Origin of the sequence: Pseudomonas sp. Root569, assembly GCF_001427465.1 — a bacterium.
GTDB classification, from domain to species: domain Bacteria; phylum Pseudomonadota; class Gammaproteobacteria; order Pseudomonadales; family Pseudomonadaceae; genus Aquipseudomonas; species Aquipseudomonas synxantha.
In genome coordinates this window covers 468,115-525,037 of sequence record NZ_LMGQ01000024.1, presented here as the reverse complement: position 1 = coordinate 525,037, position 56,923 = coordinate 468,115, and the positions used below count along the sequence as shown (strand labels likewise).

Below are 56,923 nucleotides of genomic sequence, written 5' to 3'. Positions count from 1 at the left end.
GCAATGGCTTAGGCGCGGCGGGGCAGACGCTGTTGGACGAATTGCTGGCAATGTGTGGAGGGAACCCGCACTGAGCCATACCTTTGTTGAATATTTTGTATGCCTGGAAAGCATTGAAAAACAGCGGCTTGGCGCTAGGCCACGCACGACGTGGCTTTGAGGTTGTCAGCGATTTTCTTTATGTGTTTTTGATCTATCTATAACTTTAAAGATTACTTTAAGAGATAAGTGTCAGGCCCCGATGATTCAGCCCTCGACGGCCGCTCCTGCAGGCCCGTCGGTTTTTTAAAGCCGTAGGGAGTGAATCAATGGGCAATGTCCAGACCGCCGCCAGTGCACATGAGGCGCCATGGCGCCAGGCACCGAGTGGTGAGTTGGTCGACCTTGGCCGACCGCATCGCGCGCCATTGGGGCAATTGCGCTTACAAAAGACGCCGAAGCGTTTCTCGAGCCGTCGTGAAGGGCTCCTGCTCGGGTTACTGGTATTGGCGTTGCACGGCGCAGTGATTTATTGGGTGAGCCAGAAACCCACCCCGGTGCTGCCGATTGTGCCGCCGGAAATACCGCCGATGACCATCGAGTTTTCCCAGCCGGCGCCGCCGGTGGTTGAGCCGCCACCGCCCGTACCGCCACCCCCGCCACCGCCCGTGGTCGAGCCACCGCCGCCGGTTGTGGATGAATTGGCGGCCAAGCCGGCGCCGCCCAAACCGGTTCCAAAAGCCAAACCCAAGCCGGTGCCTAAACCAGAGCCCAAGCCGGTACCCAAGGCCGTCGAACAGCCACCTGCACCGCCAACGCCAGCGCCACCTGCTGCGCCCGTACCAGCGGCACCAGCCCCGGTAACGCCCGCGTCGGCCAACGCCGCGTACCTGAAGAACCCGGCGCCGGAGTACCCGTCACTGGCTCAGCGTCGCGGCTGGGAAGGCACGGTGTTGTTGCGGGTGCATGTGTTGGCCAGTGGCAAGCCGGGTGAGATCCAGGTGCAGAAAAGCAGTGGTCGCCAGCAACTGGATGATGCCGCATTGGCGGCCGTGAAGCGCTGGAGTTTCGTGCCGGCCAAGCAGGGCGATGTGGCCCAGGACGGCTGGGTCAGCGTACCGATCGATTTCAAGATTCATTAATTATTCGGCCGCGGTGTGCTTACGCCGCGACCTGCACAGAGGGAAAACATCATGGCATTAGCATCTCCACTTGAATCCATCGAAAGCGCGGTGATCTGGCTGCTGGTGGCCTTTTCAGTTGCCACCTGGGGTTTGGCCTTATTGAAGGGTGTGCAGTTCGGTCGTCTGAAGGCCCAAGATCGCAAGTTCCACAAACAGTTCTGGGCGGCGTCGAGCCTCGACTCGGCCGCTGAACTGGCCGAGACCCAACCTGGTGCGGCCGCTCGCGTAGCCCAGGCCGGTTATGCGGCGATTCAGGTGGGTGATTCCACCCACGCTGCGGATTTGAGCCAGGCGATCAACCATCAGGACCGCCTTGAACGCGCGCTGCGCCAGCAGATTGTGCGTGAGCGTCGCTCCCTGGAAACCGGCCTGGCGGTAGTCGCCAGTATCGGCAGTACCTCGCCGTTTATCGGCCTGTTCGGCACCGTATGGGGGATCATGGAAGCCCTGAAGGGCATCAGCGCTGCCGGGTCCGCCAGCCTGGAAACCGTGGCGGGGCCGATTGGCGCGGCGCTGGTGGCGACCGGCGTGGGGATCGCTGTGGCCGTGCCTGCGGTGCTGGTCTACAACTATTTCCTGCGCCGCCTGAAGCTGACGGCCGCAGACCTGGATGACTTTGCCCACGACTTCTACAGCCTGGCGCAGAAGCACTCGTTCCGCGTGCTGCTGCATCCGGCATTGACCAAAGCCAGCGCCGTCAGCCCGCAGAAAGTCAAGGAGGCGTCCTGAGATGGCCTTCTCCACGCAGGACAGTGATGAGGTGCTGAGCGAGATCAACGTCACGCCGCTGGTGGACGTGATGCTGGTGTTGCTGGTGGTGTTTATCGTCACCGCGCCACTGTTGACCAATTCGATCCCGATCAACCTGCCCAAGACCCAGGCCGTGGCGCCGGTCGAGCAGAAAGACCCGTTGGTGGTGAGCATCGACGGCGGTGGCAAACTGTTTATCAACAAGGACGAAATCCAGCCGGACCTGCTGGAATTCAACCTGCAGGCGGCCAAGGCCAAGGACCCCGATGTGCGGGTGCAACTGCAGGCTGACGATGGGGTGAACTATGGCGAAGTGGCGCGAGCCATGGCTTCGATTGAGCGCGCAGGGATTACCAAGTTGTCGGTGATTACCGCTCGTTAGTTTAACAAGCCGCAATAAGTTTTTTGGGCCGTTTCCTTGGCAGGGTGCGGCCTTTTTTTTAACTGGATTATGTGAGCTGATGTGTTGTTTCTTGATGTTGTTTCGGTAAAAACTGTACATGTTTTTTAGTTTTTCAGAGAGTGCAATTTTCCGTGATGTAATTATGCTCTGCTGTACAGGGAGTTATTATATTTATGGAGAAAAGTATGACTATTGGTTTTCCTGCTCATCACGTGAACACGCGTTTTGATTCGAGCGCGCAAGTATCACAATCGCAACCAATACAAACTGTCACTTCACCCATGGCGTCAGGTGCGGCACATCCTTTGGCCAACGCCTGGACCCGCCGTTCTGGTTCTGTAAAACGTGAAATCTCTGCGCAAATAGCGCAATCGGTCGGTCTCTCCCGTGGGGCGGACGCTGGCCGTTCAACGCCGAGGCAGAATGTTGAAATAGAGACGTACATAAAACAACATGCAGACGACTTTGTTTCACCCGAGAAAGAAATTTCAACTATTCTCGCGGCTAAAATCAAACAGAGTTGGGGGGTAGAGGTCGATCCGGACAAAACCTACCTTGTGACCTTCAAGAGCGACAGTGAAGATGAAAAAGATGTTGTAGAAAAAATAACCCTGACACAGGCAGCATTAAAGAATAGGCAAGATACACCGATTGAAGATGACAAAGGCTGGTTTCGAAAGTTTGCCCAGTACTTTTCGCCCTTGGTATATGGCTACAACAAAGTAGACGAACTCATACGGTCTGCGAGCAGCCGACAAGCCATCTATCGCGAACCGCAGCCTCCCGAAACTGCGCTTTATACTGCGGCTACCAAGGTTTCGATCCCTGTCAGTGGCTTCAAGGCGCTGGTATGGGATACCGAAAGGACCCAGCTCTACAAAGGCACGCTTGATGGGTTCTGGGAAAAGCACACGGGTTCTTATGCATCCTTGAGCAAAATCGCCTTCGTCAAGGCGATCAATCTACAGCGTCTGGAGGGTACGCTCGATCCTGTCGAGGCAGATCTGGCCCAGCGAGCCTTGGGGCCTGTCGCGCGGAAGGCGTGGTCTGAGCTGACGCTCGGGGATTTTGCCCATCCTGCGGTCAAGGATCCGAATCTGGACATGGGTTTGCTGAGCATCAACGGTTTGCAGTCCACGGACCTGATGTTTGTGACAGATCGGCACACGCAGCTGACGTTGCTGTACATCCCGGGTAATTCGTCGCCGATACACCGTTTCGATAATCCCGGGCAAATGCGAACCTGGCTCGCCATGCAGGCGTCTGACCCGGTAAAACGCGAGTCGCTGTTGACGCACTTTTCCCTGAAGGATCAGGCCCGCAAAGCGTTTTCGGATGGTGTACGGCAAACCCTGGAGGGCTTGGGCAACTGGTCCGATGCCCAGGCGTCGGGAAATGCCTTCCTGTCTGAGCTTAATGGTTGGGTGCCGGAACGCTTTATTGCGCTCGACCCGTTGAGTGGCGATCCTTTCCAACAAGTCATGGTCCGGCAGAAAGCGCGTTCTTACTCGGATGCCGATAACGCAATCGTCAGCGACAGTGACTACACGAAGAACAAAATAGCCCAGGGCGTGGAAGAAGCCGTAAAAGCGGCAATGTTCATGACGCCCCTGGCGCTGGTGATGCCGGAAGTCGCGATTGCATTGGATGCATTCTACCTGGCTGCCGGTGCGACCCAAGTGGGTATTGGCATCGATGACGTTGCCAAGGGCAAGGCTTCGGGCACTGACCGTATTGTCTTTGGTGTCTTGAACGCAGTGCCGCCACTGGCCGGCCATGCAGGGGCACCGCTTGCCAAGGCGCTGGCAACGGCAAAGGCCGGGCGCAACGAAGCCAGCCAATTTGTGGCGGCGGGCATTGATGCCGGACGCCAGGCGCCCACTCGGTTAGCTGACCAGCGGCCTGCGTTCCTGAATCCTCCTCAGCGTATCAATGGCCAGATCGGGTATCCGATGAGCCCGCTGTCGCCGCCCTCGCTGCTTGATGAGTTCACCATGCCCATGGACGACGTTTTTAAGATGGGCTCCTCGGAACATTATCGTGTTTTCGTAAATGGCTACTCAAATGAGGTCAGGTATGACGTAGCCGCAGGCCTGTGGCGCGGAGTCAATCATGACGGCACGGTCAATGACATTTTCTATTGGCGCGAGGGTGAAGGCCGATGGGCCTCTGGTACTAGGAGCGAAGCGCTTGCAGGCAGACAAAACGCGCCCGTCGCCACCGAAAACAAAACAGTCAGGTTCCCAAGCTTGCCGCCGTTACCATCGAACGTTGCGCCGCTACCGAAAGTGATTCACTACTTTTGGGCTGGAAATGAAATGCCGGAGCATTTAATCCAAAATATTCTCGAAAACTCGAGAAAGAGTCCTGGGTATAAATCCATCGTTCATGTAGATGCTAATAATGCACGGGTGCTTGAGAGCATCACGTCTGCTCTGGATCATAAGGTGGGCGGGCTGGAAGTCCACGACTTGAAACAAGATGAAGCTTTTCAGGCGTTTAATGCGAGCCAGTATGCAGAAATGTATCAGTATTTTCGCTCAGGCCAAGGGCAGAACCTCGCAGCGTCATCGGATGTGATGCGCGTCGTCTTGATAAAAAAGCACGGTGGCATCTACCTGGATACGGATGATTCGCTCACTGTCAATGTGGGTAATGTCGAACTCAATGCCTCACCCACTGATATTTTGATGAATGCGCCTGTTAATTATGAGCCCGCGGATTTTCAAGGCTTCAATACCAGTAACTTTTCCAGCCATGCGGATAACCCATTGCTTGAGGAAATCCTGGAGCAGTCTTATAAGCGCTTCAAGGAAAATAAACCTTGGTTGGATACGCATCGTCCAATGCTTGACGCTCATTCAACCACTGCCGAGCGGCAAGCTTATAAAAACTACGAAAAGAAAATTTTCGAGATTACCGGGCCTAAACTCTTTGCTGATGTGCTGGGTGAAGCAGGGTACGGCTTTTTCCCTACTGTGAATGACTTGGTAGAAGCGGTAAATACGAACGTGGTGCTGCCGAGAAACTATGCAGCACGCTTGAGTGAATCGCAGGGGCATTACATGGCGATGCGTCACAAGCTTGACGTCGAGATCGGGGGAGAGCACTCCATGGCTCATTCGCGCTGATGCCGAGGAGCCTCTGCAGGCAAAAAGTGGCAGTCATTAATCATCCGCTTATGCGCCCCCGTCATCTTCAGTCGGGGCCGCGTTGGGCAATTCTTGATGCACGCCTGGCGCAAAACGAAGGATGGCTGCAAAGTCATTTTGGTTATTAATAAATTCTTTTTTATTCCTTATTATGTGGCTGGGTCGACCCTATACTGCTTAGCAACGTTAAACGCTGCAGGAGGGCACACCCATGCACAGCGAGTCGATTCGTTACCTGATCGTGCCGGGCTGGCAAGGATCGCCAGAAGATCATTGGCAAACCCATTGGCAGCACAGCCTGCCCAATAGCGCCCGCGTGGAGCAGGCTGACTGGCTGACCCCGCGCCGCGAGGACTGGGTAGCCGCACTGGCCGAGGCGATTGCCGCTGACAGCACGCCGGTGATCCTGATCGCCCATAGCCTGGGTTGCATCACCGTCGCGCACTGGGCCGCTACTGCACCGGTGCATTGCTTGCGTCAGGTACGCGGCGCGTTGCTGGTGGCGCCGGCGGATGTCGAACGCCCGGCCTGCGCGCCCGCCCTGCGTAACTTTGCGCCAATTCCTACCGACCTGCTGCCGTTCGCCAGTCAGGTGGTCAGCTCCGACAACGACAGCGCCGTCAGCGCCCCGCGGGCCCTGGAGCTGGCGCGTCAGTGGGGCGCCGAAGCCGGCATTCTGTCCGGTGCCGGGCATATCAATGTGAAGTCCGGCCACCGTCGTTGGGAGCAGGGTTTCGCTTATCTCTATCGCCTGCAAAACCGCCTCGAGCATCATGCTCGGCGCAGTGCCTGATATTTTTTCAACGCCCCGTCCCTGAGTGGATTGGGGGCGGGAGCCTGCCATGAGTCAAGAAATCTTCGGCCAGCCGCTGCTGACCTTTCCCGACGCCGAAAAAAGCCCGCTGAGCATCCGCGCCAAGGCGCTGGTATTTGTCGACCCCCGCTCACGCCAACTGCGTGAAGAGCTGGAAAACCTCGCCCCGCGTGCCTTGCCAGTGTTGATTCGCGGTGAAACCGGTAGCGGTAAGGAGCTGCTGGCGCGACACATCCACCGTGGCAGTGATCGCACCGGCTTGTTTGTCTCGGTCAATTGCGGCGCGATCAGCCCGACTTACGCCGACGCCGAATTGTTCGGCTACACCGCCGGTAGCTACAGTGGTGCCGCCAGCAGCCGCGCCGGCTGGTTCGGCTCGGCCAATGGCGGCACCTTATACCTGGATGAGATTGGTGACTTGCCGCTGCCGATTCAGGTCAAGTTGCTCGCGGCCTTGGAAAACCACGAAGTCACCCGCGTCGGCGCCCATCAGCCAAGCCCGGTGGATGTACGCCTGGTGGCTGCCACCAGCATTGACCTGGCCCAGGCGGTGGCGGTGGGTAAATTTCATGAGCGCCTGTTTCATTACTTGAGCGAAGGCCAGTTGGAGCTGCCAGCGTTGCGTGAGCGGGTGGGGGATATATTGTCCCTGGCCGAATATTTCCTCGGTATCTATAGCCAGCGCCTGGATCTGCCGGTGCCACTGATCAGCGACGCCGCCCAACGTGTGCTGGAACACCACGCGTGGCCGGGCAATACCCGTGAACTGGAAAACGTCATTCACTTTGCCTTGCTGGTGAGCAGCGGTGAAGAAATCCTGCCCGAGCATTTGAACTTGCCGGTGACGGGTTCACCGCTGGAGCAGGTGCGGCGGATCTATGCCAGTGCCAGCCCAGCCGAGCAGGCATCACTGCGTAAATTCCTGCATGAACAAAATGGAATATCAACGTGAATAAAAGATATTGTTCGGGAATAAAAAATCTAGGTATTGTCCCTCCCACGCCGCGATAGCACTTCGCTGGCACCTCACATAAAAACGGTCGTTATAAAAGGACACTGCATGAAAAAGGTTCTGTTGTTTACCGCACTGGCGGCTGCCCTGACTGCCGGCTTCGCCCAGGCCAACGAGAAATTGGTGGTGGCCGCCACGCCGATCCCCCATGCGGAGATCCTCGAGCTGATCAAGCCGACCCTGGCCAAAGAAGGCGTGGACCTGGAAATCAAAGTCTTTACCGACTACGTACAACCCAATACGCAGGTTGCCGAAAAACGCCTGGATGCCAACTACTTCCAGACCCTGCCGTACCTGGAAAACTTCAACAAGGGCAAAGGCACCAACCTGGTCACCGTAGTCGGTGTGCACGTTGAACCCATCGGTGGTTACTCGAAGAAGATCAAGAAAATTGAAGATCTCAAAGACGGCGCTACCGTTGCCATCCCGAACGAAGGCTCCAACAGTGGTCGTGCCCTGCTGCTGCTGCAAAAGAACGGCCTGATTACGCTCAAAGACCCGACCAACGCCTTGTCCACGCCAAAAGACATCAAGGAAAACCCCAAGCACCTGAAATTCAAGGAGCTGGAATCGGCCTTGCTGCCTCGGGTGCTCGACCAGGTTGACCTGGATGTGATCAACACCAACTACGCCCTGGAAGCGGGCCTGAACCCGGCCAAGGACGCGTTGATCATCGAAGACGCCAAGTCGCCCTACGTAAACTTCCTGGTCGCTCGCCCGGACAACAAGGACAGCGACGCGATTCAGAAACTGTCCAAGGCCCTGACCAGCCCGGAAGTCAAAGCCTTCATCGAGAAGAAGTACAACGGCGCGGTAGTGCCGGCGTTCTGATGTAACTCAAAACCCCCTTCAAGGTTTGAACGCCGACGGCTACTACAGCGTCGGCGTTTTTTTATGCCTGAAACTTGGAATGCGGTTAAAGGTGGGGCTTGCTTCCGATAGCAGTGGTTCGGTCAGTGCATCTGTGACTGACATACCGCTATCGGGAGCAAGCCCCCTCCCACATTTGATCTTCAGTGTGTCAGAGCGTGCGGCTCTCAATCGCCCGGCGCAACGCCACCAAACATTTCACCAGCTCCTGCGGATCAATCGGTTTTGCTTCGTTCATCGTTCATTCCCTCGAAACACAGACCCCTGCAACCATAGTTCGCACCCGAACTCCGGGGTTATCTTTTTGGGTGATATCAATATGCTATTTAGGTATTTAAATTTTACTTTTTATAGCTTTAAAGTTCGCGCTACCCGACGTTATCCCTGTCGGAACGGACTGCGCTCGCCGCATTACCCCGCGGCGTCATGGACTCACAATGACCTTCGATTTCGCTTTTATCCTCAGCACCCTGCCTGCCTTCCTGCAAGCCGTGGGCGTGACGCTGCAAGTGGGCCTGATCGCCATTGGCACCTCGTTGCTGGTAGCGCTGATCAACGCGGCGCTGCTGGTGTTTCGCACGCCATACCTGTCGCGCCTGGTGGCGTTGTATGTGGAGCTGGCGCGTAATACGCCGCTGCTGATCCAGCTGTTTTTCGTGTACTTCGCGCTGCCGGCCCTGGGCGTGAATATCTCCGGGTTCTGGGCGGCGATCATCACCATGACCTTTCTTGGCGGTGCCTACCTCACCGAAGTGTTGCGCGCCGGGGTGGAAGCGGTGCCGCTGGCGCAGATCGAGTCGGGCAAGTCCATTGGCCTGTCCGATTGGCAGCTGCTGCGCCACGTGATCCTGCCCCAGGCCGGCATTCTCAGCCTGCCGGCGTTGTTCGCCAACTTCATCTTCCTGCTCAAGGAGACCACTGTAGTTTCCGCCGTGGCGGTGCCGGAAATTCTCTACACCACCAAGAGCTATATCGCCCTTTACTACAAGACCTACGAAATGCTCGCCGTGCTGACGTTGATCTGCGTGCTGCTGTTTTTGCCGCTGTCGCTGCTGCTCAGCCGCCTGGAAAGGAGGCTCCAGCATGGCCAGTTCGGGTCTTGAGTTGTTGTGGGTGTCGTTGCCGCAACTGGGCAAGGGCGCGGCACAAACCCTGTCGATTTCGTTGCTGAGCATCGCGTTCAGTACGCTGGGCGGCGTGTTGTACGGCGTGCTGCGCACCTTGGGTAACCGCTTGGTCAACCTGGTGCTGCGGGTTTACCTGGAGCTGTTCCGTGCGATTCCGGTATTGGTGTGGTTGTACCTGCTGTTTTTCGGCCTGCCGATTTTCTTTGGCCTGAGCATCCCCAGCTTCTGGTGTGCGGTGCTGGTGCTGTCGTTGTGGGGCGCCAGCGAGGTGGGTGAAGTGGTACGCGGCGCGTTGTATTCGCTGCCCCGCGGCCAGCGCGAGGCGGGCTTGTCGATTGGCCTGTCCGACCCGCAGTTGTACGGCTATGTGCTGCTGCCCCAGGCACTCAAGCGTATGACCCCGCCGACTATCAACGTCTACACGCGCATCATCAAGACCAGCTCCCTGGCGGTGCTGATCGGCGTGGTGGATGTGATCAAGGTCGGCCAGCAAATCATCGAGCGCACCTACGAATCGGTACTGATCTACGGCGTGCTGTTCCTGTTTTTCTTCTTTATCTGCTACCCGTTGTCGGCCGCCTCCAAGGTGCTGGAACGGCGTTGGGCCCAAGCATGAGCGCATTGATCGAGTTCCAGGGTTTCAATAAATTCTTCGGTGACCAACAGGTGCTCAAGGGCATCGACCTGAGTGTGCAAAGCGGCGAAGTGGTGGTGATCCTCGGCCCCAGCGGCTGTGGCAAAAGCACCTTGCTGCGTTGCCTCAACGGGCTGGAAGTCGCACACAGCGGCAGCCTGCGTTTCGCCGGCAACGAGCTTTTGCACAAAAGCACCGACTGGCGCCAGGTCCGCCAGGACATCGGCATGGTATTCCAGAGCTACCACCTGTTCCCGCACATGAGCGTGCTCGACAACATCCTGCTCGGCCCGCTGAAGGTGCAAAAGCGCGACCCCCGCGAGGCCCGTGCGCAGGCTGAAAAACTTCTCGAGCGCGTAGGCCTGGCCGACAAGCGCGACGCCTTCCCGCGCCAGCTCTCCGGCGGCCAGCAGCAACGCATCGCCATTGTCCGCTCGTTGTGCATGAACCCCCAGGTCATGCTGTTTGACGAAGTCACCGCCGCCCTTGACCCGGAGATGGTCAAGGAGGTGCTGGAGGTGATCCAGGGCCTGGCCCGCGATGGCATGACCCTGCTGATCGTCACCCATGAAATGGCCTTCGCCCGCGCCGTCGCCGACCGCGTGGTGTTCATGGAGGCCGGCCGCATCCTCGAACACAACACCCCCGAGGCATTCTTTACGAACCCGCAGACCGCACGCGCGCAGCAGTTCCTGGAGAAGTTCTCCTTTGTTTCAACACTGCCCAAGAAGATCAAGGAACTGGAGCTGATATGAAAAAGTTACTGCTGCCGCTGTTTGCCGTCGCCTTACTGGCCGGCTGCGATAAAAAGGCCGAAGAGCCTGCCAAACCTGTTGCTGCTGCGAGCTATATCGACAAGATCAAGGCGCGGGACAAGCTGATCGTCGGCGTGTTTACCGACAAGCCACCATTTGGCTTTGTCGATGAAGCCGGGCGCTATGTCGGCTTCGATACCGACATCGGCCGCCAATTCGCCAAGGACCTGCTGGGCGACGAAAACAAGGTTGAATTCGTGGCCGTGGAACCGGCCAGCCGCATTCCGTTCCTGCAAAGCGACAAGGTCGACGTGATCCTCGCCAACATGACCGTGACGCCTGAACGCAAGGAAGCGGTGGACTTCACCAACCCCAACCTGAAAGTCGCGGTACAGGCCCTGGTGCCCAATGACAGTACGGTCAAAAACCTGGCTGACCTGGCGACCCGTACGACCATCGTCACCACCGGTACCACGGCTGATATCTGGCTGACCAAGAACCACCCGGACTGGAAGCTGCTCAAGTTCGAGAAAAACTCCGAGTCGTTGCAAGCGTTATCGGCGGGGCGTGGTGATGCCTATGCACAAGACAACCTGGTGCTGTTCAGCTGGGCCAAGCAGAACCCGGGCTACCGCGTGCTGGAAGAAAAACTCGGCGATGAAGCGCCGATCGCCCCGGCGGTGAAGAAGGGCAATATCGAACTGCGCGACTGGGTGAATGCCGAGTTGGCGAAGTTGGGTGAGGAGAAGTTCCTGCTCAAGCTGTATGACCAATACGTGCGCAAAGAGCTGAGCGATGACACCAAGCCTGAAAGTGTGATTGTTGAAGGCGGGAAGTGGCAGGGCTGATCTCTGGACTTTGTGTTGGCTGTACTGGCCTCATCGGGGGCAAGTCGAAACGTCGCACCACCCCTCCCACTTTTTGAACTGTGAATGCATTCAAATGTGGGAGGGGGCTTGCCCCCGATGAGGCCAGCACAGCCACCGCCTACTCCGGCCAATGCCAAGCCGGCCCATCCAACATCCCCTGCCCGACGATCCGCGTCTCCCCCATCACCTTCTCCAGCACAATCGAATTACACCCCTCATTCTGCTGCAACGCCGCAATCAAGCGGCTGGCATGGGACACCACCCACACCTGGCAATGCATCGACGCCTGGGCAATCAGGCGCGCCAACGCCGGCAGCAGATCCGGATGCAGGCTGGTCTCGGGTTCGTTCAGCACCATCATGGTCGGTGGCCGTGGCGTCAGCAGCGCGGCGATCAGCAGCAGATAGCGCAAGGTGCCGTCCGACAACTCCGCCGCCGACAAGGGACGCAGCAGGCCTTCCTGATAAAACTCGATTGCAAACCGCCCGCCCTGCAAGGGTTGGATATTCAGGCGTGCGCCCGGAAAGGCATCGCTGACGGCGTGCTGCAATGCCTCGGCGTCGCCCACTTCGCGAATGGTCTGCAACGCTGCGGCCAGGTCCCGGCCGTCGTGATGCAGCACCGGTGTGCGGGTGCCCAATTGCGGTTGGCGCACCGGCGCATCCACATCACTGCGAAAGTGATCATAAAAACGCCAGCCACGGATACTCTCGCGTAGCAGCAACACTTCCGGCGAGCCACGCAGGTTGCCCACCTGATCGAACAGGCTGTGATAGTTGGGTGTCTGCTGGGCCAGTACATCCCAGGCGCGGCCGTCACGCGCCCGCACCATTGGCCCGGATCGCTGAACCAGCAGGCTGGCCGGGCGGTAGAGGGGGCCGGCCCAGATACATTCCTTTTTGATTTCCGGGTCCAGTTTGAATTCGCTGCCGGGGACCGGGATGGGCAGGCCCAGGGAGATGGCGTAGCTGAAATCCTCCCCGGCAAACCCCAGGCGCAGGCGTTTGACCCCTTGGGCCGCGGTGGCCTCCACCGGCACTTCGCCGCTGCGCATACGCCGAGTGATGGTTTCCGGGCCGGCCCAGAAGGTCGAGTCCAGCCCACCTTCACGGGCCACGGCATTGATCACCCCGCCCTGTGCGGTTTCGGCCAGCAAGCGAAGGGCCCGATACAGGTTGGACTTGCCGCTGCCATTGGGCCCAGTTACCAGGTTCAGCCGGTCCAGCGGCACTACCAATTTGTTGATCGAGCGGTAATTGGCCACCGCGAGGGTTTTCAGCATGTGTATTTAGCCGGCATGGGAACCATTGGAGTATGGGATCCTCCATGCAGATAAGGAACCCTGATCTAAGCTCACAGTCGCATACACACTTGTACCTTGCGTCGCGCAAAAGGAGCCTGCATGGGCGGTCGTACTTCGACATTTATTTTCAGCCTTGGCCTCCTGGCGCTGCTGAGCGGCTGTGGCCAAGACAAAGCCGAGCCCAAGCAGCATTCCCGGGTGTTTGTACAAACTGTACAGTCGGCGGATTTCGCCGCAGCGGTGACACTCACCGGGGATATCCAGGCGCGGGTGCAGACCGACCTGTCCTTTCGCGTGGGCGGCAAGATCATCCAGCGCATGGTGGATGTGGGCGACCGGGTGAGCGCCAAGCAAGTGCTGGCCAAGCTCGATCCCAAGGATTTGCAGACCAATGTCGATTCCGCCCAGGCCCAGGTCGTGGCCGAACAGGCGCGGGTCAAGCAGACCGCCGCCGCCTTTGTGCGCCAGGAAAAACTCTTGCCCAAGGGCTACACCAGTCGCAGCGAATACGACGCCGCCCAGGCTGCGTTGCGCAGCAGCCAAAGCGCCCTGGCCGCTGCCCAGGCGCAACTGGCCAATGCCCGCGAACAGTTGGGCTACACCGCGTTGGTCGCCGATGCGCCGGGGGTTATTACAGCGCGCCAGGCCGAAGTCGGCCAGGTGGTACAAGCCACGGTGCCGATCTTCAGTCTGGCCCGGGATGGTGAGCGTGATGCAGTGTTCAACGTCTATGAGTCGCTGCTGGTGGAGCCGCCGTCGGATGCGCCGATCACCGTCAGCCTGCTGGATAACCCAAGCATCAAGGCTGTGGGCAAGGTCCGTGAAGTGACCCCTGCCGTGGCCGCCAATACTGGCACCCTCCAAGTGAAGGTTGCCCTGCAAAGTCTGCCCAAGGGTATGGAGCTGGGGTCGGTGGTGAGTGCCACGGCCAACGGCCCGGCCAAGGCCAGCATCGAGCTGCCTTGGGCCGCGTTGACCAAAGACCTCAGCGAACCCGCCGTGTGGCTGATCGACGGCGACGGCAAGGCGCAACTGCACAAGGTCACGGTGGCGCGCTACCTCACCGGCAAAGTGATCATTGGCGACGGTCTCAAGGGCGGGGAAAAAGTCGTGGTGGCCGGTGGTCAATTGCTGCACCCCGGCATGCAGGTCGAGATCGCCCAGCAAGGAGCCCAGCCATGAAGCAACTGACGGTTATCGTCGCCACGAGCCTGTTGCTGATGGCCTGCTCCAAGGAAGAAGCACCGCCCGAACCAATACGCCCGGTGCTGTCCATGGAAGTGAAGGCAGAGGACCAGGAACACCTCGGCCGCTTCGCCGGCACCATCCAGGCCCGCTACGAAAGCAACCTGGGCTTTCGCGTGTCCGGTCGCATCGCGCGCCGCGCCGTGGATGTGGGCGCCGAAGTCGAGAAGGGCGCCTTGCTTGCCGTGCTCGACCCCACCGACCAGCAGAACCAATTGCGCGCCGCCCAGGGCGACCTGGCCCGCGTGCAGGCGCAGTTCATCAATGCCCAGGCCAATGCGCGCCGTCAGCAGGAGCTGTTCAATCGGGGCGTGGGCGCCCAGGCCCAGCTGGACGTAGCCCAGACCGACCTGAAAACCACCCAGGCGACCCTCGACCAGGCCCGTGCTTCGGTCAACCAGGCCAAGGATCAACTCAACTACGCCGAGCTGCGTACCGACCACGCCGGCATCGTCACCGCCTGGAATGCCGAGGCCGGCCAGGTGGTCAGTGCCGGCCAGCAAGTGGTGACCCTGGCGCGCCCGGACATCAAGGAAGCGGTGATCGACCTTCCCGCCGGCCTGGCCGAGCGCCTGCCGGCAGATGTGGTGTTCCTGGTCGCCGGGCAACTGGACCCCAGCGTGCATACCACCGCCGTCGTGCGCGAGATCGAACCCCAGGCCCAGAGCGCCACGCGCACTCGCCGCGCACGCCTGAGCCTGGCCGAAACACCGCCCGCGTTCCGCCTCGGCACCGCGATCAGCGTGACCTTGAGCACCGCCATTGCCCCGCGCATCGAACTGCCCCTGAGCGCCCTGCAGGAAGACGACGGCAAGACCCGCATCTGGATGCTTGATACCCAGAGCCAGACTGTGCAGCCCCGTGAGGTCAGCGTCCTTAGCCGTAGCGGCAACAGTGTCTTGCTCAACGGCAGCGTCAAACCCGGCGAGCGCATTGTCACCGCCGGCGTGAACAGCCTGAAACCCGGGCAAAAAGTCAAAATCGACGAGGGCAGTTCGCGATGAAAGGGAGTTTCAACTTATCCGACTGGGCCCTCAAGCATCAGTCCTTCGTGTGGTATCTGATGTTCGTCGCGCTGCTGATGGGCGTGTTTTCATACATGAACCTGGGCCGCGAGGAAGACCCCTCGTTCACCATCAAGACCATGGTCATCCAGACCCGCTGGCCGGGCGCGACCCAGGAAGAAACCCTCAAGCAGGTCACTGACCGCATCGAGAAAAAACTCGAAGAGCTGGACTCCCTCGACTATGTGAAAAGCTACACCCGGCCCGGCGAATCGACGGTGTTCGTGTTCCTCAAGGACACCACCAGCGCCAATGCCATCCCCGACATCTGGTACCAGGTGCGCAAGAAGATCGATGACATCCGCGGCACCTTCCCCCAAGGCTTGCAGGGACCGTCGTTCAACGACGAGTTTGGTGATGTATTCGGTTCGGTGTATGCCTTTACCGGTGACGGCCTGTCGATGCGCCAGTTGCGCGACTACGTGGAGCAGGTGCGCGCCGAGATCCGCTCAGTGCCGGGGCTGGGCAAGGTCGAGATGATCGGCCAGCAGGACGAAGTGATCTACCTGAATTTCTCCACGCGCAAACTTGCCGCATTGGGGATCGACCAGCGCCAGGTCGTGCAAAGCCTGCAATCGCAGAACGCCGTAACCCCGGCCGGGGTGATCGAGGCCGGGCCGGAGCGCATATCGGTGCGCACCTCAGGGCAGTTCGCCTCTGAGAAGGACCTGGCTGACGTCAACCTGCGCCTCAATGACCGTTTCTATCGGCTTGCGGATATCGCCGACATCAGCCGTGGCTATGTCGACCCGGCGCGGCCAATGTTCCGCTTCAACGGCAAGCCGGCCATCGGCTTGGCCATTGCGATGCAGAAGGGCGGCAATATCCAGTCGTTCGGCAAGGCCCTGCACCAGCGCATGGACGAGCTGACCGCCGACTTGCCGGTGGGCGTTGGTGTGCACAAGGTGTCCGACCAGGCCGAGGTGGTGGAAGAGGCCGTCGGTGGCTTTACCAGCGCGCTGTTCGAGGCGGTGATCATCGTGCTGGTGGTGAGTTTTATCAGCCTGGGTATGCGCGCCGGCCTGGTGGTGGCGTGCTCGATTCCGCTGGTGCTGGCGCTGGTATTCGTATTCATGGAATACAGCGGCATCACCATGCAGCGAGTGTCGCTCGGTGCGTTGATCATCGCCCTCGGCCTGTTGGTGGACGATGCGATGATCACCGTCGAGATGATGATCACGCGCCTGGAAAAAGGCGAAACCAAGGAGCAGGCGGCGACCTACGCCTATACCTCCACCGCGTTCCCGATGCTCACCGGTACCCTGGTGACCGTGGCCGGTTTTGTACCGATTGGCCTCAACGCCAGTTCGGCGGGCGAGTACACCTTTACCCTGTTCGCGGTGATCGCCGTGGCGATGCTGGTGTCGTGGGTGGTGGCGGTGCTGTTTGCACCGGTGATCGGTGTGCACATCCTCAGCGCCAATGTGAAGCCGCACAATGCTGAGCCCGGACGCATCGGTCGTGCGTTCAATGGCGGCATGCTGTGGGCCATGCGCAACCGTTGGTGGGCTATCGGTATCACTGTGGGCCTGTTTGCGGCCTCGGTGTTTTCCATGCAGTTTGTGCAGAACCAGTTCTTCCCGTCATCGGATCGCCCGGAAATCCTCGTTGATTTGAACCTGCCGCAAAACGCCTCGATCAACGAGACACGCAAGGCCGTCGATCGCCTTGAAGCGATTATCAAGGACGATCCGGACATAGCCCGCTGGAGCACTTATATCGGTCAGGGCGCGATCCGTTTCTACCTGCCGCTGGACCAGCAGTTGGAAAACCCCTACTACGCGCAGTTGGTGATTGTCAGCAAGGGCCTGGAAGAGCGTGGTGCGTTGATCGCCCGCTTGCAACAGCGCCTGCGCGATGATTTTGTCGGCATCGGCAGCTATGTGCAGCCGCTGGAAATGGGCCCGCCGGTGGGGCGGCCGATCCAGTACCGCGTGTCCGGCAAAGACATCGATCAGGTGCGCAAGCATGCTATCGAGCTGGCGACCTTGCTCGACCAGAACACCCACCTGGGCGAGATCATCTACGACTGGAACGAGCCGGGCAAAGTCCTGCGGGTCGACATTGCCCAGGACAAGGCGCGGCAACTGGGGCTGTCGTCGGAAGACGTGGCGCAGTTGATGAACAGCGTGGTCAGCGGTGCGTCGGTGACCCAGGTGCACGACGATATCTACCTGATCAATGTGGTCGGCCGCGCCGAAGATGCCGAGCGTGGCACCCCGGAAACCTTGCAGAACCTGCAGATCGTTACGCCCAACGGCACTTCGATTCCGCTGCTGGCGTTCGCCACCGTGCGTTACGAGCTGGAGCAACCGCTGGTGTGGCGACGCGACCGTAAGCCGACCATCACCGTCAAGGCTGCGGTGCGCGATGAAATGCAGCCGACGGACCTGGTCAAGCAACTGGCGCCGACCATCGAGAAATTCGGCGCTGACTTGCCGGTAGGCTACAAAGTTGCCACCGGCGGCACCGTGGAAGAAAGCGGCAAGGCCCAGGGGCCTATCGCCAAGGTAGTGCCGTTGATGCTGTTCCTGATGGCCACCTTCCTGATGATCCAGTTGCACAGCGTGCAGAAGATGTTCCTGGTGGCGAGCGTCGCGCCCCTGGGGCTGATCGGCGTGGTGCTGGCGTTGATCCCCACGGGCACGCCCATGGGCTTTGTGGCGATCCTGGGTATCCTGGCGCTGATCGGCATCATCATTCGTAACTCGGTGATCCTGGTGACGCAAATCCACGAATATGAGGTGGCCGGTTACACGCCGTGGGATGCCGTGGTGGAAGCAACTGAACACCGGCGCCGACCGATCCTGCTTACGGCCGCTGCCGCGAGCCTGGGCATGATCCCCATCGCTCGCGAAGTGTTCTGGGGGCCGATGGCCTACGCGATGATTGGCGGGATTATCATTGCCACCTTGCTGACGCTGCTGTTTTTGCCGGCGCTGTATGTGGCCTGGTACAAGATCCGCGAACCAAAGCAGGAGCAACAGGAACAACACGGTTAAAAATGTGGGAGGGGGCTTGCTCCCGATGGCGATGGGCCAGGCACAGATGCACTGACTGAACCACCGCCATCGGGAGCAAGCCCCCTCCCACATTTTGATCTTCATAGCGCTTGAACAACTGTGGGAAGCTTCCGAAAAGTCCGCTTGCCGCCCCGCCCAATCGCTGCATATCTTACCCTCTTGGCCTTTCCCTCCCCCAGGTCGATCCCTATGTCTTGCCTGCGCTCCACCGTGCTGCTCTGTGCGCTCCTGCTGTCGCCGCCGACCTTTGCCACCACCGTGCTCGAAAACACCCTCTGGCGCATCGAGCTCGACCCGGCCACCCTGGCCCTGCGCGTGACGCCATCAGGCCAGGCCTCGGTGAACGTCTCCAGCGGCGTCACTGCCCATAGCGTCAGCCAAGTGCAGAACAGCTCCGACCAGGCCAGCTGGCAATGGGACAGCGGCGCCTATCGCCTGACCGCACGCCTTGAACAACGCGACCTGGCCTTGACCATCAACGCCAGTCAGCCTGGCGAGTTGCCGCTGCTGCGCCAGCCCGCCGAAGCCATGGGCCAAGGCTTGCTCTGGCCCTTGGCCGAAGGGCATTACGTACCCGCCGGCAATGCCATATGGCAGGCTTTCCTGCAGGAGCAGGGCGCGCTCAATACCACCCAGGACCTGAGCCTGCCGTTATGGGGCATGGATCATGGAAGCTTTACCCTCAACTGGCTGCTGACCAACCCCTACAACAACCGCCTCCAATGGCAGGCGGAAGGCAAAGGCCTGGCGCTGTCCCTGACCCATGAGTTCACCACGCTGGACTCCAGCGCACCGATGACGCTACGTCTGCACCTGGGCGACGCCGACCCCTTGGCCGGAGCCAAGCGCTACCGCCAGTGGCTGGTAGAGCAGGGCAAATATGAGCCGTTGGCGGACAAGCTGCGCCAGACCCCCGAGGCAGAAAAACTGCTGGGCGCCAGCCATGCCTACCTGTGGGGCAATGACCTGCTGGCGCTGGACGATGTGCGTGATTGGCCGAAGTTGGTCGAGCGGCTACGCGGTCATGCGCTTGCTGCCCTGTTTGATAAGGAAGCGGCCAAGGTGCTGGCGCAGACCACGGCGTTAAGTCGTTATGAGCAGGCGGCGCTGTTGCGTGGCCTTAACGCCGCAATCAACAAGCAGGCGCGCCAGGCGTGGCAAGTCGAGGAGCCGGACATGACGCGACTCGCCGCCCGCTATGGTGAACTGCGCCAGGAGCTGGCGACAGCATTCGCCGGAGCCTTGGGCGGCAGCCCTGAAAGCTGGGGCAGCAAGACTATCCAAGGCCTGCGCGATGCCGGCCTGCCTCGTCTGCTGCTGACCCTGGGCGAAGGCTGGGAAGGCGGCCTCTGGCATCCCGAAGCGATTCGCGCCGGTGTCGACGCGGGATTTCTGATCGCGCCCTACGATTCCTACGAAACCGCTTTGTCCGCGGCCGAGAACCCGGACTGGACTACGGCCCACCAGGGCGACCAGGCTTACCGCAACTGCGCAATCATGCTCAAGGACGGCAAGCTGAAAACCGGCTTCCAGCAGTCCGGTCACTACACCGACCCCCGCTGCGTGCGACCGTTGCTGGAGGCGCGGGTGCGGGCCGTGCAGGCCAAGGCCGGCTTCAACGCCTGGTTCCTCGACGCCTATGCCACCGGCATGCTGTTCGACAGCTACCGGGATGGAGCGTCCATGACCCAGGCGCAAAACGCCGCGGGCAATATCGATGCGTCCCGCTGGCTCAACAGCGTGCTCAAGGTGCCGGCCGGCTCCGAAGACGGCAACGCCACTACTGCCCAGGGCATTCTGTTTGCCCACGGTATGCAGACGCCGGTCATGGGCTGGGGGGATCGGGACATGACCCAGGACAAGCAGTCGCCCCATTACGTCGGCAACTGGTTCCCGCCGGAGCAACCGACGGTGTTTTTCAAACCTGTGCCATTGAAAGAGCCGTTTCGCACGGTGTATTTCGAGCCGAGCATGCGCCTGCCGTTGTACCAGGCGGTGTTCCACGGCTCGGTGATCACCACTCATCACTGGCTGTTCGATAGCCTGAAATTGAGCAATGTGCAGGTTGAGAATGAGTTGACCCAACTGCTCTATAACGTGCCGCCGCTGTATCACCTGAGTGCGGAGACGCTTAAGGCGCGCTTGCCGGTGATTCAACGCCAGGACCGGTTTTTCCGACCACTGCACCAGCGTTTGGCGACCCAGGCGATGACGGATTTTCGTTGGCTGACAGCGGACAAACAGCTGCAGCAAACCACGTTCGCCGATGGCACGCGGTTGGTGGCGAACTTTTCGGCCATGGAAAAAGAAGGGTATGCCGAGCGCAGTGTCACAGCGCTGGTGGAAGGTGAAAAACCGGTGGTGTATCAGGTAGATCAGCAACGCCATTGAGACCATCGGGAGCAAGCCCCCCTCCCACATTTAAATGTGGGAGGGGGGCTTGCTCCCGATAGCGTCAGACCAGGCAATAAATCACTTAAGACCGGCGCCACACACTCGCCAACCAAGGCTGCTGCTCCCGAGGCACCCCGGCCGGGCGGTAGTAATGCTCCAGCTCTTCAAACCCGGCCTCAATCAGCAGCGCCTGCCACGCCTCCAGATCGTGATAAGACCCATACCGCGGCCCATTCCAGCCTTCCTGGTTTTCGCCCCGAGGGTTGGAGCTGAACAGCACGCCCCCGGGCTTCAACGTGCCATGCAGCTGCTTGAGAACCCGCGGCAGTTCCTGCTTGGGAATATGAAACAGCACCGCATTGGCAAACACGCCATCGAAGCGCTCGGCGGGCAGGTCCAGCTTGAGAAAGTCCTGCTGCAGCACCTCGCAGCCGCTGTCCTCCCGCGCCATCTGCGCGAAACGCTCGGAGCCATCCAGCCCCACGGCGATATGCCCCATGCGGGTGAAGGTCTGCAAATCCCGGCCCGGCCCGCAGCCGAAATCCAACACGGTAAACGGCGCGGGGCCCTGAATGTGCCGCAATAACGCGTCGATGTTCTGGCTCACATCGTGATCGCGGGTGCCTTCACGGAAGTCTTCGGCCACCTTGTTGTAATGGCCGAGGGTGGTGGTGGTGATCTGGTTGAGGTCTTCGGGGGCAAGTTTCATGGCATGGCGCACGGCTGCGGCTGAGGTTGGTGAACTATACCTCAGCGCTTGTTCAACACCCGCGCCAATCGATCACCACCCAACTGGATCACCGCCACCAGGACCACCAGCAGCACAATCACCGTCAGCATGATCTGCGTATCAAAACGCTGGTAGCCATAGCGATAGGCAATGTCGCCCAGCCCACCGGCACCAATCGCCCCGGCCATGGCCGATGAGTTGATCATGGTCACCAGGGTGATGGTGAAGCCGCCGACGATTCCCGGCAGCGCTTCGGGCAATAGCACGTGCCAGATGATGTGCCAGCGTCGGCAACCCATGGCCTGCGCGGCTTCGATCAGGCCGTGATCGACTTCGCGCAGGCTGACTTCGGCGATGCGTGCAAAGAACGGCGTGGCGGCGATGGTCAGCGGCACCACGGCCGCCCATACGCCATAGGTGGTGCCGACGATCAGCCGGGTAAAGGGGATCAGCGCCACCATCAGGATCAGGAACGGAATGGAGCGGAACAAGTTCACGAACGCCCCCAGCACGCGGTTAAGGGCCGGCGCCTGATAGATGCCGCCCTTGTCGCTGGTGACCAGGAACACCGCCAGGGGAATCCCTACCAGCAAGGCGATCAGCGATGACACGCCGACCATTAACAGGGTGTCGATGGCGCCCTGCACTAAACGATCAAACCACATAACCGAGCACCTCCACCTGTTGCGCCCAATTGCTGGCGCGGTTGCGCAGCTCTTCGGCGTTGTGCGGCGAGCCATTCACCGCCAGCAGCAATTGCCCCAGGGCATGCCCCTGGATGCGTTCCACACCGCCTTGCAGCAAACGCACGCGTCCGCCGAGGGCGCTGAACAAGGCGGCGAGGTCCGGCTCATCGCTATCGCTGCCGGTGAACTGCAAGCGCAGCACCAGCGCCGCGCCCGCCAGGGATTGTGTGGGTTGCAGGCGGCTTTGCAATTCAGGCGGCAAGCCGTGCTGCAGCGGTGCGAGCAGGGTCTTGCTGACCTCATGCAGGGGGTTGCCGAACACTTGCCACACCGGGCCTTGCTCGACGATTCGCCCGTGTTCCAGCACCACCACGCGGTCGCAGATTTCGCGAATTACCGCCATCTCATGGGTGATCAGCACGATGGTCAGGCCCAGGCGTTGGTTGATCTCGCGCAGCAGGCCGAGGATCGACTGGGTGGTTTCCGGGTCGAGGGCCGAGGTGGCTTCGTCGCACAGCAGAATCTCGGGGTCGTGCACCAGCGCGCGGGCAATGCCAACGCGCTGTTTCTGCCCGCCAGAGAGCTGCGCCGGATAGGCGGTGTGCTTGTCCTGCAAACCCACCAGTTCCAACAGCTCACGCACCTTTTGCTCACGTTGGGGCTTGGGTACGCCGGCAACCTTGAGCGGCAACTCGACGTTCTGCCATACGGTCTTGGCCGACATCAGGTTGAAGTGCTGGAAGATCATGCCGATGCGCCGCCGCAGCGCCACCAGGTGGTCCTCGTCGAAGCCGCCGATGTCGACTTGATCAATCAGCACCCGCCCACTGCTGGGTTGCTCCAGGCGATTGATGGTGCGGATCAGCGATGACTTACCGGCGCCGCTGCGGCCGATGATGCCGAACACTTCGCCACGCTGGATCGCCAGGTCGATGCCTTGCAGGGCGTGTACCGTGCCGCCGTAGGTCTTGCCCAGGTTGATAAAGCGTACGTGGGCGCGGTTGAGGTCCGGGTGCAGTTCAGTCTGCTCGGCGTCCCTGGGCGCATGGCCCAGGTCGCGCAGTTGGGCGTTGGCGGCGGTCATTTTTTATCTTCCCAACCGACTTGGTAGAGCTTGCCGAGGGATTTATCCAGCGCCGCACGCACCACTGGCGAGTGCTGGTAGATGTCGACGAACTTGATTACCCGAGGGTCGGTTTTGCTCTTGGGTTGGATGACGAACTGGATCACGTATTCCGGGTGGTCCAGGCCGTCGAACAGCAGCGCCGACTCTGCATCGAAGGTCTTGGACAGGCGGATATACGCCGGGTAGCCCTGCACCAAGTCCGCATCGTCATAGGCGCGTACCAGTTGCACCGCTTCCACTTGCAGGATCTTGATCTTTTTCGGGTTGGCGATGATGTCTTCTTCGGTGGCTTTGTAGCCTACGCCCGGCTTGAGGGTGATCAGCCCGGCCTTGGCCAGCAGTTGCAGGCCGCGACCGCTGTTGATGGGGTCGTTGGCAATCGCCACGCTGGCGCCCTCGGGCAGATCGCTAATGCTTTTGTACTTTTTCGAGTACAGCCCGATGTTATTGATGATGCCCGGCGCATAGGGCTCCAAATCAAAACCGGCGGCGGCCTTGGCGTTTTCCAGGAAGGGGATGTGCTGGAAATAGTTCACGTCGATATCACCGGCGGCAAGGCTGACGTTGGGGGCGATCCAGTCGGTGAACTCCACCAGCTCGACCTTCAGGCCTTGTTTGCCGGCCTCTTCTACGGCCGCTTCCAGGGGAATGGCGAAGGCGGCGGTGGTGCCGATTTTCAGTGGCGCATCGGCGCCGAATACTACCGAGCTGAACAACCCGAAGGCCAGGGCCAGTGCTTTGACTGGGTGGGTGAGCAGTGTTTTTTTCATAATCAATTTCCAGTCATAAGGTATAGGCACAAACAATGGAGATCCAATGTGGGAGGGGCGGTGCGACGATTCGACTTGCTCCCGATAGCGGTGTGACAGCAAACCCATCCGGTGACTGATTCACCGCTATCGGGAGCAAGCCCCCTCCCACATTTTTGATCAGTGTCGGTAGCTGGAGCCGGTGTGTTGTTCGGGTAAGCGAGCGGTGCCGTGGAAGACTTTTTCCCGCAACGTGCCCTGCGCATACTCGGTCTTGTACGAGCCACGCCGCTGCAGCTCCGGTATCACCAAGTCGATGAAATCCACATAGCTCTCCGGCGTGACAATGCGTGTCAGGTTGAAACCATCCAGCCCGGTTTCGCTGATCCAGGATTCCAGTTCATCCGCCACCTGTTCAGGCGAGCCCACCAAGGTTATATAGCGCCCACCCAGGGCGTGCTGGTCGAGCAATTTGCGCCGGGTCCAGTCGTTGTTTTGCAGGGGCTTGGTGGCTGACTGGATTGCGTTGCTCTTTACGTACTGGATGGGCTCGTCCAGTTCGTATTGGGAGAAATCAATCGCCGTCGAGGCCGAGAAATGCGCCACACCGGCTTCCGCGCTGGCGTAGCTGAGGTACTCGGCATGCTTGCGCCAGGCCAACTCTTCGGTGGCGCCCACGATCACATTGAGGCCCATGAACACCTTAATATCGTCCGGGTTGCGCCCCGCCTCCACCGCGCTGGCGCGCACCTTATCCACCTGAGTTTTGGTTGAGGCCTTGTTCTGCCCGCTGATAAACACGCACTCGGCATGCCGCCCGGCGAACAGCAACCCACGCTCGGAACTGCCGGCCTGGAACAGCACCGGCGTACGCTGCGGCGACGGCTCGCAGAGGTGATAACCCTCTACCTGATAGAACTCGCCGTGGTGTTCGACTTTGTGCACCTTGCCCGGTTGCGCATACACCCGCGCCTGTGGATCGTTGAGCACCGCGTCGTCTTCCCAGCTGCCCTCCCAGAGTTTGTACAGCACCTGCAGGTACTCATCGGCCTGGTCGTAACGCCGATCATGCTCGACCTGTTCAGAGAGGCCCATGGCCTTGGCAGCGCTGTCGAGGTAGCCGGTGACGATGTTCCAGCCGACCCGGCCACGGCTCAGGTGGTCCAGCGTGGACATGCGCCGGGCGAACAGATAGGGCGGCTCGTAGGTGAGGTTGGCGGTAAGGCCAAAACCCAGGTTGCGGGTGACGGCGGCCATGGCCGAGACCAGCAGCAACGGGTCGTTGACCGGCAGTTGGATCGACTCCTTGAGCGGCACGTCAATCGAGTTCTGATACACGTCGTAGACACCGACGATGTCGGCGATAAACAAACCATCGAACAACCCGCGTTCGAGGATCTGCGCCAGTTCGGTCCAGTATTCGAGGGTCTTGTACTGGGTTGAGTTGTCCCGTGGGTGAGTCCACAGGCCGTGGTTGATATGCCCGATGCAGTTCATGTTGAAGGCATTGAGCAGGATCTTCTTTTTGCTCATCAGATGGTCCCCCGCAGCGGCGGGTTTTCATCGTTGAGGTAGTAGTTGCCCACGGCGTGGTACTTCCAGCGCACCGGGTCGTGCAGGGTGTGCACCCGGGCGTTGCGCCAGTGGCGGTCCAGGCCATGTTCAGCGAGCGTCGCCTGGCTGCCGGCCAGTTCGAACAAGGTGCTGCCGGCAGCCAGGGAAATCTCGGTGCTCAAGGCGCGCACTTCGGCCACGGCGATGGACGCGGCGGCGACGGTCTGGGCATTGCTGTCAGCCTGGGCGCGGTCGAGGAATTCCCCAGAGCGCTCCAGCAAGGCCTCGGCAGCGTGCAGGCGAATGCTCAGGTGGCCGAAGCTTTTGAGGGTCAGCGGGTCTTCGGTGGCTTTGTCGTTGCCGGAATCGATCCACGGGCGGGTCTTGGTGCGCACAAAGTGCAGCGCGTCTTCAAAGGCGGCGCGGGCAATGCCGGTGTCGATGGCCGCGTGGAGGATCTGCGCCAGCGGGCCGACGGTGGTCGGGCGTTCGAAGGCGCTCTGGAACGGGATCACGTCCTGTGCCGCTACCCATACGTTATCGAATACCACCGAGCCGCTGCCGGTGGTGCGCTGGCCGAAGCCGCTCCAGTCGTCGATTACCGTCAGGCCCGCGCTGTCGCGGGGCACGAAGGCCAGCTGCTGGATGCCATTTTCATCTACCACCGAGGTGGGGATGCGTTGCGCATAGATAGCGCCAGTGGCGTAGAACTTGCGCCCATTGATGCGAAAACCATCGCCGTCGCGGGTGAGGCTGGTCACGCGGTCATGGGCGGTCTTGGTACCCAGTTCCGCCAAGGCGTTGCCAAAGCGCTGGCCGGCCAGCACCTCGGCGTACAGGCGCTGCTGCTGTTCGGGGCTGCCGTTTACGCGCAGCACTTCGAGGGCGTAGAAATGGTTCTGCGGGATCTGGCCCAAGGAGCCATCGGCCTGGGCAATCAGCGCGATGACCTTGGCCAGGGTCACGTTGGACACACCCGCGCCACCGTAGGCCTTGGGCACGCTGATGCCCCACAGGCCGGAGCGGGAAAACACGTCCAGTTCGGGCAATGGCAGACGCCGTTCACGGTCGCGTTGGGCGCTGTCGCGGCGCAAGTCATCAGCGAGGTCGCTGGCGACAATAAGGGCGTGTTCGTCGCTGGTGATAACCGCAACGTGGTTAGAAAGGGTCATGAGTTTCTCCAGAAGCTCGTGGAAAAAGTGTTCTGGTCGGTTAAATCCAGGAGTGACGCGCCGGTAAAGTGCCGTTCAAGCGATAGGCACCGATAGCGTGGTACTTCCAGCGCACCGGGTCGTGCAGGGTGTGCACCCGGGCGTTGCGCCAGTGACGGTCGAGGTTGAATTCGGCGAGGGTGGCGCGGCTGCCGGCCAGTTCGAAGAGCTTCTCGGTGACCAGCAACGACACTTCAGTGGTCAGCACTTTCGCTTCGGCCACCGCGATTGACGCGCGCGCAGCAGATTGCGCGGTGATTGGCGCGGCGCTGACCTCGTCGAGCACCTGGCCCGCCTTGCGCAGCAGCGCTTCGGCGGCGTGCAGTTCGATCTTCAACTTGCCGATATCGGCGATCACATACAGGTCGTCGCTGGCCCGTTCGACCTTAGCGTCGATCCAGGGGCGCGAACGCTCACGCACGAAGGCGATGGTGTCGTCCAGGGCCCCACGGGCGATGCCGGCGTCGATGGCGGCCTGGATCAACTGCGACACGGCACCCTGGATGTTCGGGCTTTCGCCCAGGCGCCAGTTGTCGATGACCAGCTCCGGGTCCACCGGCACCCGGTCGAGCAGCACAGTGCCGCTGGCGGTGGTGCGTTGGCCAAAGCCCGACCAGTCATCGACGATGCGCAGCCCTTCGCTGCCGCGCCTTATGAACGCCATGACTTGCTTGCCGTCATCGTTCAGCGCCTTGATCGCAACCCAGTGGGCAAACAGCGCGCCGGTGGAGTAGAACTTCTGGCCGCTGACCACCAACCCGTCACCTTCGGCCGTGAGGCGCGCCTTGAGCTCCAAGGTGTTTTTGGTGCCGCGTTCCGGGCCGCCGTTGCCGATGCGCCAGCCGTCGAGCACGCTCTGGAACAGCTGCTTTTTCTGGCGCTCGGTGGCGGTGTTCTGCAACACATGCAGGATGCCGAAATGGTTCTGCGGAATCTGCCCGAGGGCCGGGTCGGCCGCACTGATGATCGCGAAGACTTCGGCCAGGGTCACGAACGACACCTGCGGGCCACCGTATTCGCGGGGAATTGAAATACTGCCCAAGCCGCTGCGGGTGAATTGTTCGAGCTGTGCCCACGGCAGCTTGCGTTGCTGGTCGCGCTTGGCGGCCTGCAAGCGTGCAGCCTGGGCCAGCTCGTGGGCGGCGCTCAGCGCCTGGGCGTCGTCGCGCAGCACCGTGGCCGGCAACAGCAGGGGGGCTACGTCCAGATCACTCTGGGTGGGTGTTAGAGCCAAGTTAGACATCAGCGCCGCTCCTTGGCTGCACGCAATGCCCTGGCGTTATGCACCGGGGTAATTCTGACCATACCGACCTCGCATTCGATGAAATAAAAACTGAAAAATCAGGAATGTCCGGTGGTCCGGTGCATATACCCTAAGCGTGTTAATTCTTTAAATAAACTAACTTTTAGGAATATGCATAGAAGGGCTGTCACCCCGGTTCACAAGGTGAGCCGAAGCGACGCGGTTGATAGCCTGGCGCGGGCAAGGCAGGGCGGGTCGTTGCTGCTGATGCACAGGCGGCGATGCGCAAAGTGCGGGCGGGTGCCCAGCTGGAATTATTACCGACGCAATCAAGGATGCAGTAGGTAACTTCCAACCGGCAGTCGTCGCCCGCTTCGATAATCACTTGGGAGGGCACCCACACCTGTACTGCCAGGCCTACGTTCCTGGCTTGGATTTTCGGCAGGTCCAGGCGTACATCCCCCCAGCGCAGGGTGATGGCATCGCCGGTGCTCATGTTCAAGTAAGGCTCGATCGTCAGCGGAATGCCGCGTCGTACCTGGCAGCTGTTGACGCCGTAGCGGCGGATGGTTTCAGGCAGGCTGACGGGGGCGAGGTTCTGGTTTTCATCACCCCTTTCGTGGTTCAGATGAGACGAGGGCAGGCCGCCGGGGTAGTTGGTCTTGACCCGCACCAGGGTCGCGGCCGAGCGCATAGGCCCATGGCCGATCTGCAGGACCTGGTAGTGGACGCGCGCGGGGCCGTCCTGCACAAAGCTCTCCGGTACCCACAGGTGGGTGAACGTGCCGATCTTGCCAGCGGTCACCTTGCGCGAGGCGGCGAAGCAGTTGTTCCAGAACAGTTCGATCAGGTCGCCTTCTTCCATGCCTGGGTAGGGTGAAATATCGACTTGCAAGTGCGTGGAGGCCAGGGCGCTGATGCCGCTTCCAATCGCCTGGGGCAATTTGGGGGCAGTGAGCGTGGCCGGGGTTTGGGTGTGTGTCATCAGTAATCTCCTTGATGCAGCCAGCAGCAATCGTTCCGAGCCCCCGGCGCACAGGCGCAAGGCGGTTCGAAAGGAACGATTCAGTCAGTAGCCGGGATAGGATCCAATCCTCAAGGCGCTAGATAAGAGGGTTGGCCGCAGAGCGTCAATGGAGGCAAAAGGCTAAACGGCGGGTTTGAAGATATTCAGAAGGGTCTGACGGGGAGGGGGATTTTAAGGTCGTTACGGCGGGGTATTTTAAGCGCTGGAATGGTAACCCGTTGTAGGAGCGAGCTTGCTCGCGAAGAACGTCAACGACAACGCGGTGAATCAGATTGACCGAGTTGTCTGGGCGCTTTTCGCGAGCAAGCTCGCTCCTACACGGGGTGGGTCAGTGGGCGAGGAATTTGCTCAGAAACTGCCGGGTGCGCTCTTCCTTGGGGTTGGCGAACAACGCCTTGGCTTCGCCCTGTTCGACGATCACGCCCTTGTCGAAAAAAATCACCCGGTTGGCCACATCCCGGGCAAAGCTCATCTCGTGGGTGACGATGACCATGGTGCGATTTTCTTCGGCCAGGCTGCGGATGGTCGCCAGCACTTCGCCCACCAGTTCCGGGTCAAGGGCCGAAGTGGGCTCGTCGAACAGAATCACCTCTGGCTCCATGGCCAGCGCCCGGGCGATCGCTACGCGCTGTTGCTGGCCGCCGGACAACCGCCGTGGGTAGGACGCTTCCTTGCCCGCCAGGCCAACCCGCTCCAGCAGCTTGCGCCCCAATTCGGTCGCCGCTTCCCGCGGCATCTTCTTGACCACGATCGGCCCTTCGATGACGTTTTCCAGGGCTGTGCGGTGCGGGAACAGGTTGAAGTTCTGGAACACGAAGCCCACATGCTGGCGCAGGCGCCGCACCAAGCCCTGTTGCTGGTTGAGCGGCTTGCTGCCGTCGATCTCGATGTCACCGACCTTGATACGGCCGCTGGTGGGTTCTTCGAGGAAATTCAGGCAGCGCAGGAAGGTGGTCTTGCCCGAACCGCTGGGACCGATGATGGCGACTACTTCGCCTTCCTTGACCTCCAGGTCGATGCCGTTGAGCACCACCTGACCGTTGAATTGCTTGGTCAGTTTTTCAACCACGATCATGCTTCAAGACTCCAGGTCATGCCGGTTGACCCGGTCTTCCAGACGATTTTGCAGATGCGCCAGGATGCTCGCCAGGATCCAGTAGATCAGGGCCGCGGACAGATACATGGTGAAAATTTCGAAGGTACGCGCCGACACCAGTTGGGCCTGGCGGAACAGCTCCGGCACCTGGATGGTGGCGGCCAGCGCGGTGTCCTTGACCAGCGAAATAAAGCTGTTGCCCAGGGGGGGCAGGGCTGTACGCATGGCCTGCGGCAGGATGGCCCGGCGCAGGGTCTGCGCACGGGTCATGCCGATACTGGCGGCGGCTTCCCATTGGCCACGCTCGATGGAGGCGATGGCGGCCCGCAGGATTTCACAGGCGTAGGCGGCCATGTTCAGCGAAAAGCCGATCATGGCTGCCGGGATCGGATCCAGCTCGATGCCCACTTGCGGCAAGCCGTAGTAGATCAGGAACAGCTGCACCAGCAAGGGCGTGCCGCGAAAGAACGACACGTAGACCCTGGCCGTCCAGCTGAGCAATTTGAAGCGCGACAGGCGCATCAGCGCCAGGCCGAAGCCCAGCATCAAGCCGAAAAACATCCCGCCAAGGCTGAGGATTACCGTGTAGTACGCGCCCTTGAGCAGAAAGGGCGCGGAGTCCAGCGCGAGTTGAAAGCCTGCTTCCATTATTGGGTGACGTCAGCGTTGAAATACTTCTCGGACAGCGCTTTCAAGGTGCCGTCGGCGCGCAGCTTGTCGAGGGCTTTGTTCACCGCGTCGAGCAGTTCAGGCTCGCCTTTGCGCAGGGCAATCCCGGATTCCTGACGTGAGAAGGCGTCGCCGGCTGCGGCGGTGTCCTTGGCTTTCTTGGCGTACTCCAGGGCGGCCAGGCGATCAATCAGGATCGCGTCAATACGGCCGATGCGCAGGTCCTGGAACTTGGTCGGGTCGTCGTTATAGGTCTTGATAATGGCTTTAGGCTGGTTGTCCTTGAGCCATTGTTCGTAGTTGGTGCCCAGGCCCACGCCGACTTTCTTGCCGGCCAGGTCGGCGGCGGTCTTGATGGTGTCGACGTTCTTCGCCAGGGTCAGCGCCTGGATACCGGAAACGGTATAGGGCTTGGAGAAGTCGTACTTCTTCTTGCGCTCTTCGGAGATGGTCACTTGGTTGACCACGGCATCCAGGCGCTTGGATTCCAGGGCGGCGAGGATCCCGTCCCATGGCGTCGCTTGCAGCTTGACCTTGACGCCCAACTCTTTGGCCAGGGCTTCGGACAACTCCACCTCGAACCCGCTGAGCTTGCCGCTTTCATCGACGAAGCTGAAGGGTGGATAGGTGCCCTCCAGGCCGATCTTGATCTCGCCGGCCTTCTTGATGTTGCCCAACTGCTCGCCGGCAACCGCCTGGCCCAGCCAGCCAGCGCCAAGCGCCAGGCCCAATGTGCCAACCAGCAGCGTGCGACGCAATACAGAAATAGTCATGGAGAGCCCCTGTGTTTTTATGGTGAGCGAAGCAGGTGACGCGGTAGTCGTATCCTGCCTTAAAGCGCGGTGTGCGTCTTCGCCTTCGGCGCGATGATAATGCTGGATTTTAAGACTTGAAAATAATAAAAAATTAATTTCATATTCTATTTTTGACTAAGGAGACCCTCCCACACTTTGGTCTGTGTCCGTTTAATTGAAGGCTGAATCGTAGGCAAACAACGCCGGCGCCCCACCGGTATGCAGGAAAATGATTGGCCCTTCTTCAAGGCGCTGACGCCCGATGCCGTCCAGCAACCCGGCCATGGCCTTGCCCGTATAAACAGGGTCCAGCAGCAGACCTTCCTGGCTGGCCAAAAGTTTGATCGCGGAGAGGGTGCCAGCATTCGGCTCGCCATAACGGGGGCCGAAATACTCGTCCCACAGGATCACCTTGAAGGCTTCAGGCATATCCATACCGAGCAACTCGGCAGTGCGTTCGGCCAGGCCCTGCACTTTGGGGAACTGCGCTTCTTCGGTGCGCGACACGGTAATGCCGATCACCGGCAACTTCGGCAGCACTTCGCTTAACGCCAAGGCCAGGCCACTGTGGGTACCGGCGCTGCCCGAGGCGAGTACCACGGCGGCGAATTCAATCCCGCTGTCTTCAATCTGCGCGGCCAACTCCAGCCCGGCACGCACATAGCCCAAGGCTCCGAGGGCATTGGAGCCGCCGATCGGCACCAAGTACGGTTTCTTGCCATTGCTGCGCAGGAGGGCGGCGAGGGCGTTGAGCTGGTCATCGGCCTGTTCGAGGTTTTCCACCAATTCCACTTTGGCGTCGAACAGGTCCAGCAGCAGGCGGTTGCCGTTGCCCAGATAGTTCGGGTCTTCGGTGCCGGTAGGGTTCTCCAGCAGGGCGACGCATCCCAGGCCAAGCTTGGCGGCGAGCGCGGCGGTCTGGCGCACGTGGTTCGACTGCAACGCGCCGGCGGTAATCAGGGTGTCGGCGCCCTGGGCGATAGCGTCAGCCGCCAGGTATTCGAGTTTGCGCAGCTTGTTGCCGCCCATGGCCAGCGGCGTGGTGTCATCGCGTTTGACGTAGATGTCCCTGCCCAGCCAAGCCGACAGCCGCTCGAGCTTTTCCAAAGCGGTAGCACCGCCCAGCAGTTCCAAACGGTTAAAACGGTCAAGCTGTTGTTTGATCATGGTTACACACGGTGACTGAGTGATGTGGGGGACTATAGGCAGGCCCTTTTCATCGGGCAACCGGCAATCGCTTATGCCGGATAGTTCTTATGTTCATACCATTGGTTCTTAAGAGCTGCCACGGTGCATACCGTAAAGTGATGGCCATTTCGTCAGGAGTGAATACCGTGAGTGAGCGTTCCAGTCATTGGCAATTGCAGACCATCGTCAGCCAGCTGCGCGGCGCCCGCGACCAGTGGCGAACGCGCAACGGACGCTTGAGCGGCGAGCATGGTGGCCGCGAGCTGCCGTCGCGCGAGGCGGTGGCGCAGATACTTGAAGCCTTGTGCGGTGCACTGTTCCCCATGCGCCTGGGCCCGGTGGACCTGCGCGAAGAAAGCGAAGATTTCTATGTAGGGCACACCCTCGACGTGGCGCTCAATGCCTTGCTCGCCCAGGCCCGCCTGGAGTTGCGCTACGCCGCACGCCAGGGCGGTGAGGACGACAGCGGGGTGGACGCCCATGCCATCCGCCTGATCCAGGATTTCGCCCTGGCGCTGCCGTCCCTGCGCAGCCTGTTGGACACCGACGTACTCGCCGCCTACCACGGCGACCCGGCCGCCCGCAGTGTGGATGAAGTGCTGCTGTGCTACCCGGGCATCCTGGCGGTTATCCACCATCGCCTGGCTCATCATCTATACCGGGCCGGTTTGCCGCTGCTGGCGCGAATCAGCGCGGAAATCGCCCACTCGGCGACCGGCATAGATATCCACCCCGGTGCGCAGATCGGCCCGAGCTTCTTTATCGACCACGGCACGGGCGTGGTGATTGGCGAGACCGCAATCATCGGCGAGCGGGTGCGCATCTACCAGGCGGTGACACTGGGCGCCAAGCGCTTTCCGGCGGATGAGGATGGGCAGTTGCAGAAAGGCCATCCACGTCACCCAATCGTTGAGGACGATGTGGTGATTTATGCTGGGGCAACGATCCTGGGCCGCATCACCATCGGCAAGGGCTCGACAATTGGCGGTAATGTGTGGCTGACCCGCAGCGTGCCGGCTGAGGCGAATATCACCCAGGCGAACTTGCAGCATGATGATGGGGCGCAGAAGTAACCGCGCACTCAGGCACTACACAAAACCAATGTGGGAGGGGGCTTGCTCCCGATAGCGGTGGATCAATCAGCTTATCTGTAGCTGACCCACCGTAATCGGGAGCAAGCCCCCTCCCACATTGTTTAATCGCATGTTCAAATTCACATGTCATCACTGAACGATTTGTCATTTAGATCCGTCATACCAATCCTTGAGCTAGTGTAGAAATCACCTACCATTCGGCCCTGCAATTAGTCCCAGACCGCCTATTCATGTTTAACTTGAACGTTCGTTCAAGTTTAACCGGTGGTTCGCTGCCCGCTCACAACAGGAGGCTTACCTTTGCTGAGTCCGTTATTTACAGCCACATCCCACACCCCAGGGGTGCATCGTTCATGAGTGCATCGTCCACCCCATCCAGCGGCCTGGTGCGCATGAATGCGCCCGTTTTCTACTTTGCCGCGACTTTTATCCTGCTGTTTGGCATTACCGTCATCGCTATCCCGCAACAGGCCGGCGCCTGGCTGCTGGCGGCGCAAAACTGGGCGGCGAATACGGTCGGCTGGTACTACATGCTGGCGATGACCCTGTATCTGGTCTTCGTGGTGGTCACCGCGCTATCGGGCTACGGCAAGATAAAACTCGGTGCCGACCACGACGAGCCCGAATTCAGTTACCTGTCCTGGGCCGGCATGCTGTTCGCCGCCGGCATCAGCATCACGCTGTTCTTCTTCTGCGTCTCGGAACCGTTGACGCACTTGGTGCAACCGCCTCAAGGCGAGGCGATGAACGCCGATGCGGCGCGCCAGGCCATGCAGGTGCTGTTCCTGCACTGGGGCCTGCACGGCTGGGGCGTGTTCGCGTTTGTCGGCATGGCCCTGGCGTATTTCGCTTACCGGCATAACCTGCCGCTGGCATTGCGTTCGGCGCTGTACCCGTTGATCGGCAAGCGCATCAATGGCCCCATCGGTTACGCGGTGGATGGCTTCGGCATCATCGCCACGGTGTTCGGCCTGGGCGCCGACATGGGCTTTGGCGTGCTGCACCTCAACTCCGGCCTGGACTACCTGTTTGGCATTGCCCACACCCAGTGGATCCAGGTGGGCCTGATCACCCTGATGATGGGCGCGGCGATCCTCGTGGCGGTGGCCGGGGTCGACAAGGGTGTGCGGGTGATGTCCGACATCAACATGCTGCTGGCCTGTGCGCTGCTGCTGTTCGTGTTGTTTGCCGGGCCTACCCAGCACCTGCTCAACACCCTGATCCAGAACATCGGTGACTACCTGGGCGCATTGCCCACCAAAAGTTTCGATGTGTACGCCTACGACAAACCGAGCGACTGGCTGGGTGGCTGGACAGTGTTCTATTGGGCCTGGTGGATCGCATGGTCGCCATTCGTGGGCCTGTTTATCGCCCGTATTTCCCGTGGCCGCACCATCCGTGAATTCGTGTTCGGCGTGTTGTTGATCCCGCTGGGCTTCACCCTGGCTTGGATGTCGATCTTCGGTAACAGCGCCATCGACCAAGTGCTCAACCATGGTATGGCCGCGCTGGGCCAGTCGGCCATCGATGACCCGTCGATGAGCCTCTACCTGCTGCTGGAAACCTACCCGTGGAGCAAGACGGTGATTGCGGTCACGGTGTTTATCAGCTTTGTGTTCTTTGTGACCTCGGCGGACTCAGGCACGGTGGTGCTGTCCACCCTGTCGTCCAAAGGCGGCAACGCTGATGAAGACGGGCCGAAGTGGCTGCGGGTGTTCTGGGGTGCGATGACAGCGCTGGTGACCAGTGCCCTGCTGTTCGCCGGCAGTATCGATTCGTTGAAGTCTGCGGTGGTGCTGACCTCGCTGCCGTTCTCGCTGATTCTGCTGCTGATGATGTGGGGGCTGCACAAGGCGTTTTACCTGGAGTCGCAAAAGCAGATCGCGCAGTTGCATTCCCTGGCGCCAATATCGGCTTCACGCAAAGGCCGTGGCGGCTGGCGCCAGCGCTTGAGCCAGGCCGTGCATTTCCCGTCACGTGATGAGGTGTATCGCTTCCTTGAATCGACGGTGCGCCCGGCGATCGAAGAAGTGACGGCGGTGTTTGTCGAGAAGGGCCTGAATGTAGTCACTCAGCCGGACCCTTCCAACGACAGCGTCAGCCTGGAAATCGGCCATGGCGAGGAGCACCCATTCATCTACCAGGTGCAGATGCGCGGCTATTTCACGCCGTCGTTTGCCCGCGGTGGCATGGGTTCCAAAGAGATCAACAACCGCCGTTACTATCGTGCGGAGGTGCACTTGAGTGAGGGTAGCCAGGACTATGACCTGGTGGGCTATACCAAGGAGCAGATCATCAACGACATCCTCGACCAGTACGAGCGCCATCTGCAGTTCCTGCATTTGGTGCGCTGATACCGTTCCTCTCAAGTAGGTCTTTGCTGTAAAAGGAAGAGGCAGACTTAAGCGATTCAGCGGGTTAAAAGGCTTGGGAATAACCTTATTCCCGGGCCTTTCAACCCTCAGTCCAGAGAGGATTCGATGACGTACATTGCTGCCGAAAACCGCTATGAATCTATTCCCTATCGCCGCGTAGGCCGCAGTGGGTTGGTGCTGCCGGCACTGTCCCTGGGGCTGTGGCACAACTTTGGCGACAGCACCCCGATCGACACCCAGCGCGCTTTGCTGCGCACGGCGTTCGACCTGGGTATCAACCACTTCGACCTGGCCAACAACTACGGCCCGCCCTATGGCAGCGCCGAGATCAACTTCGGTCGGTTGCTGCGTGAAGACTTCAAGCACTACCGCGACGAATTGATCATCTCCAGCAAAGCCGGTTGGGACATGTGGCCCGGCCCCTACGGCCAGGGCGGTGGCTCGCGCAAATACATCCTGGCGAGCCTGGACCAGAGCCTGCAACGCCTGGGCGTCGACTACGTGGATATTTTCTACTCCCATCGTTTTGACCCCGACACGCCCCTGGAAGAAACCGCCAGCGCCCTCGCCACCGCCGTGCAACAAGGCAAGGCGCTGTACATCGGTATCTCGTCCTATTCCGGGGTGAAAACCCGCGAAATCGCAGCCTTGCTCAACGAGTGGAAAGTGCCGTTGCTGATCCACCAACCGGCCTACAACCTGCTCAACCGCTGGGTGGAAAAAGACCTGCTGGACACCACCGAGGAACTCGGTGCCGGGGTGATCGCCTTCACGCCGCTGGCCCAGGGCTTGCTCACCGACAAGTACCTCAACGGCGTACCGGCTGATGCACGGGTCAATCGCCCCGGTGGCGGCTCGTTGCAGGCCAAGCACTTGTCCGAGGCCAACATTGCCCACGTGCGGGCATTGAACGAAATCGCCAAGCGCCGTGGCCAGAGCCTGGCTCAACTGGCCCTGGCGTGGACATTGCGCGATCCACGGGTGACCAGCGCGCTGATCGGCGCGAGCCGGCCAGAGCAGATCATCGAGAACGTCGGGGCGTTGCAGAACTTAAGCTTCAGTGCTGAGGAACTGGCGGAGATTGATCGGTTTGCGCAGGAAGGCGGGATCAACCTGTGGGAAAAGCCGTCCACTGCTGAATAACTGACACAACGGGGTCAAAAATGTGGGAGGGGGCTTGCTCCCGATAGCAGTGGGTCAGCTACAGATGAGCTGACTGAACCACCGCCATCGGGAGCAAGCCCCCTCCCACATTTGGTTTTCAGTGTGGCGACTAGAACGGCACATCCCCAAGAATCGTCGCCCGGTGCATCACCCGCCGCTGTGGCCGGTAGTCATCCACGGCGTAATGCTGGGTCACGCGGTTATCCCAGAACGCCACGTCATTTTCCTGCCAGCGCCAGCGTATGGTGAATTCCGGGCGGGTGGTGTGGGCGAACAGCAGCTTGAGTATCGCCTCGCTTTCAGTCGGCTCTAGTTCATTGATTTTGGTGGTGAAGCCTTCACTGACAAACAGCGACTTACGCCCGCTCACCGGATGCGTGCGCACCACGGGGTGCGACAGCGGTGGGTTTTTCCGGCGGGTTTGTTCCCAACGCGCCAGGTCTTCGGCGCTATTGCCGAAGCGCTCCAGCGGGAAGGACTTGGTGAAGTCGTGGGTGGCGGTCAGTCCAGTCAGCAGTACTTTCAATGGCTCGGACAAGGCTTCGTACGCCGCAATACCACTGGCCCACAAGGTATCGCCCCCGAACGCCGGCAATAGCTTGGCGCTGAGTACCGCGCCCAGGGCCGGAGTCGGCAGGAAGGTAACGTCGGTGTGCCACACGGCGTTGTCGCGCACGTCGGTGACGGCGGTGTCGAGGATCAGCACTTCCGGCTGTTCCGGTACGTTGGGGTAGATCGGGTGGATGTGCAGGTCGCCGAAGTGCGCCGCGAACCGCGCTTGCTGCTGCGAGGTGATTGCTTGGCCCCGGAAGAACAGCACCGAGTGGCTGAGCAGCGCCTGCTCGATGGCATCGCGATGTGCCTCGCTCAGCGGCTGGGTGATATCGACGCCACTGATCTGGGCGCCCAGGGCGGTGCTTAATGGGGTAACGGTCAGGCTGCTCAATTGAGTTCTCATCACTTAGTGTGCCTGGCCGTGCCATGGCACTAATTTACGCTGCAGGGCGCGCAGGCCCATTTCCATGGCAAAGGCGATCAGTGCGATGACCAGGATCCCCAGCACCACCACATCGGTGACCAGAAACTGCGCCGCCGACTGCACCATGAAGCCCAAGCCGCTGGTGGCTGCAATCAGCTCGGCGGCGACCAGGGTCGACCAACCCACACCCAGGCCGATACGTACCCCGGTGAGGATGTCGGGCAAGGCGCTGGGCAGGATCACATGGCGAATCAGTTGTGCACGGGTGGCGCCCAACGACTGAGCGGCCCGCAGCTTGGCCGGGTCGACGGTACGCACGCCGGTTGCAGTGGCGATGGCAATCGGGGCGAAGATCGCCAGGTAGATCAGCAGCACCTTGGACAGCTCGCCAATGCCGCACCAGATCACGATCAGCGGCAGATAGGCCAGGGGCGGAATCGGCCGGTAGAACTCGATCAGCGGATCGAGAATGCCACGGGCGATACGGTTGGCACCGATGGCAATGCCCACCGGAACGGCGGTCAGCACCGCAAAGCCCAGGCCCAGGCCGATACGGCTGAGGCTCGCGCCCAGGTGCTGCCACAAGGTGGAATCCATGTAGCCGGTGGTCGCCAGTAGCCAGCCTTTTTGCAGCACGGCGGACGGTGGCGGCAGGAACAGAGGTTCGATCAAGCCCGTGGCGGTCACCGCCCACCAGAGGGCGAGCAGGGCGACCAGGGTCAGGACGCTGATCCAACGCGTGCTCAGGCTGCGGCGTACCGGGACAGTGGCGTGCGCCACCGGCTTGCTGGCCGTGGCGGGAAGTTCGTAGCTGCTCATGCATACACCTGCCGTTGGGAGAACACCTTGCCCAATACGTGCTCGCGGGTTTCGATAAAGCGCGGGTCGGACTTGATCGCCCGCGCCGACTCCCCAGCGGCATAGCGTCGGCCGAAATCCAGCTGCAGGCGTTCGACGATCTGGCCGGGGTTGGGTGCCAGCAGGATCAGGTCCGTGGCGAGGAACACCGCTTCTTCAATGTCATGGGTAATCAGGAATACCGGCTTGGCGGTGCGACGCCAGACTTGCAGCAGCAGCTCTTGCATCTGTTCGCGGGTGAAGGCATCCAGGGCGCCGAAGGGCTCGTCCATCAGCAATACCCGCGGGTCTGCCGCCAAGGCACGAGCCAGGCCGACGCGTTGCTTCTGGCCACCGGAGAGTTGCCAGATGCGGCGGCTGTCGAAGCCGGCCAGGTCTACCAGAGCGAGCATTTCACGGGCGCGGACTTCGCGCTGCGCCTTGGGCACGCCGGCCAGTTCGAGGCCGAAAGCCACATTGGCGAGCACGTCCTGCCAGGGCAGCAAGGCATCGTCTTGGAAAACCACGCCGCGTTCGGCGCTGGGGCCTTTGACCGGCACACCGTCAAGGGTGATGCGCCCGGCAGACGGTTCGACGAAACCGGCAATCAGGTTCAACAGCGACGTCTTGCCACTGCCGGACGGGCCGAGAGCGACCAGCAGTTGCTGGGGCCCGAGGTCCAGGGATATGTCAGACAGTACCGGTTCCGGGGCGCCTGGGTACTGTGCGCTGATGCGCTCCAGTTGTAGCAAGGCCATCGCGATCAACTCCTGAATCAGTGGGTGATGAACTGGGCGCTGACGTAAGGGGCGTAGTCCGGCAGCACGGCGTCGACCTTGTTTTGTTCCTTGAGGAACGCAGCGGTGTCGGTGAGGGCCTGGATGGTCGGTGCGCCCAGCAGGGTGACCTGGTCAGCGGCCAGCGGGTAGACGTTGCCTTGCAGCAGCAAGGGGATATCGCTGGGCTTGGCGCCTGAGAGTTTCACCAGCTTGTCGACGTTGCCTGTGTCAGCGAGCCAGGCTTGTGGGTCTTTGCGGTAGGCGGCGTAGGCATCCAGGGTGACCTTGGCGAAGGCGGTGACGATGTCCGGGTGCTTCTCGGCGAAGTCTTTGCGCACAATCCAGGCATCGAAAGTCGGCGCACCGAACTTGGCCAGCTCGCCAGAGGTGATCAGCACCTTGCCGTTTTCCTTGGCTACGCCCAGGGCGGGGTCCCACACGTAGGTGGCGTCGATATCACCGCGCTTCCAGGCGGCGATGATGGCCGGCGGCGCGAGGTTGAGGATGGTGACTTTGGCCGGGTCGATGTTCCAGTGTTTCAGCGCGGCCAACAGGCTGTAGTGGCCGGTAGAAACGAAGGGTACGGCGATCTTTTTGCCGATCAGGTCCTGGGGGCTGTTGATCCCTGAACCGTTACGCGCCACCAGTGCTTCGGCGCCGCCGATCTGGGTGGCGACCAGGAAGGTTTGCACCGGCACCTTACGGGTTATCGCGGCGGTCAGCGGGCTGGAACCGAGGTAGCCGATCTGCACGTCGCCGGAGGCGATAGCGGCAATGATGTCGGCGCCATTGTCGAATTTGCGCCAGTCGATCTTGGCATGGGTGGCTTTTTCATAGGCGCCGTCGGCTTGGGCGACTTTGGCCGGGTCGACGGTGGTCTGATAAGCAATGGTCACGTCCGCCGCCTGGGCAAACAGGCTGGCACCGGCCAGGGATAACGCGGCCAACAGGCGCAGAGGGGTCAGCAGTTTCAAGGGGAAGCTCCTCAATCAGGCGGCCGAGGTTCGGCGTGTGAGGAGACTAAATGATCTAAGAACTACAAAATAAATAACTTTTTCGAATTAGCTTATGAAGCAAATTCTGCGCATGCGAGGGACCAATGTGGGAGGGGGCTTGCTCCCGATAGCGGAATGACAGTCACTGGATGATTGACTGAAAGACCGCCATCGGAAGCAAGCCCCCTCCCACACAAGCCATCAGTTGCTGATGGCGAGGATACTGGCCTGGTACGACCCGACAAACACATCGAAATCGCCCACTTCGTTCTGCTCCAGCTCCGCCTGCTGTGCCAGCGATGTGCGGGCCTGCTCTTCGAAGCGCGCCTGCTCTTGGGCAGCCAACGGCTCACGGCGGAAGTACTCGGCATGCACCTCGCTCTGATGCAGGGAGAATTGCGCAAAACTCTCCTTGCGCTCGGCCATCGCCGCCAGCACCTGGGCCGAAGGCGTCAGGGACGAATCCTTGACCTTGGCCAACTGGGCATCCAGCGCCTCGCTGTGTTCGGTGATGCCGTGACTCTCATCGAGCAGGGCGGCCAGTGGGGCAATCTTCTCCAGCAACTCGGCAGCCCATTCCTTCATGTCAACCGCCTGGCCTTCACGTTGCAATTGCAGGCCCGGACGGCGACCTTCCTTGACCACGCTGAGGAAGTTGGACGTGGCATTGCCACATTCGTTATTGGCAAACAGCGGGCTGTCGTTCAATGCGCAATACAGCAGGAACGCGTCGAGGAAACGCGACTCCGGCAGGTCGATACCCATCGGCAGGAACGGGTTGATATCCAGGCAGCGTACTTCGATGTACTGGATACCGCGGGCCATCAGCGCCTGGATCGGCCGCTCGCCGGTGTAGGTCACGCGCTTGGGACGGATGTTGGAGTAGTACTCGTTTTCGATCTGCAGGATGTTGGTGTTGAGCTGCACCCACTCACCATCCTTGTGCGTGCCGACTTCGACGTATGGCGCGTAGGGTGTTGCCACCGCTTCGCGCAGGCTGTCGGTGTAGCTGGCCAAGTCGTTGTAGCAGGGCGTCAGGCCGGCCTGGGCGTTGCTCTGGTAACCCAGGTCGCTCATGCGCAGGCTGGTGGCGTAGGGCAGGTACAAAGTCTCGGCGTCTAGCACTTCCAGCTGGTGCGAACGCCCGCGCAGGAAGCCGGCGTCCAGGGCCGGCGAGGCACCGAACAGGTACATCAGCAGCCAGCTGTAGCGACGGAAATTGCGGATCAGCGCGATATAGGCGGTGGACTGGTAGTCGCGGTCGGTGCCGACAAATCCTTCGGCTTCCTTGAGCAACGGCCACAGCTGTTCCGGCAGCGAGAAGTTGTAGTGGATGCCGGCGATGCACTGCATGGTCTTGCCGTAACGCAGGGCCAGGCCTTTGCGGTACACATACTTGAGCTGGCCGATATTGGAGGTGCCGTAGTAGGCGATCGGAATATCTTCCTCGGCCGGCAACGGGCACGGCATCGAGGGGCTCCACAGGTACTCGTTGCCCAGCTTGCTATAGGCAAAGCGATGGATCTTGTCCAGGCTGCCCAAGGTATCGGCCGGGTCGGGCAGGGCTGGGGTGATGAACTCCAGCAGCGATTCCGAATAGTCGGTGGTGATCTGTTCGTTGGTCAACGCAGCGCCCAGGGCTTCAGGGTGCGGCGTTTGCGCCAGGCGACCCTCGCTGGTGACGCGCAGGCATTCACGCTCGATGCCGTGCAAGCACTGCTCTAGCAGGGAGAGGTGTTCGCGCTTGCCGAGCAGGGCCAGGCGGCGGTTGAGAAGTTCGCTCAAGTTGGATTCCTTCACGCGTCAGTCGCCCCAATATGGGGGTGGGCAGGACGGTCTACAAGGGTGAAGTTGAAACTGGCGTGATCGCCTGGTTCTGAGTCGATTTAACCCGCTCTGAATATGCCTACTTCACTCCATGAATTGGGCTACAGCGCAGCGAGAAAATTCCGACGCTGTTATCGCAGCGCCGAAATTAACTCAAATCGAGGGTGGGGAGCTATAGGACAGCGAACGTGCCCTGCGCTTTTGCGACAAGTCTTTCGCCCTGGTACACGTCGGCTTCTACCACTAACGTGCGCCGCCCGGTGTGGATCACCCGGCTGGTGCACAGCACCTCACCGTCTTCCACGGCGCGGATATAGTTGATCTTGCATTCGATGGTGGCGCTCTGCTGGTCGAAACCATGGGCGCTGGAACAGGCCAGGCCCATCGTGATGTCCACCAGGCTGAAAATCGCCCCGCCATGGAGCTTGCCTGCACGGTTGCGCAGGTGCGGCTCCAGGGTCAGGGCCACCTCGGCAACGCCTTCATCCAGGCGTTGCAGGCGGCAGCCGATCAGCTCGCTGAACGCGCTCTGGGTCAAACCGGCCGGGATTTGCATCAGCGTTTCTTCAGCTGTTTGGCGTTGGCAAACAACGATGCCATGGCATTGTTGCTCGGCGCGGCCGTCGCGGTTTCCTTGCGTGGCGCGTTGTTCTGCGACTGGCGCGGTGCCGAGCCCGGACGCGCGCCACGGGCGCCGTCGATTTTCTCGCCAGGGGTGTCGCTCATGCGCATCGACAGGCCGACGCGCTTGCGCGGGATGTCGACTTCCATGACCTTGACCTTGACCACATCGCCGGCTTTCACCGCTTCGCGCGGGTCCTTGATGAATTTCTCCGAAAGCGCGGAGATATGCACCAATCCGTCCTGATGCACACCGATATCCACGAAAGCGCCGAAGTTGGTCACGTTGGTCACCACGCCTTCTAGGATCATGCCCGGTTGCAGGTCCTTGAGGTCTTCGACACCGTCCTGGAACTCAGCGGTCTTGAACTCCGGGCGTGGGTCGCGTCCAGGTTTTTCCAGCTCTTGCAGGATGTCGGTGATGGTCGGCACGCCGAAGGTTTCGTCGGTGTACTTCTTCGGGTCCAGGCGCTTGAGGAACGCGGCATCGCCGATCAGCGAACGGATATCGCGATCGGTCTCGGCGGCAATGCGCTGCACCAGGGGGTAGGCTTCCGGGTGAACTGCCGAGGCATCCAGCGGGTTGTCGCCATTCATCACGCGCAGGAAGCCGGCTGCCTGTTCGAAGGTTTTTTCACCCAGGCGTGCGACTTTTTTCAGCGCGGCGCGGGTTTTGAACGCGCCGTTCTCGTCACGGTGGCTGACGATGTTCTGCGCCAGGGTTGCGTTGAGGCCGGAAATGCGCGCCAGCAGCGCCACGGAGGCGGTGTTCACGTCCACGCCCACGGCGTTTACACAGTCTTCCACGACCGCATCCAGGCCGCGCGCCAGTTTCAGCTGCGACACGTCGTGCTGGTACTGGCCGACACCGATGGATTTAGGGTCGATCTTCACCAATTCGGCCAATGGGTCTTGCAGGCGACGGGCGATGGAGACGGCGCCACGGATCGACACGTCGAGGTCCGGGAATTCCTTGGAAGCCAGCTCCGACGCCGAGTACACCGAAGCGCCTGCCTCGGAGACCATGACCTTGGTCATCTTCATGGCTGGGTATTTCTTGATCAGTTCGGCGGCCAGCTTGTCGGTTTCACGGCTGGCGGTGCCGTTGCCGATGGCGATCAGGTCCACCGCGTGCTTGGCGCACAGGGCTGCAAGGATCGCCAGGGTCTGGTCCCATTTGTTATGTGGCACGTGGGGGTACACGGTGGCGTGGTCCAGCAGCTTGCCGGTGGCGTCGACCACAGCGACCTTGCAACCGGTACGCAGGCCCGGGTCAAGGCCCAACGTGGCACGCGGGCCGGCCGGTGCAGCCAGCAGCAGGTCGTGCAGGTTGTGGGCGAACACGTTGATCGCCTCGGTTTCAGCGCCGTCGCGCAGTTCGCCGAGCAGGTCGGTTTCCAGGTGAGTATAGAGCTTGACCTTCCAGGTCCAGCGCACGACTTCACCGAGCCACTTGTCCGCAGGACGGTTCTGATTTTGGATGCCGAATTGTTGAGCGATCATGCCTTCGCACGGGTGCATGGCGCCCGGTAGCTCGTCGCCGACTTTCAGCGAGGAGCTGAGAATACCTTCGTTGCGACCGCGGAAAATCGCCAGGGCGCGGTGGGACGGCATGCTTTTGAGCGGTTCGTCGTGCTCGAAGTAGTCGCGGAATTTGGCGCCTTCTTCCTCTTTGCCGGCGATAACACGGGCGCTGAGGATGGCTTCCTGCTTCAGGTAGGTACGCAGTTTTTCCAGGAGGCTGGCGTTTTCGGCGAAGCGCTCCATCAGGATGTACTTGGCGCCTTCGAGGGCGGCCTTGACGTCGGCGACGCCTTTTTCAGCGTCGATGAAGCGAGCGGCTTCGCTTTCCGGCGTCAGCGACGGATCGTCGAACAGGCCATCGGCCAAATCACCGAGACCGGCTTCCAGGGCGATTTGACCCTTTGTACGACGTTTCTGTTTATACGGCAGGTAAAGGTCTTCTAGGCGGGTCTTGGTGTCCGCCAGCTTGATGTCGCGTTCCAGTTGAGGGGTCAGCTTGCCCTGTTCCTCGATGCTGGCGAGGATGCTGATACGCCGTTCGTCGAGTTCTCGCAGGTAGCGCAGGCGCTCTTCCAGGTGCCGCAGTTGGGTATCGTCGAGGCTGCCGGTCACTTCCTTTCGGTAACGGGCGATGAAAGGCACCGTGGAGCCTTCATCCAGTAGAGCGACGGCCGCTTCGACCTGTTGTGGGCGTACACCGAGTTCCTCGGCGATGCGGCTGTTGATGCTGTCCATATAACCACCTGAAATTCTTAAAATCAGCTCGCCAGCCCGTAAAAACAAGGCCCGGCAAGGCTGGTTGAGCGGCCCGACTGGCGCCGCTGCCTGGGTCAAGAGGCTGCCTATTGACCCTCGAAATCGAAAAAGTCACGACAAGCGGGTAAAAAAAGCCCGGCAGCAAACGGTAACGATCTGACGTTGCCCTGCACGGAGGCGCCGCATTATAACCAGCGTTCTGCCTTTGGGGGCTACTGCGCCGCAGGTGTTAGGGCGTGGGTTCGCTGGCAGTAGATGAAAAATCTGCTAACAATGCACACGGTGCGTATAACGGCAGCTACGCCATAATGCGCGCCGAGATAAGAGGAGCATCCAATGAGCAGCACCGCACAAACTGCTGAAGGCGAAAAAATTCTCATCGTTGATGACGATCCGGGGCTGAGCAGCCTCCTGGAGCGGTTCTTCAACTCCAAGGGCTACCGTGCCCGCGCGGTGCCGAACACCGAGCAGATGGATCGCCTGCTGGGGCGTGAAGTGTTCAACCTGGTCGTACTCGACCTGATGTTGCCCGGCGAAGACGGCCTCACTGCCTGCAAGCGCCTGCGCGGTGCGAACAACCTGATTCCGATCATCATGCTCACCGCCAAGGGCGATGAGCTGAGTCGTATCAAGGGCCTTGAGCTGGGCGCTGACGACTACCTGGCCAAGCCGTTCAACCCTGACGAGCTGATGGCGCGGGTCAAGGCTGTATTGCGTCGCCAGGCAGCACCTGTGCCGGGTGCACCGGGCAGCGAAGACGAAAGTGTCACCTTTGGCGACTACGAGCTGTCCCTGGCCACCCGTGAGCTCAAGCGCGGCGAAGAAGTGCACATGCTCACCACCGGCGAATTCGCAGTGCTCAAGGCCTTGGTGATGAACGCTCGCCAGCCGCTGACCCGTGACAAGCTGATGAATCTTGCCCGTGGTCGGGAGTGGGACGCTCTGGAGCGTTCCATCGACGTACAGATCTCCCGACTGCGCCGGATGATCGAGCCGGACCCGTCCAAGCCGCGGTACATCCAGACGGTGTGGGGTGTGGGTTATGTGTTCGTGCCGGATGGCACCGCTACCAAGTGACCGATGATTTGCAGGGGCGGGTATCCTGACGTTTGACTCCATGAGGGTCGACGGGATGCCCGGCGTCTGCAATTCTGCGAGCGCCGTTCGTTTCTGCAAGGTGTGCAGCTTTCATCTATGAAAACCCCGCTGTGGTTCCCGCAAAGTTTCTTTTCCCGCACCCTTTGGCTGGTGCTGATCGTCGTTCTGTTTTCCAAGGCGCTCACGCTGGTTTATCTGTTGATGAACGAAGACGTGCTGGTGGATCGGCAGTACAGCCATGGCGTCGCCCTGACGTTGCGTGGTTATTGGGCTGTAGACCCTGAGAACCGAGAAAAAGTGGCCAAGGCGTCGACCTTGACCCGGGTTGATGGTGCCGGCGTGCCGGAAGGCGAGCAACATTGGCCTTACAGCGAGATCTACCAGCGCCAGATGCAGGCCGAACTCGGAGCCGATACCGAGGTGCGCCTGCGTATGCATGTTTCGCCTGCACTGTGGGTACGAGCGCCGAGCCTGGGGGATGCCTGGATCAAGGTTCCGCTGTACCCGCACCCGCTGCGTGGGCAGAAGATCTGGAACGTATTGGGATGGTTCCTGGCCATCGGCTTGCTTTCAACCGCGTCCGCGTGGATTTTCGTCCGTCAGCTCAACCAGCCTCTCAAGCGCCTGGTGTTTGCCGCCCGCCAATTAGGCCAGGGGCGCAGCGTGCGCCTGCCGGTCAGCGACACGCCCAGTGAAATGACCGAGGTGTACGGCGCCTTCAACCAGATGGCGGAAGATGTCGAACAGGCTGGGCGCGAGCGGGAGCTGATGCTGGCGGGGGTGTCCCATGACTTGCGTACGCCGTTGACGCGACTGCGCTTGTCCCTGGAGTTGATGGGCGACCATACCGACCTGACCGATGACATGGTCCGTGACATCGAGGACATGGACGCCATTCTCGACCAGTTCCTGGCGTTTATCCGCGATGGGCGTGATGAGGTGGTGGAAGAAGTCGACCTGACGGACCTGGTGCGTGAGGTGGTTGCGCCCTATAACCAGAACGGCGAGCAGGTGCGCATGCGCCTGGAGCCGATCCAGCCATTCGCATTGCGCCGGGTGTCGATGAAGCGCCTGCTTAACAACCTGATCGGCAATGCCTTGCATCATGCCGGTTCCGATGTGGAAGTGGCAGCGTATGTATCCGGTGACAGTACTGCACCTTACGTAGTGCTGAGTGTGATGGACCGCGGCGCGGGGATCGACCCGGCTGAACTTGAGGGAATCTTCAACCCCTTTACCCGTGGCGACCGTGCCCGGGGCGGCAAGGGCACGGGCTTGGGCCTGGCGATTGTACGGCGAATTGCCTCGATGCATGGCGGTAATGTGGAGCTGCGCAACCGTGAAGAAGGCGGGTTAGAGGCGCGGGTGCGCTTGCCGCTTGGGCTGATGTTGCCTAGGGATGCGGTCTGACTGGTGACATAAATCAAATGTGGGAGGGGCAAGCCCCCTCCCACATTGGTTTTATGTTGGGCCTAAAATAGGTTTTTAGCCTTTGCCCTTGGTCCGAGTCATATTCGGCCCGCCGTTCTTCTCCAGATGCTGAATGATGATCCCCGCCACATCCTTGCCGGTGGTGGTCTCTATCCCTTCCAGGCCCGGCGAGGAATTCACTTCCATCACCAGCGGCCCATGGTTGGAGCGCAGGATATCCACCCCCGCTACACTCAAACCCATCACCTTGGCCGCCCGTAGCGCAGTCATGCGTTCTTCCGGGGTGATCTTGATCAGGCTGGCGCTGCCGCCACGGTGCAGGTTGGAGCGGAACTCACCGGGCTTGGCCTGGCGCTTCATGGCTGCAATCACCTTGTCGCCCACCACGAAGCAGCGGATATCCGCACCGCCGGCTTCCTTGATGTATTCCTGCACCATGATGTTCTGCTTGAGGCCCATGAATGCCTCGATGACTGACTCCGCCGCCGTCGCAGTTTCACATAGCACTACGCCGATGCCCTGGGTGCCTTCCAGCACCTTGATCACCAGCGGCGCGCCGTTGACCATCTCGATCAGGTCGGGAATGTCATCCGGGGAGTGGGCAAAGCCTGTGACTGGCAGGCCAATACCCCGGCGTGACAGCAATTGCAGCGAACGCAGCTTGTCCCGTGAGCGTGCAATGGCCACGGATTCATTCAGGGGAAATACCCCCATCATTTCAAACTGGCGCAATACCGCGCAGCCATAAAACGTCACCGAGGCGCCGATACGCGGGATCACCGCATCGAAGCCTTCCAGGGGTTTGCCCCGGTAGTGGATCTGCGGTTTGTGGCTGGCAATGTTCATGTAGGCACGCAACGTGTCGATCACCACCATTTCATGGCCACGTTCGGTGCCGGCCTCGACCAGGCGGCGGGTGGAATACAGACGCGGGTTTCGCGACAGCACAGCAATCTTCATGCAGCACCTGGGGCAGAAATAGTGGAGACCGGGAACACCGGCTTGTCTTGAACGTACTTGACGCCGGGGCTGACCACCAATTGGCCGTCAATCAAGGCTTTGGAACCGAGCAGCAGGCGATAGCGCATGGCCTTGCGGCAGGCGAGGGTGAACTCCACCCGCCACACCCGATCGCCCAGCGCCAGGGTGGTACTGATCACGTAGCGCACCTGCGCATGACCGTTGGAGCTCTTGATGGTTTTCATCGTCACCAGGGGCGCTTCGCAGCGGCGGTGACGCAACTGCACCACGCTGCCAAGGTGCGCGGTAAAGCGCACCCACTGTTCACCGTCGCGCTCGAAGGGCTCGATATCGGTGGCGTGCAGGCTTGAGGTGCTGGCACCGGTGTCGATCTTCGCGCGCAGGCCAGCCACTCCCAGGTCGGGTAGTGCCACCCACTCACGCAGACCCACAACGGTCAAATGGTCAAATGTCTTCAATATGGGTAACCGGTTAATTCGCCCATGCCTGAGGAGAGACCTCGGCCAAGGCTTTGAATGCGGGCCTGGCGAACCAGTAGCCCTGCATCAGAAATATTCCGCAGTCGGACAGGAAGTCGCGCTCGCCGGCACTTTCGATGCCCTCGGCGATGACAGTAACCCCCAACTGCTCACAGATTGTGACAATCCCCTGGACGATCACCTGGCGGACACGGTCCTGGTCGACATCGCGGATCAGTGCCATGTCGAGCTTGATCAAGTCAGGTTGGAAATCGGCCAGCAGATTAAGCCCCGAATAGCCCGCGCCGAAATCGTCGATGGCGGTCATGAAGCCGAATTCGCGGTATTCACGCAGAATATTGGTCAAATGGCGATAGTTATCTACGTGCTCGTGTTCCAGGGTCTCGAAGATCAGCCGATCCAGAGGAAAGTTATGCGCCCGCGCCGCCTCCAAAGTGCTGCGAATACACAGTTCAGGCCGGTATACGGCATTCGGCATGAAATTGATGGACAGGCGGGTTTGCATTCCCAAGGCAGAAGCCCCGGCGATAGCCTCGGTGCGGCAGCGCTGGTCGAAGCGATACCGGTTGCTTTCATTGACCCGCTCCAGCACCGACAGTGCGCCTTCGCCATGCGTGCCTCGCACCAGGGCTTCGTGGGCGAAAATAGAATGATCGCGAAGGTCTACGATAGGCTGGTAGGCGAAAGCGAAATCAAAGCCCAGGGGCTCGCTTTGCTGGCAACCCACGCACCGCTGGCCAGGCGAGGTGAGTGAAACGGGAAAGTCGGTCACAGCGGATCCTCGCGAAATCAGGGTACTACCTGGCGTATCTTAGGTGAGCCTTGGGGTTTATGCGTCGAAGGGTTTCAACGGTAAAGTTGCGACATTTTTCAGAGCGAGGAATTCAAGTGGCTCAAAAGCAAGAAGAGGAAGAAAAGGTCCGGCTGGACAAGTGGTTATGGGCGGCGCGGTTCTATAAGACTCGGGCCCTGGCCAAGGCCGCTATCGAGAGTGGCAAGGTGCACCATCGAGGCGAGCGCTGCAAGCCGGGCAAAGAGCCGCGTATCGGTGATGAGTTTCAGATTCGTACAGGTTTTGATGAAAAGACTGTCGTGGTGCAGGCGCTTTCTGCCGTACGCCGTGGGGCACCCGAAGCGCAGGCGCTGTACACCGAAACCGAAGCGAGTATCGCCAAGCGCGAAAACGCCGCGGCCATGCGCAAGGCCGGGGCGACCGGCATGACCACCGATGGCAAGCCAAGCAAGAAGCAGCGCCGCGATCTATTCAAGTTCCGCGGCAGCGGCAACGACGATTGATTACGAATCTCCTGCCGGCAGCGGATCAAAATGTGGGAGGGGGCTTGCTCCCGATAGCAGAGTGTCAGCCAATACACTTGTGACTGAGCCACTGCAAATCGGGAGCAAGCCCCCTCCCACATTAACCCGCGCATTTAAGGAGCGGTGCGTATGACGCTCAATCGCCCGATCACCGGCAGTTTGCCCAGCAACCTGAACACCGGCGCAGTTACCCGCAACAGGAACCCCGACACCTTCGCGGCAAACGGCGTGTAATACCCCCACCCCAGCGCCAACAGCGCCAGCAGCACCCCACCGATATAATCGTCCTGGCCCCAGTGTGCGCCGGCAACCAGTCGCGGCGTCATGAACAACAGCGCCAGGCCCCAGATCACCAGCACCTGGCTGACGCGCTTGGCAAACACCGTCATGAACATGCCCCAGATCAACAGCACCGAAGCGTGATCGCCGGGGAAGCTCTGGCTTGAGCGGTCCTTCAACTCCCAGGTTTTTTCCAGCCCAGGGAAAAAATCACTCATTTGAATCGCGCCGCTGATCACCATCGACGGGCTGCTGTGTTGCCAGTCCATGTGGGCCGCGAGCTTGGAGAACAGCATGCGGATAAACAGCAACAGCAGCAGGATGCCGAGGAAGCCAAAAAACGCCTGGCGTACCTGTACGGCCTTGAACACCCAATCGCCGCGAATCAGCAACGCCAGCAAAATCACGCCGACCACCGCATCAAATGGCCGCAGGCTGGCCACGGCCCACACATGCAGCCAGGTCGAGCTGGTCGCCAGCGGGTCATTAAGCAGATGAAACAGCCACTCGTCGAAAATCACACAGAGCATCTGGCCCGTGGGCCACAGCCAAAAACACAGCAGCCCGATAGCGAGTAGATTGCAAAGAGCCCATCGCCGGAGGTTCCAGTTGGCTTGGAACAAACCCGGATTGTTCATAAACTGTCCCTCATCGCTCTATTAAGCTCCTTGTTTTCAGGAGAAGTCGCACCAACATGGTGCTAAAGCGTTTAATTTTATAAACCTTGTAATCATTTTGTCATCACTTCAGATACCCAGACCTATGACCGATCTACCGGATACCGACTTCACCCAACGCTTTATCTTCGATGAGAGCGACGCCCGCGGCGAGATGGTCTCGTTGGAGCGCAGCTATGCCGAAGTCCTCGCTAAACATGCCTATCCGGAGCCGGTCGCGCAGTTGCTCGGTGAGCTGATGGCCGCTGCGGCGCTGCTGGTTGGCACGATGAAGTTCGACGGCTTGCTGATCTTGCAGGCTCGCTCCGAAGGGCCGATCCCCATGCTGATGATCGAGTGCTCCAGCGAGCGCGAAATCCGCGGCCTGGCCCGATATGAAGCTGACCAGATCGCTGCGGACGCCACCCTGGCCGACCTGATGCCCAATGGCGTACTGGCCCTCACTGTCGACCCGACCGAAGGCCAGCGCTACCAGGGCATCGTCGACCTTGATGGCAAAACCCTGTCGGAATGCTTCACCAACTACTTCGTGATGTCCCAGCAAGTGGGCACCAAGTTCTGGCTTAACGCAGACGGCAAGCGCTCCCGTGGCTTGCTGGTGCAACAACTGCCGGCCGACCGCATCAAGGATGACGATGATCGCGCTGAAAGCTGGCGGCATATCATCGCCCTGGCCGACACGTTGAAGGCCGAAGAGCTGCTGGGCCTGGACAACGAAACCATCCTGCACCGCCTGTACCACGAAGAGGCCGTGCGCCTGTTCGATGCACAGGGGCTGCGCTTCAATTGCAGTTGCTCGCGCGAGCGTTCGGCCAATGCCTTGGTCAGCCTGGGCCTGGAAGATGCGCAAAACCTGGTGGTGGAACACGGCGGCCATATCGAGATCGACTGCCAGTTCTGCAACGAGCGTTATCTGTTCGATGCCGCGGATGTAGCCCAATTATTCGCCGGAGCAGGTATCGACACCCCTTCCGACACCCGCCACTAAAACGTTTAAGCACAGGTAAATTACCTGTCGAATGCCGGATTAGAGGCGTTCTGACGGGAGGGCCCTACTCTTTTTGGGCTTTTCTGGCATAATCCGGCCCACTTTTTTCGCGGTAGTAGTGCGCAACTTTCTACTACAAAACGTTTGGAGCACTCGGCCATAGGCCGACGGGGAACCTCATGACGCAAGCCAATAACGCCGTATACACCGATCTGAGTGTTGACGATCTGGTCAAAGAAGCCCTGCAGCGCGGTGAAGGCGTGCTTGCCGATACTGGCGCACTGGTCGTAGAAACCGGTCATCGTACCGGGCGTTCGCCGGTTGACCGTTTCATCGTTGAAGAGCCTTCCACCCAGGACGCCATTGCCTGGGGCCCGATCAACCGCAAGTTCCCGGCCGACAAGTTCGATGCCCTCTGGGCTCGCGTCGAGGCGTTCAACAACGCGCAAGAGCATTTTGTGTCCCACGTGCATGTAGGTGCTTCCGAAGACCACTACCTGGCCGTGAAAATGACCACCCAGACTGCCTGGCAGAACCTGTTCGGTCGTTGCCTGTTCATCAACCCGGCCCAGTACAACCCGGCCGGTCGTGAAGAGTGGCAAGTGCTCAACGTGGCCAACTTCGAGTGCGTGCCAGAGCGTGACGGCACCAACTCCGACGGTTGCGTGATCCTCAACTTCGCCCAGAAAAAAGTGCTGATCGCCGGCATGCGTTACGCCGGTGAAATGAAAAAGGCCATGTTCTCGGTGCAGAACTTCCTGCTGCCGGCCTCCGACGTATTGCCGATGCACTGCGCCGCCAACATTGGCGAAGCAGGCGACGTGACCCTGTTCTTCGGCCTGTCCGGCACCGGCAAGACCACCCTGTCCGCCGACGAAAGCCGTTACCTGATCGGTGACGACGAACACGGTTGGGGCGAAGGCGTGGTGTTCAACATCGAAGGCGGTTGCTATGCCAAGTGCATCGACCTGTCGGAAAAGAACGAGCCGGTTATCTGGAAAGCCATCAAGCACGGTGCCGTGCTGGAAAACGTGGTGATCGACGATGCCAAGCACGCCGACTACGCGGACGTCAGCCTGACCCAGAACAGCCGTGCCGCCTACCCGCTGGAGCACGTTGCCAAGCGTTCCGAGAAGAACCTGGGCGGCGAGCCAAACGCAGTGATCTTCCTGACCTGCGACCTGACCGGCGTACTGCCGCCAGTGTCGATCCTCAGCGAAGAACAAGCGGCCTACCACTTCCTGTCCGGCTACACCGCACTGGTGGGCTCGACTGAAATGGGTTCCGGCAGCGGTATCAAGTCGACCTTCTCCACCTGCTTCGGCGCGCCGTTCTTCCCACGCCCGGCTGGCGAATACGCAGAGCTTTTGATCAAGCGTATCCGTGGTTTCGGCTCCAAGGTCTACCTGGTCAACACCGGCTGGACCGGCGGCGGCTACGGCGTTGGCAAGCGCTTCAACATCCCGACTACTCGCGGCGTGATCGCCGCGATCCAGAGCGGCGCGTTGATCGGTGCGCAAACCGAACACCTCGACACCATCAACCTCGACGTGCCATTGGCCGTACCGGGCGTTGAGACCGGCCTGCTGAACCCACGTAACACCTGGGCTGACAAAGCCGCCTACGACGAAGCTGCGAAAGCGCTGGCGGGCCTGTTCATCGAGAACTTCAAGAAGTTTGAAGTGAGCGATGCGATCAAGGCTGCGGGTCCTAAGTTGTAAGACTTAGCTGTTGTGAAAAAGCCGCCTCCTGTAGGCGGCTTTTTTGTACGCGCAGGGTTAATGGGCGATGTGCAGCACCACCGCGCCGACCAGCACCAGCACAACCCCGAGCACCTGTACCGCTGACAAGCGCTCCTTGAAAAATACAAAGCCCAGGATCGCCGCAATACCGCCTGACAGTGTACTGATCACCGTGACCACCGATACCGACCCTGCCATCGCGCCCCACGAAAACGCCGAGAACCCGCCGAGGTTCATCAGGCTGGCGCCGGTCAACGTCGCGCAGTTTTTCAGTGGTGGGATCTTCAGGCCGTCCTTGATCTTCAGCACCATCACCATCAGCACGCACAGGCCCACCAGGTACCCCAACCACAACATCGTTATCGGCCCCAGCGCCGGCAGTGTGTAGCGACCTTGCAGCCAGAAACTGGTGCCGTACAGCGTTGCTGCGAGCATGGCGTAGGCGATGGACAGGCGCGGGTTGTTGTGGGGCGTGCCGTTGTCCTTGTGGATGCTGGACAGGACCACCCCAAGCACGCACAGGGCGATGCAGCCCAGTTGTATCAGGCTGATGTGTTCACCGCTGGCCCAGGACAGCAGGGTGGTCACTACACCATAAGAAGTGACCAATGGCGCGACGATGGCGGCTTTGCCCAAGGCGAACGCCTTGGACAGTGCGAGGGCACCGGAAACGGTCAGCAGGGCGGCAGCGATGCCCAGGAGCCAGACGCTTAACGGCGCATCGAGGGATTTGAAAAGGTAGGTCGGGAATATGACCAGCAGCAACGTCATAATCAGAAAGCCGAGGGCTTGGCCGAAATATACCGCGCGCTTAACGCCAACGGCGCGGGCATTGAGGCCCACGAGAAAGTCCGTGCCACCCCAGAGCAGGGCGGCCAGCAGGCCCATTAATACGTCCATGTAAAATCCTTGTTATGCATACCGCTCACCAGATTAACGCAGAACCAATATGGGAGGGGGCTTGCTCCCGATAGCGGTGGGTCAGCTATAGATAAGCTGACTGATTCACCGCCATCGGGAGCAAGCCCCCTCCCTCATTGGTATCTCAGTGCTCTTGGGATCAGCTCAGGTTTTCCAAGGTCTGCGTGTCCCACCTGTGGGTCTTGATCGCCAGGTAGAGCATACCGATGGTCAGCGGGACTTTGTCGCCACGGCCCTTGGCGCGTCGCTTCAAGAATACGTCGAACACCGGCGGCTGAAAGTAACGATAAGCGTCGTAGTCGCTTAGGTCGACCCCGAAATCCTGTTCCAGCGCATCCATGAATTGCTTGGCCTCAACGCCATCGCAAGCAAGGTCGAAGTTGAGCGAGGTTTGTAGGCTAATGGTCTTGTGTTTCGGCAGACCGATTTCTTCATGCAGCAATTGCAGCAGTTGCTGCATGACAGGGTCTTCGGGGAAGTTGGGGGCCAGGTTCATGGTGGGGTGCGTAGGAGTGGGTGAGGGGGCTGTCGCGTTCAGGTGGTCAGTGGCTTAGAAGTGAGGTTGTTCTCGAGCAATAAACAGATAGTTTAATCGTTCGCGGTTCGATCAGGTACTGGGAGGCTTACTGATACACCGCTCAAAAATCGCCTCCAATCCCCGATAATCACACGCCACCGCATCAATATTCGCCGGTATCCATGCTGCGTGTTTCACCAACCACCAGTTCACCGAAAACCCCGCATTCACGATGATCTGTTCAAACAGGATCCGCTGTGCCCGTCCATTGCCTTCGCGGAAGGGATGGATGACATTCAGATCGCCATAAGCTTCAGCGATTTGGTGGACGAGATCGGCCTGGGATGCGCCGACATACCAATTGGCTTCCAGCATGCGTTGAATGATTTTTGCAGCTTCCGGCGGGATACGCTCCGGCGTGCAGAACAGCGTGTCACCTTTCTGGATGTTGACGCTGCGCAGTTCGCCAGCCCAGTCATAAATGTCGTCGAACAGAATGCGGTGAATGTGTTGCAGACGTTCTAGGTCGTAGGGCGGCGGAAACAGCGGAAGATTGCCTACTGAAATTTCGGATAACTCTCGCTCGGCCTGATGCAGGCGTATTTCATCGAGCAAATCGAGGCGGTTGCGCAGGACGCTGCTACCGGGGTAGCAGTACGGGTCCTGGCCCACCCCGTATTTGTCGAGCATCAGCGTGAGGTATTGCGGTATTTGGCCAGGACGGCTTCGCGGGTCGGCAGGGGCTTGTCGACATCGGTCGGTTGGGTATCGAACCCTTCCAGGCGCAGGCTGGCCAGGTAATTGGAACGGCGGATCTTGTGATAGTGATCCTGCTTTTGCTCAAACGTCAGTTCGCTCATTGCAGCGTACTCCTGGGTAGCAAGGCTGTGA

The 56,923-nt window shown here is 60.3% G+C and carries 52 protein-coding genes (1 of these 52 cut by a window edge); 24 read left to right on the top strand and 28 right to left on the bottom strand.

Translation table 11 applies throughout. The features are described 5' to 3' along the window. The 12 genes from ASD70_RS19840 to ASD70_RS19785 all read left to right on the top strand — a co-directional run. Window positions 1–74: the 3' portion of a LysR family transcriptional regulator gene (locus ASD70_RS19840; RefSeq protein ID WP_056847293.1), read on the top strand. Its footprint begins 778 nt before the window's first position; 74 of the gene's 852 nt are visible here — the last part of the coding sequence; the start codon falls outside the window, past its left edge; it ends in the stop codon at window positions 72–74. 234 nt (window positions 75–308) lie between these two features. Continuing rightward, complete coding sequence (locus tag ASD70_RS19835; protein WP_056847233.1) at window positions 309–1,121, top strand: energy transducer TonB; 813 nt, start codon at window positions 309–311, stop codon at window positions 1,119–1,121. A 48-nt stretch (window positions 1,122–1,169) separates the two neighbouring features. Further along, on the top strand, window positions 1,170–1,892 hold the full coding sequence (locus ASD70_RS19830; RefSeq protein ID WP_108240736.1) for a MotA/TolQ/ExbB proton channel family protein: 723 nt from the start codon (window positions 1,170–1,172) through the stop codon (window positions 1,890–1,892). 1 nt (window position 1,893) lies between these two features. Continuing rightward, the gene (locus ASD70_RS19825; RefSeq protein ID WP_046070389.1) at window positions 1,894–2,295 is read left to right on the top strand and encodes an ExbD/TolR family protein; all 402 of its coding nucleotides are present in this window, start codon (window positions 1,894–1,896) and stop codon (window positions 2,293–2,295) included. A gap of 206 nt (window positions 2,296–2,501) precedes the next feature. Then, window positions 2,502–5,447 (top strand): glycosyltransferase family 32 protein, encoded by a 2,946-nt coding sequence (locus ASD70_RS19820; RefSeq protein WP_082561450.1) that lies wholly within the window; start codon window positions 2,502–2,504, stop codon window positions 5,445–5,447. Between the two features lie 232 nt (window positions 5,448–5,679). Further along, window positions 5,680–6,261 carry an alpha/beta hydrolase gene (locus ASD70_RS19815; protein WP_056847232.1) on the top strand — a complete coding sequence of 194 codons (582 nt, stop codon included), beginning with the start codon at window positions 5,680–5,682 and terminating at the stop codon, window positions 6,259–6,261. A gap of 49 nt (window positions 6,262–6,310) precedes the next feature. Continuing rightward, window positions 6,311–7,234 (top strand): sigma 54-interacting transcriptional regulator, encoded by a 924-nt coding sequence (locus ASD70_RS19810; protein ID WP_046070391.1) that lies wholly within the window; start codon window positions 6,311–6,313, stop codon window positions 7,232–7,234. 108 nt (window positions 7,235–7,342) lie between these two features. Next, window positions 7,343–8,125 (top strand): MetQ/NlpA family ABC transporter substrate-binding protein, encoded by a 783-nt coding sequence (locus tag ASD70_RS19805; RefSeq protein WP_043050835.1) that lies wholly within the window; start codon window positions 7,343–7,345, stop codon window positions 8,123–8,125. A gap of 476 nt (window positions 8,126–8,601) precedes the next feature. After that, a complete protein-coding gene (locus ASD70_RS19800) occupies window positions 8,602–9,267 on the top strand; it encodes an amino acid ABC transporter permease (protein ID WP_046070392.1) in 666 nt (221 codons plus the stop codon). Further along, window positions 9,248–9,907 carry an amino acid ABC transporter permease gene (locus ASD70_RS19795; RefSeq protein ID WP_056847231.1) on the top strand — a complete coding sequence of 220 codons (660 nt, stop codon included), beginning with the start codon at window positions 9,248–9,250 and terminating at the stop codon, window positions 9,905–9,907. Before ASD70_RS19800 ends, ASD70_RS19795 begins: the two co-directional genes overlap by 20 nt. Continuing rightward, window positions 9,904–10,680 (top strand): amino acid ABC transporter ATP-binding protein, encoded by a 777-nt coding sequence (locus tag ASD70_RS19790; protein WP_046070394.1) that lies wholly within the window; start codon window positions 9,904–9,906, stop codon window positions 10,678–10,680. The genes ASD70_RS19795 and ASD70_RS19790 overlap by 4 nt, the downstream gene beginning before the upstream one ends. Next, entirely contained in the window at window positions 10,677–11,528 is an 852-nt protein-coding gene (locus ASD70_RS19785) for a transporter substrate-binding domain-containing protein (RefSeq protein WP_056847230.1), read from the top strand. The genes ASD70_RS19790 and ASD70_RS19785 overlap by 4 nt, the downstream gene beginning before the upstream one ends. Window positions 11,529–11,667: 139 nt before the next feature. On the opposite strand, the gene ASD70_RS19780 is transcribed toward ASD70_RS19785, so the two are convergent. After that, window positions 11,668–12,831, bottom strand: coding sequence for an AAA family ATPase (locus tag ASD70_RS19780; RefSeq protein ID WP_056847229.1), 1,164 nt, complete (start codon window positions 12,829–12,831; stop codon window positions 11,668–11,670). Between the two features lie 120 nt (window positions 12,832–12,951). Between ASD70_RS19780 and ASD70_RS19775 the strand changes: the two genes are divergently transcribed. From ASD70_RS19775 to ASD70_RS19760, 4 genes are all read left to right on the top strand, one after another. Further along, on the top strand, window positions 12,952–14,034 hold the full coding sequence (locus ASD70_RS19775; protein WP_056847228.1) for an efflux RND transporter periplasmic adaptor subunit: 1,083 nt from the start codon (window positions 12,952–12,954) through the stop codon (window positions 14,032–14,034). Further along, the gene (locus tag ASD70_RS19770) at window positions 14,031–15,101 is read left to right on the top strand and encodes an efflux RND transporter periplasmic adaptor subunit (RefSeq protein ID WP_046070398.1); all 1,071 of its coding nucleotides are present in this window, start codon (window positions 14,031–14,033) and stop codon (window positions 15,099–15,101) included. The genes ASD70_RS19775 and ASD70_RS19770 overlap by 4 nt, the downstream gene beginning before the upstream one ends. Continuing rightward, the gene (locus ASD70_RS19765; protein ID WP_056847227.1) at window positions 15,098–18,163 is read left to right on the top strand and encodes an efflux RND transporter permease subunit; all 3,066 of its coding nucleotides are present in this window, start codon (window positions 15,098–15,100) and stop codon (window positions 18,161–18,163) included. The genes ASD70_RS19770 and ASD70_RS19765 overlap by 4 nt, the downstream gene beginning before the upstream one ends. A 210-nt stretch (window positions 18,164–18,373) precedes the next feature. Then, window positions 18,374–20,575: a glycoside hydrolase gene (locus ASD70_RS19760; RefSeq protein ID WP_056847226.1), complete on the top strand. Its 2,202-nt coding sequence runs from the start codon at window positions 18,374–18,376 to the stop codon at window positions 20,573–20,575. An 85-nt stretch (window positions 20,576–20,660) separates the two neighbouring features. Here ASD70_RS19760 and ASD70_RS19755 read toward each other — a convergent pair whose 3' ends face one another. The 12 genes from ASD70_RS19755 to ASD70_RS19700 form a co-directional block, all read right to left on the bottom strand. Then, window positions 20,661–21,287, bottom strand: coding sequence for a class I SAM-dependent methyltransferase (locus ASD70_RS19755; protein WP_046070401.1), 627 nt, complete (start codon window positions 21,285–21,287; stop codon window positions 20,661–20,663). Between the two features lie 41 nt (window positions 21,288–21,328). Beyond that, the gene (locus tag ASD70_RS19750; protein WP_034117212.1) at window positions 21,329–21,973 is read right to left on the bottom strand and encodes a methionine ABC transporter permease; all 645 of its coding nucleotides are present in this window, start codon (window positions 21,971–21,973) and stop codon (window positions 21,329–21,331) included. Then, complete coding sequence (locus tag ASD70_RS19745; RefSeq protein ID WP_046070402.1) at window positions 21,963–23,078, bottom strand: methionine ABC transporter ATP-binding protein; 1,116 nt, start codon at window positions 23,076–23,078, stop codon at window positions 21,963–21,965. The genes ASD70_RS19750 and ASD70_RS19745 overlap by 11 nt, the downstream gene beginning before the upstream one ends. Continuing rightward, window positions 23,075–23,890, bottom strand: a complete 816-nt coding sequence (locus ASD70_RS19740; protein ID WP_056847225.1) for a MetQ/NlpA family ABC transporter substrate-binding protein — start codon at window positions 23,888–23,890, stop codon at window positions 23,075–23,077. The genes ASD70_RS19745 and ASD70_RS19740 overlap by 4 nt, the downstream gene beginning before the upstream one ends. A 159-nt stretch (window positions 23,891–24,049) precedes the next feature. After that, the gene (locus tag ASD70_RS19735; RefSeq protein WP_056847224.1) at window positions 24,050–25,402 is read right to left on the bottom strand and encodes an LLM class flavin-dependent oxidoreductase; all 1,353 of its coding nucleotides are present in this window, start codon (window positions 25,400–25,402) and stop codon (window positions 24,050–24,052) included. Further along, window positions 25,402–26,595, bottom strand: a complete 1,194-nt coding sequence (locus tag ASD70_RS19730) for an SfnB family sulfur acquisition oxidoreductase (protein ID WP_056847223.1) — start codon at window positions 26,593–26,595, stop codon at window positions 25,402–25,404. Before ASD70_RS19730 ends, ASD70_RS19735 begins: the two co-directional genes overlap by 1 nt. Before the next feature lie 40 nt (window positions 26,596–26,635). Continuing rightward, complete coding sequence (locus tag ASD70_RS19725) at window positions 26,636–27,877, bottom strand: SfnB family sulfur acquisition oxidoreductase (RefSeq protein WP_046070406.1); 1,242 nt, start codon at window positions 27,875–27,877, stop codon at window positions 26,636–26,638. Between the two features lie 187 nt (window positions 27,878–28,064). Further along, window positions 28,065–28,862, bottom strand: a complete 798-nt coding sequence (locus tag ASD70_RS19720) for a hypothetical protein (RefSeq protein WP_056847222.1) — start codon at window positions 28,860–28,862, stop codon at window positions 28,065–28,067. Between the two features lie 370 nt (window positions 28,863–29,232). Continuing rightward, complete coding sequence (tcyN, locus tag ASD70_RS19715) at window positions 29,233–29,979, bottom strand: L-cystine ABC transporter ATP-binding protein TcyN (RefSeq protein WP_046070408.1); 747 nt, start codon at window positions 29,977–29,979, stop codon at window positions 29,233–29,235. A gap of 3 nt (window positions 29,980–29,982) precedes the next feature. Next, complete coding sequence (gene tcyL / locus ASD70_RS19710; protein ID WP_056847221.1) at window positions 29,983–30,648, bottom strand: cystine ABC transporter permease; 666 nt, start codon at window positions 30,646–30,648, stop codon at window positions 29,983–29,985. Then, on the bottom strand, window positions 30,648–31,442 hold the full coding sequence (gene tcyJ, locus ASD70_RS19705; RefSeq protein ID WP_046070409.1) for a cystine ABC transporter substrate-binding protein: 795 nt from the start codon (window positions 31,440–31,442) through the stop codon (window positions 30,648–30,650). Before tcyJ ends, tcyL begins: the two co-directional genes overlap by 1 nt. Window positions 31,443–31,634: 192 nt before the next feature. Then, on the bottom strand, window positions 31,635–32,630 hold the full coding sequence (locus tag ASD70_RS19700; protein ID WP_046070410.1) for a D-cysteine desulfhydrase: 996 nt from the start codon (window positions 32,628–32,630) through the stop codon (window positions 31,635–31,637). 167 nt (window positions 32,631–32,797) lie between these two features. Here ASD70_RS19700 and epsC point away from each other — a divergent pair, with 167 nt between their 5' ends. From epsC to mgrA, 3 genes are all read left to right on the top strand, one after another. After that, window positions 32,798–33,724 carry a serine O-acetyltransferase EpsC gene (epsC, locus tag ASD70_RS19695; protein WP_046070411.1) on the top strand — a complete coding sequence of 309 codons (927 nt, stop codon included), beginning with the start codon at window positions 32,798–32,800 and terminating at the stop codon, window positions 33,722–33,724. Window positions 33,725–34,137: 413 nt separating this feature from the next. Then, complete coding sequence (gene betT / locus ASD70_RS19690; RefSeq protein WP_162252758.1) at window positions 34,138–36,099, top strand: choline transporter BetT; 1,962 nt, start codon at window positions 34,138–34,140, stop codon at window positions 36,097–36,099. 126 nt (window positions 36,100–36,225) lie between these two features. Next, a complete protein-coding gene (gene mgrA / locus ASD70_RS19685; protein WP_056847219.1) occupies window positions 36,226–37,263 on the top strand; it encodes an L-glyceraldehyde 3-phosphate reductase in 1,038 nt (345 codons plus the stop codon). 130 nt (window positions 37,264–37,393) lie between these two features. Here mgrA and tauD read toward each other — a convergent pair whose 3' ends face one another. From tauD to ASD70_RS19650, 7 genes are all read right to left on the bottom strand, one after another. Next, window positions 37,394–38,242 carry a taurine dioxygenase gene (tauD, locus tag ASD70_RS19680; RefSeq protein WP_056847218.1) on the bottom strand — a complete coding sequence of 283 codons (849 nt, stop codon included), beginning with the start codon at window positions 38,240–38,242 and terminating at the stop codon, window positions 37,394–37,396. Window positions 38,243–38,245: 3 nt separating this feature from the next. Further along, the gene (gene tauC / locus ASD70_RS19675) at window positions 38,246–39,082 is read right to left on the bottom strand and encodes a taurine ABC transporter permease TauC (protein ID WP_046070415.1); all 837 of its coding nucleotides are present in this window, start codon (window positions 39,080–39,082) and stop codon (window positions 38,246–38,248) included. Continuing rightward, window positions 39,079–39,858, bottom strand: a complete 780-nt coding sequence (tauB, locus tag ASD70_RS19670; protein ID WP_056847217.1) for a taurine ABC transporter ATP-binding subunit — start codon at window positions 39,856–39,858, stop codon at window positions 39,079–39,081. Before tauB ends, tauC begins: the two co-directional genes overlap by 4 nt. Before the next feature lie 17 nt (window positions 39,859–39,875). After that, window positions 39,876–40,853, bottom strand: coding sequence for a taurine ABC transporter substrate-binding protein (tauA, locus tag ASD70_RS19665; RefSeq protein WP_056847216.1), 978 nt, complete (start codon window positions 40,851–40,853; stop codon window positions 39,876–39,878). Window positions 40,854–41,075: 222 nt separating this feature from the next. Continuing rightward, complete coding sequence (gene gshA / locus ASD70_RS19660) at window positions 41,076–42,659, bottom strand: glutamate--cysteine ligase (protein WP_056847215.1); 1,584 nt, start codon at window positions 42,657–42,659, stop codon at window positions 41,076–41,078. Window positions 42,660–42,873: 214 nt separating this feature from the next. After that, on the bottom strand, window positions 42,874–43,257 hold the full coding sequence (locus ASD70_RS19655; protein ID WP_056847214.1) for a PaaI family thioesterase: 384 nt from the start codon (window positions 43,255–43,257) through the stop codon (window positions 42,874–42,876). After that, entirely contained in the window at window positions 43,257–45,581 is a 2,325-nt protein-coding gene (locus tag ASD70_RS19650) for a Tex family protein (RefSeq protein WP_056847213.1), read from the bottom strand. Before ASD70_RS19650 ends, ASD70_RS19655 begins: the two co-directional genes overlap by 1 nt. Window positions 45,582–45,938: 357 nt before the next feature. Here ASD70_RS19650 and ompR point away from each other — a divergent pair, with 357 nt between their 5' ends. Continuing rightward, on the top strand, window positions 45,939–46,679 hold the full coding sequence (ompR, locus tag ASD70_RS19645) for an osmolarity response regulator transcription factor OmpR (protein WP_043047388.1): 741 nt from the start codon (window positions 45,939–45,941) through the stop codon (window positions 46,677–46,679). A 117-nt stretch (window positions 46,680–46,796) separates the two neighbouring features. Beyond that, window positions 46,797–48,110: an ATP-binding protein gene (locus ASD70_RS19640; protein WP_043047387.1), complete on the top strand. Its 1,314-nt coding sequence runs from the start codon at window positions 46,797–46,799 to the stop codon at window positions 48,108–48,110. Between the two features lie 75 nt (window positions 48,111–48,185). On the opposite strand, the gene rimK is transcribed toward ASD70_RS19640, so the two are convergent. From rimK to rimA, 3 genes are read right to left on the bottom strand one after another with little or no spacing between them, the layout of a single operon-like run. Continuing rightward, window positions 48,186–49,091 carry a 30S ribosomal protein S6--L-glutamate ligase gene (gene rimK / locus ASD70_RS19635; protein WP_003187674.1) on the bottom strand — a complete coding sequence of 302 codons (906 nt, stop codon included), beginning with the start codon at window positions 49,089–49,091 and terminating at the stop codon, window positions 48,186–48,188. Further along, entirely contained in the window at window positions 49,088–49,570 is a 483-nt protein-coding gene (rimB, locus tag ASD70_RS19630; protein WP_043047386.1) for a retropepsin-like aspartic endopeptidase RimB, read from the bottom strand. The genes rimK and rimB overlap by 4 nt, the downstream gene beginning before the upstream one ends. A gap of 13 nt (window positions 49,571–49,583) precedes the next feature. Beyond that, complete coding sequence (gene rimA / locus ASD70_RS19625; RefSeq protein ID WP_046070421.1) at window positions 49,584–50,363, bottom strand: S6 modification regulatory phosphodiesterase RimA; 780 nt, start codon at window positions 50,361–50,363, stop codon at window positions 49,584–49,586. Between the two features lie 116 nt (window positions 50,364–50,479). Here rimA and ASD70_RS19620 point away from each other — a divergent pair, with 116 nt between their 5' ends. After that, on the top strand, window positions 50,480–50,887 hold the full coding sequence (locus ASD70_RS19620) for an RNA-binding S4 domain-containing protein (RefSeq protein WP_056847212.1): 408 nt from the start codon (window positions 50,480–50,482) through the stop codon (window positions 50,885–50,887). A gap of 134 nt (window positions 50,888–51,021) precedes the next feature. On the opposite strand, the gene ASD70_RS19615 is transcribed toward ASD70_RS19620, so the two are convergent. Beyond that, on the bottom strand, window positions 51,022–51,825 hold the full coding sequence (locus tag ASD70_RS19615; protein ID WP_056847211.1) for a phosphatase PAP2 family protein: 804 nt from the start codon (window positions 51,823–51,825) through the stop codon (window positions 51,022–51,024). 124 nt (window positions 51,826–51,949) lie between these two features. Here ASD70_RS19615 and hslO point away from each other — a divergent pair, with 124 nt between their 5' ends. Then, on the top strand, window positions 51,950–52,852 hold the full coding sequence (hslO, locus tag ASD70_RS19610) for an Hsp33 family molecular chaperone HslO (protein WP_046070424.1): 903 nt from the start codon (window positions 51,950–51,952) through the stop codon (window positions 52,850–52,852). A 179-nt stretch (window positions 52,853–53,031) separates the two neighbouring features. Continuing rightward, on the top strand, window positions 53,032–54,573 hold the full coding sequence (locus tag ASD70_RS19605; protein ID WP_043047381.1) for a phosphoenolpyruvate carboxykinase: 1,542 nt from the start codon (window positions 53,032–53,034) through the stop codon (window positions 54,571–54,573). 57 nt (window positions 54,574–54,630) lie between these two features. Here the strand turns inward: ASD70_RS19605 and ASD70_RS19600 are convergent, their stop codons facing one another. The 4 genes from ASD70_RS19600 to ASD70_RS28525 form a co-directional block, all read right to left on the bottom strand. Continuing rightward, complete coding sequence (locus tag ASD70_RS19600; protein WP_236708724.1) at window positions 54,631–55,494, bottom strand: DMT family transporter; 864 nt, start codon at window positions 55,492–55,494, stop codon at window positions 54,631–54,633. Window positions 55,495–55,654: 160 nt separating this feature from the next. Continuing rightward, on the bottom strand, window positions 55,655–56,011 hold the full coding sequence (locus ASD70_RS19595; RefSeq protein ID WP_056847209.1) for a DUF1493 family protein: 357 nt from the start codon (window positions 56,009–56,011) through the stop codon (window positions 55,655–55,657). A 111-nt stretch (window positions 56,012–56,122) separates the two neighbouring features. Continuing rightward, the gene (locus ASD70_RS19590; protein WP_056847208.1) at window positions 56,123–56,722 is read right to left on the bottom strand and encodes a putative adenosine monophosphate-protein transferase Fic; all 600 of its coding nucleotides are present in this window, start codon (window positions 56,720–56,722) and stop codon (window positions 56,123–56,125) included. Further along, window positions 56,722–56,892 carry a YhfG family protein gene (locus ASD70_RS28525; protein WP_003187692.1) on the bottom strand — a complete coding sequence of 57 codons (171 nt, stop codon included), beginning with the start codon at window positions 56,890–56,892 and terminating at the stop codon, window positions 56,722–56,724. The genes ASD70_RS19590 and ASD70_RS28525 overlap by 1 nt, the downstream gene beginning before the upstream one ends. Between the last annotated feature and the right edge of the window lie 31 nt (window positions 56,893–56,923).

What these genes read in the sequence shown, in the direction of transcription:
- ASD70_RS19785 (WP_056847230.1), top strand. Translation starts at nt 10,677, where the DNA reads ATGAAAAAGTTACTGCTGCCGCTGTTTGCCGTCGCCTTACTGGCCGGC.
- ASD70_RS19590 (WP_056847208.1), bottom strand. Translation starts at nt 56,722, where the DNA reads ATGCTCGACAAATACGGGGTGGGCCAGGACCCGTACTGCTACCCCGGT.
- ASD70_RS19770 (WP_046070398.1), top strand. Translation starts at nt 14,031, where the DNA reads ATGAAGCAACTGACGGTTATCGTCGCCACGAGCCTGTTGCTGATGGCC.
- ASD70_RS19795 (WP_056847231.1), top strand. Translation starts at nt 9,248, where the DNA reads ATGGCCAGTTCGGGTCTTGAGTTGTTGTGGGTGTCGTTGCCGCAACTG.
- ASD70_RS19765 (WP_056847227.1), top strand. Translation starts at nt 15,098, where the DNA reads ATGAAAGGGAGTTTCAACTTATCCGACTGGGCCCTCAAGCATCAGTCC.
- ASD70_RS19655 (WP_056847214.1), bottom strand. Translation starts at nt 43,257, where the DNA reads ATGCAAATCCCGGCCGGTTTGACCCAGAGCGCGTTCAGCGAGCTGATC.
- ASD70_RS19605 (WP_043047381.1), top strand. Translation starts at nt 53,032, where the DNA reads ATGACGCAAGCCAATAACGCCGTATACACCGATCTGAGTGTTGACGAT.
- ASD70_RS19650 (WP_056847213.1), bottom strand. Translation starts at nt 45,581, where the DNA reads ATGGACAGCATCAACAGCCGCATCGCCGAGGAACTCGGTGTACGCCCA.
- ASD70_RS19755 (WP_046070401.1), bottom strand. Translation starts at nt 21,287, where the DNA reads ATGAAACTTGCCCCCGAAGACCTCAACCAGATCACCACCACCACCCTC.
- ASD70_RS19760 (WP_056847226.1), top strand. Translation starts at nt 18,374, where the DNA reads ATGTCTTGCCTGCGCTCCACCGTGCTGCTCTGTGCGCTCCTGCTGTCG.
- ASD70_RS19780 (WP_056847229.1), bottom strand. Translation starts at nt 12,831, where the DNA reads ATGCTGAAAACCCTCGCGGTGGCCAATTACCGCTCGATCAACAAATTG.
- tcyJ (WP_046070409.1), bottom strand. Translation starts at nt 31,442, where the DNA reads ATGACTATTTCTGTATTGCGTCGCACGCTGCTGGTTGGCACATTGGGC.
- ASD70_RS19595 (WP_056847209.1), bottom strand. Translation starts at nt 56,011, where the DNA reads ATGAACCTGGCCCCCAACTTCCCCGAAGACCCTGTCATGCAGCAACTG.
- rimK (WP_003187674.1), bottom strand. Translation starts at nt 49,091, where the DNA reads ATGAAGATTGCTGTGCTGTCGCGAAACCCGCGTCTGTATTCCACCCGC.
- tcyN (WP_046070408.1), bottom strand. Translation starts at nt 29,979, where the DNA reads ATGATCGTGGTTGAAAAACTGACCAAGCAATTCAACGGTCAGGTGGTG.
- ASD70_RS19790 (WP_046070394.1), top strand. Translation starts at nt 9,904, where the DNA reads ATGAGCGCATTGATCGAGTTCCAGGGTTTCAATAAATTCTTCGGTGAC.
- ASD70_RS19600 (WP_236708724.1), bottom strand. Translation starts at nt 55,494, where the DNA reads ATGGACGTATTAATGGGCCTGCTGGCCGCCCTGCTCTGGGGTGGCACG.
- ASD70_RS19800 (WP_046070392.1), top strand. Translation starts at nt 8,602, where the DNA reads ATGACCTTCGATTTCGCTTTTATCCTCAGCACCCTGCCTGCCTTCCTG.
- ASD70_RS19815 (WP_056847232.1), top strand. Translation starts at nt 5,680, where the DNA reads ATGCACAGCGAGTCGATTCGTTACCTGATCGTGCCGGGCTGGCAAGGA.
- ASD70_RS19725 (WP_046070406.1), bottom strand. Translation starts at nt 27,877, where the DNA reads ATGTCTAACTTGGCTCTAACACCCACCCAGAGTGATCTGGACGTAGCC.
- betT (WP_162252758.1), top strand. Translation starts at nt 34,138, where the DNA reads ATGAATGCGCCCGTTTTCTACTTTGCCGCGACTTTTATCCTGCTGTTT.
- ASD70_RS19825 (WP_046070389.1), top strand. Translation starts at nt 1,894, where the DNA reads ATGGCCTTCTCCACGCAGGACAGTGATGAGGTGCTGAGCGAGATCAAC.
- ASD70_RS19730 (WP_056847223.1), bottom strand. Translation starts at nt 26,595, where the DNA reads ATGACCCTTTCTAACCACGTTGCGGTTATCACCAGCGACGAACACGCC.
- ASD70_RS19735 (WP_056847224.1), bottom strand. Translation starts at nt 25,402, where the DNA reads ATGAGCAAAAAGAAGATCCTGCTCAATGCCTTCAACATGAACTGCATC.
- ASD70_RS19775 (WP_056847228.1), top strand. Translation starts at nt 12,952, where the DNA reads ATGGGCGGTCGTACTTCGACATTTATTTTCAGCCTTGGCCTCCTGGCG.
- ASD70_RS19805 (WP_043050835.1), top strand. Translation starts at nt 7,343, where the DNA reads ATGAAAAAGGTTCTGTTGTTTACCGCACTGGCGGCTGCCCTGACTGCC.
- ASD70_RS19835 (WP_056847233.1), top strand. Translation starts at nt 309, where the DNA reads ATGGGCAATGTCCAGACCGCCGCCAGTGCACATGAGGCGCCATGGCGC.
- hslO (WP_046070424.1), top strand. Translation starts at nt 51,950, where the DNA reads ATGACCGATCTACCGGATACCGACTTCACCCAACGCTTTATCTTCGAT.
- tcyL (WP_056847221.1), bottom strand. Translation starts at nt 30,648, where the DNA reads ATGGAAGCAGGCTTTCAACTCGCGCTGGACTCCGCGCCCTTTCTGCTC.
- tauC (WP_046070415.1), bottom strand. Translation starts at nt 39,082, where the DNA reads ATGAGCAGCTACGAACTTCCCGCCACGGCCAGCAAGCCGGTGGCGCAC.
- ASD70_RS19615 (WP_056847211.1), bottom strand. Translation starts at nt 51,825, where the DNA reads ATGAACAATCCGGGTTTGTTCCAAGCCAACTGGAACCTCCGGCGATGG.
- tauB (WP_056847217.1), bottom strand. Translation starts at nt 39,858, where the DNA reads ATGGCCTTGCTACAACTGGAGCGCATCAGCGCACAGTACCCAGGCGCC.
- ASD70_RS19750 (WP_034117212.1), bottom strand. Translation starts at nt 21,973, where the DNA reads ATGTGGTTTGATCGTTTAGTGCAGGGCGCCATCGACACCCTGTTAATG.
- ASD70_RS19640 (WP_043047387.1), top strand. Translation starts at nt 46,797, where the DNA reads ATGAAAACCCCGCTGTGGTTCCCGCAAAGTTTCTTTTCCCGCACCCTT.
- ASD70_RS19720 (WP_056847222.1), bottom strand. Translation starts at nt 28,862, where the DNA reads ATGACACACACCCAAACCCCGGCCACGCTCACTGCCCCCAAATTGCCC.
- ASD70_RS19745 (WP_046070402.1), bottom strand. Translation starts at nt 23,078, where the DNA reads ATGACCGCCGCCAACGCCCAACTGCGCGACCTGGGCCATGCGCCCAGG.
- ASD70_RS19700 (WP_046070410.1), bottom strand. Translation starts at nt 32,630, where the DNA reads ATGATCAAACAACAGCTTGACCGTTTTAACCGTTTGGAACTGCTGGGC.
- ompR (WP_043047388.1), top strand. Translation starts at nt 45,939, where the DNA reads ATGAGCAGCACCGCACAAACTGCTGAAGGCGAAAAAATTCTCATCGTT.
- tauD (WP_056847218.1), bottom strand. Translation starts at nt 38,242, where the DNA reads ATGAGAACTCAATTGAGCAGCCTGACCGTTACCCCATTAAGCACCGCC.
- ASD70_RS19740 (WP_056847225.1), bottom strand. Translation starts at nt 23,890, where the DNA reads ATGAAAAAAACACTGCTCACCCACCCAGTCAAAGCACTGGCCCTGGCC.
- mgrA (WP_056847219.1), top strand. Translation starts at nt 36,226, where the DNA reads ATGACGTACATTGCTGCCGAAAACCGCTATGAATCTATTCCCTATCGC.
- ASD70_RS19820 (WP_082561450.1), top strand. Translation starts at nt 2,502, where the DNA reads ATGACTATTGGTTTTCCTGCTCATCACGTGAACACGCGTTTTGATTCG.
- ASD70_RS19810 (WP_046070391.1), top strand. Translation starts at nt 6,311, where the DNA reads ATGAGTCAAGAAATCTTCGGCCAGCCGCTGCTGACCTTTCCCGACGCC.
- ASD70_RS28525 (WP_003187692.1), bottom strand. Translation starts at nt 56,892, where the DNA reads ATGAGCGAACTGACGTTTGAGCAAAAGCAGGATCACTATCACAAGATC.